Source organism: Bradyrhizobium genosp. SA-3, from assembly GCF_004212635.1.
Lineage (GTDB): Bacteria > Pseudomonadota > Alphaproteobacteria > Rhizobiales > Xanthobacteraceae > Bradyrhizobium.
Window position 1 is genome coordinate 53,293 of record NZ_PSRT01000004.1, and the last position, 55,141, is coordinate 108,433.

58 protein-coding genes, 1 tRNA gene and 1 pseudogene (1 of these 60 cut by a window edge) are annotated in these 55,141 nt (G+C 63.5%); 55 read left to right on the forward strand and 5 right to left on the reverse strand.

The window, feature by feature from the left end; genetic code table 11:
• The 3 genes in view from CWO91_RS02000 to CWO91_RS42635 are tightly spaced (at most 57 nt apart) and all read left to right on the forward strand, a layout consistent with a single transcriptional unit that may run on beyond the window.
• Positions 1-697, forward strand: partial view of a PQQ-dependent sugar dehydrogenase gene (locus CWO91_RS02000; RefSeq protein WP_130212032.1) — the 3' portion only. Its footprint begins 641 nt before the window's first position; 697 of the gene's 1,338 nt are visible here — the last part of the coding sequence; its start codon lies off the left edge, out of view; the stop codon is at positions 695-697.
• A gap of 57 nt (positions 698-754) precedes the next feature.
• Positions 755-958 carry a hypothetical protein gene (locus CWO91_RS02005; RefSeq protein ID WP_091889217.1) on the forward strand — a complete coding sequence of 68 codons (204 nt, stop codon included), beginning with the start codon at positions 755-757 and terminating at the stop codon, positions 956-958.
• A 41-nt stretch (positions 959-999) separates the two neighbouring features.
• Positions 1,000-1,170 carry a hypothetical protein gene (locus tag CWO91_RS42635; protein ID WP_164934807.1) on the forward strand — a complete coding sequence of 57 codons (171 nt, stop codon included), beginning with the start codon at positions 1,000-1,002 and terminating at the stop codon, positions 1,168-1,170.
• 20 nt (positions 1,171-1,190) lie between these two features.
• Here CWO91_RS42635 and CWO91_RS42640 read toward each other — a convergent pair whose 3' ends face one another.
• Positions 1,191-1,337 (reverse strand): hypothetical protein, encoded by a 147-nt coding sequence (locus tag CWO91_RS42640; RefSeq protein WP_165405177.1) that lies wholly within the window; start codon positions 1,335-1,337, stop codon positions 1,191-1,193.
• Between the two features lie 195 nt (positions 1,338-1,532).
• Here CWO91_RS42640 and CWO91_RS02010 point away from each other — a divergent pair, with 195 nt between their 5' ends.
• The 6 genes from CWO91_RS02010 (at position 1,533) to CWO91_RS02035 (ending at position 7,499) form a co-directional block, all read left to right on the forward strand.
• The gene (locus CWO91_RS02010; protein ID WP_130212033.1) at positions 1,533-2,930 is read left to right on the forward strand and encodes an MFS transporter; all 1,398 of its coding nucleotides are present in this window, start codon (positions 1,533-1,535) and stop codon (positions 2,928-2,930) included.
• A 123-nt stretch (positions 2,931-3,053) separates the two neighbouring features.
• Complete coding sequence (locus CWO91_RS02015; protein WP_130212034.1) at positions 3,054-3,881, forward strand: 3-keto-5-aminohexanoate cleavage protein; 828 nt, start codon at positions 3,054-3,056, stop codon at positions 3,879-3,881.
• 133 nt (positions 3,882-4,014) lie between these two features.
• Positions 4,015-5,220: an MFS transporter gene (locus CWO91_RS02020; RefSeq protein ID WP_130212035.1), complete on the forward strand. Its 1,206-nt coding sequence runs from the start codon at positions 4,015-4,017 to the stop codon at positions 5,218-5,220.
• A 176-nt stretch (positions 5,221-5,396) separates the two neighbouring features.
• Complete coding sequence (locus CWO91_RS02025; RefSeq protein WP_130212036.1) at positions 5,397-6,626, forward strand: CaiB/BaiF CoA transferase family protein; 1,230 nt, start codon at positions 5,397-5,399, stop codon at positions 6,624-6,626.
• 171 nt (positions 6,627-6,797) lie between these two features.
• Positions 6,798-7,013, forward strand: a complete 216-nt coding sequence (locus CWO91_RS02030; protein WP_091889205.1) for a hypothetical protein — start codon at positions 6,798-6,800, stop codon at positions 7,011-7,013.
• 93 nt (positions 7,014-7,106) lie between these two features.
• Positions 7,107-7,499, forward strand: a complete 393-nt coding sequence (locus tag CWO91_RS02035; protein ID WP_130212037.1) for a RidA family protein — start codon at positions 7,107-7,109, stop codon at positions 7,497-7,499.
• 344 nt (positions 7,500-7,843) lie between these two features.
• Here the strand turns inward: CWO91_RS02035 and CWO91_RS02040 are convergent, their stop codons facing one another.
• Positions 7,844-8,506 (reverse strand): TetR/AcrR family transcriptional regulator, encoded by a 663-nt coding sequence (locus tag CWO91_RS02040; protein WP_130212038.1) that lies wholly within the window; start codon positions 8,504-8,506, stop codon positions 7,844-7,846.
• Positions 8,507-8,722: 216 nt separating this feature from the next.
• Here CWO91_RS02040 and CWO91_RS02045 point away from each other — a divergent pair, with 216 nt between their 5' ends.
• From CWO91_RS02045 to CWO91_RS02065, 5 genes are all read left to right on the forward strand, one after another.
• Positions 8,723-9,958 carry an acyl-CoA dehydrogenase family protein gene (locus tag CWO91_RS02045; RefSeq protein WP_130212039.1) on the forward strand — a complete coding sequence of 412 codons (1,236 nt, stop codon included), beginning with the start codon at positions 8,723-8,725 and terminating at the stop codon, positions 9,956-9,958.
• A 158-nt stretch (positions 9,959-10,116) separates the two neighbouring features.
• The gene (locus CWO91_RS02050) at positions 10,117-11,175 is read left to right on the forward strand and encodes a phosphotransferase family protein (RefSeq protein WP_130212040.1); all 1,059 of its coding nucleotides are present in this window, start codon (positions 10,117-10,119) and stop codon (positions 11,173-11,175) included.
• 64 nt (positions 11,176-11,239) lie between these two features.
• Positions 11,240-11,824: a DUF2199 domain-containing protein gene (locus CWO91_RS02055; RefSeq protein ID WP_130212041.1), complete on the forward strand. Its 585-nt coding sequence runs from the start codon at positions 11,240-11,242 to the stop codon at positions 11,822-11,824.
• Between the two features lie 179 nt (positions 11,825-12,003).
• On the forward strand, positions 12,004-12,222 hold the full coding sequence (locus tag CWO91_RS43955) for an NIPSNAP family protein (RefSeq protein ID WP_245471091.1): 219 nt from the start codon (positions 12,004-12,006) through the stop codon (positions 12,220-12,222).
• A gap of 20 nt (positions 12,223-12,242) precedes the next feature.
• Positions 12,243-12,869: a LysE family translocator gene (locus tag CWO91_RS02065; RefSeq protein WP_130212042.1), complete on the forward strand. Its 627-nt coding sequence runs from the start codon at positions 12,243-12,245 to the stop codon at positions 12,867-12,869.
• Between the two features lie 91 nt (positions 12,870-12,960).
• Here the strand turns inward: CWO91_RS02065 and argE are convergent, their stop codons facing one another.
• Complete coding sequence (gene argE / locus CWO91_RS02070; RefSeq protein ID WP_130212043.1) at positions 12,961-14,133, reverse strand: acetylornithine deacetylase; 1,173 nt, start codon at positions 14,131-14,133, stop codon at positions 12,961-12,963.
• Positions 14,134-15,208: 1,075 nt separating this feature from the next.
• A complete protein-coding gene (locus CWO91_RS02085; RefSeq protein ID WP_130212045.1) occupies positions 15,209-15,994 on the reverse strand; it encodes an SDR family NAD(P)-dependent oxidoreductase in 786 nt (261 codons plus the stop codon).
• A 133-nt stretch (positions 15,995-16,127) separates the two neighbouring features.
• Between CWO91_RS02085 and CWO91_RS02090 the strand changes: the two genes are divergently transcribed.
• Positions 16,128-16,826 (forward strand): histidine phosphatase family protein, encoded by a 699-nt coding sequence (locus CWO91_RS02090; protein ID WP_165405179.1) that lies wholly within the window; start codon positions 16,128-16,130, stop codon positions 16,824-16,826.
• A 65-nt stretch (positions 16,827-16,891) separates the two neighbouring features.
• A complete protein-coding gene (locus CWO91_RS02095; RefSeq protein ID WP_130212047.1) occupies positions 16,892-17,659 on the forward strand; it encodes an SDR family NAD(P)-dependent oxidoreductase in 768 nt (255 codons plus the stop codon).
• Positions 17,660-17,866: 207 nt separating this feature from the next.
• Here the strand turns inward: CWO91_RS02095 and CWO91_RS02100 are convergent, their stop codons facing one another.
• A complete protein-coding gene (locus CWO91_RS02100) occupies positions 17,867-19,102 on the reverse strand; it encodes a serine hydrolase domain-containing protein (RefSeq protein ID WP_130212048.1) in 1,236 nt (411 codons plus the stop codon).
• Between the two features lie 150 nt (positions 19,103-19,252).
• Here CWO91_RS02100 and CWO91_RS02105 point away from each other — a divergent pair.
• The 39 genes and pseudogenes from CWO91_RS02105 (at position 19,253) to CWO91_RS02300 (ending at position 55,041) form a co-directional block, all read left to right on the forward strand.
• Positions 19,253-19,328, forward strand: a tRNA-Trp gene (locus tag CWO91_RS02105).
• A 338-nt stretch (positions 19,329-19,666) separates the two neighbouring features.
• The gene (gene secE / locus CWO91_RS02110) at positions 19,667-19,858 is read left to right on the forward strand and encodes a preprotein translocase subunit SecE (protein WP_007611620.1); all 192 of its coding nucleotides are present in this window, start codon (positions 19,667-19,669) and stop codon (positions 19,856-19,858) included.
• Positions 19,858-20,412, forward strand: a complete 555-nt coding sequence (gene nusG / locus CWO91_RS02115; RefSeq protein WP_130212049.1) for a transcription termination/antitermination protein NusG — start codon at positions 19,858-19,860, stop codon at positions 20,410-20,412. Before secE ends, nusG begins: the two co-directional genes overlap by 1 nt.
• Positions 20,413-20,546: 134 nt before the next feature.
• Positions 20,547-20,975, forward strand: a complete 429-nt coding sequence (rplK, locus tag CWO91_RS02120; protein ID WP_006611824.1) for a 50S ribosomal protein L11 — start codon at positions 20,547-20,549, stop codon at positions 20,973-20,975.
• Between the two features lie 6 nt (positions 20,976-20,981).
• Positions 20,982-21,674 (forward strand): 50S ribosomal protein L1, encoded by a 693-nt coding sequence (gene rplA, locus CWO91_RS02125; protein WP_018647230.1) that lies wholly within the window; start codon positions 20,982-20,984, stop codon positions 21,672-21,674.
• Positions 21,675-21,764: 90 nt separating this feature from the next.
• On the forward strand, positions 21,765-22,718 hold the full coding sequence (locus CWO91_RS02130) for a 2-hydroxyacid dehydrogenase (RefSeq protein ID WP_130212050.1): 954 nt from the start codon (positions 21,765-21,767) through the stop codon (positions 22,716-22,718).
• A gap of 582 nt (positions 22,719-23,300) precedes the next feature.
• A complete protein-coding gene (gene rplJ, locus CWO91_RS02135; protein ID WP_091894789.1) occupies positions 23,301-23,819 on the forward strand; it encodes a 50S ribosomal protein L10 in 519 nt (172 codons plus the stop codon).
• 54 nt (positions 23,820-23,873) lie between these two features.
• Entirely contained in the window at positions 23,874-24,251 is a 378-nt protein-coding gene (gene rplL / locus CWO91_RS02140; RefSeq protein ID WP_124157674.1) for a 50S ribosomal protein L7/L12, read from the forward strand.
• A 486-nt stretch (positions 24,252-24,737) separates the two neighbouring features.
• A pseudogene (gene rpoB / locus CWO91_RS02145) lies at positions 24,738-28,855 on the forward strand (DNA-directed RNA polymerase subunit beta).
• A gap of 128 nt (positions 28,856-28,983) precedes the next feature.
• Positions 28,984-33,180 (forward strand): DNA-directed RNA polymerase subunit beta', encoded by a 4,197-nt coding sequence (gene rpoC, locus CWO91_RS02150; protein ID WP_130212051.1) that lies wholly within the window; start codon positions 28,984-28,986, stop codon positions 33,178-33,180.
• 192 nt (positions 33,181-33,372) lie between these two features.
• Positions 33,373-35,433: an FAD-dependent oxidoreductase gene (locus tag CWO91_RS02155; RefSeq protein ID WP_130212052.1), complete on the forward strand. Its 2,061-nt coding sequence runs from the start codon at positions 33,373-33,375 to the stop codon at positions 35,431-35,433.
• A 130-nt stretch (positions 35,434-35,563) separates the two neighbouring features.
• Positions 35,564-37,582, forward strand: coding sequence for an ABC transporter ATP-binding protein (locus CWO91_RS02160; protein ID WP_130212053.1), 2,019 nt, complete (start codon positions 35,564-35,566; stop codon positions 37,580-37,582).
• Positions 37,583-38,472: 890 nt separating this feature from the next.
• Positions 38,473-38,844, forward strand: coding sequence for a 30S ribosomal protein S12 (rpsL, locus tag CWO91_RS02165; protein WP_007603006.1), 372 nt, complete (start codon positions 38,473-38,475; stop codon positions 38,842-38,844).
• Between the two features lie 15 nt (positions 38,845-38,859).
• The gene (rpsG, locus tag CWO91_RS02170; protein WP_027520967.1) at positions 38,860-39,330 is read left to right on the forward strand and encodes a 30S ribosomal protein S7; all 471 of its coding nucleotides are present in this window, start codon (positions 38,860-38,862) and stop codon (positions 39,328-39,330) included.
• 33 nt (positions 39,331-39,363) lie between these two features.
• On the forward strand, positions 39,364-41,436 hold the full coding sequence (gene fusA / locus CWO91_RS02175) for an elongation factor G (RefSeq protein ID WP_130212054.1): 2,073 nt from the start codon (positions 39,364-39,366) through the stop codon (positions 41,434-41,436).
• Positions 41,437-41,476: 40 nt separating this feature from the next.
• Positions 41,477-42,667, forward strand: coding sequence for an elongation factor Tu (tuf, locus tag CWO91_RS02180; RefSeq protein ID WP_100234749.1), 1,191 nt, complete (start codon positions 41,477-41,479; stop codon positions 42,665-42,667).
• A gap of 83 nt (positions 42,668-42,750) precedes the next feature.
• Positions 42,751-43,059, forward strand: a complete 309-nt coding sequence (gene rpsJ, locus CWO91_RS02185; RefSeq protein WP_002712302.1) for a 30S ribosomal protein S10 — start codon at positions 42,751-42,753, stop codon at positions 43,057-43,059.
• 98 nt (positions 43,060-43,157) lie between these two features.
• On the forward strand, positions 43,158-43,871 hold the full coding sequence (rplC, locus tag CWO91_RS02190) for a 50S ribosomal protein L3 (RefSeq protein WP_130212055.1): 714 nt from the start codon (positions 43,158-43,160) through the stop codon (positions 43,869-43,871).
• A 1-nt stretch (position 43,872) separates the two neighbouring features.
• The gene (gene rplD / locus CWO91_RS02195; RefSeq protein ID WP_018647243.1) at positions 43,873-44,493 is read left to right on the forward strand and encodes a 50S ribosomal protein L4; all 621 of its coding nucleotides are present in this window, start codon (positions 43,873-43,875) and stop codon (positions 44,491-44,493) included.
• Positions 44,490-44,792: a 50S ribosomal protein L23 gene (locus CWO91_RS02200; RefSeq protein WP_008136362.1), complete on the forward strand. Its 303-nt coding sequence runs from the start codon at positions 44,490-44,492 to the stop codon at positions 44,790-44,792. The genes rplD and CWO91_RS02200 overlap by 4 nt, the downstream gene beginning before the upstream one ends.
• A 12-nt stretch (positions 44,793-44,804) precedes the next feature.
• Positions 44,805-45,638 (forward strand): 50S ribosomal protein L2, encoded by an 834-nt coding sequence (rplB, locus tag CWO91_RS02205; protein ID WP_130212056.1) that lies wholly within the window; start codon positions 44,805-44,807, stop codon positions 45,636-45,638.
• Between the two features lie 12 nt (positions 45,639-45,650).
• Positions 45,651-45,929, forward strand: coding sequence for a 30S ribosomal protein S19 (gene rpsS, locus CWO91_RS02210; protein WP_008136357.1), 279 nt, complete (start codon positions 45,651-45,653; stop codon positions 45,927-45,929).
• Positions 45,930-45,939: 10 nt separating this feature from the next.
• A complete protein-coding gene (gene rplV, locus CWO91_RS02215; protein ID WP_008549264.1) occupies positions 45,940-46,326 on the forward strand; it encodes a 50S ribosomal protein L22 in 387 nt (128 codons plus the stop codon).
• Between the two features lie 17 nt (positions 46,327-46,343).
• Positions 46,344-47,069, forward strand: a complete 726-nt coding sequence (rpsC, locus tag CWO91_RS02220) for a 30S ribosomal protein S3 (RefSeq protein WP_130212057.1) — start codon at positions 46,344-46,346, stop codon at positions 47,067-47,069.
• Between the two features lie 30 nt (positions 47,070-47,099).
• On the forward strand, positions 47,100-47,513 hold the full coding sequence (gene rplP / locus CWO91_RS02225; RefSeq protein ID WP_008136349.1) for a 50S ribosomal protein L16: 414 nt from the start codon (positions 47,100-47,102) through the stop codon (positions 47,511-47,513).
• 5 nt (positions 47,514-47,518) lie between these two features.
• Positions 47,519-47,725: a 50S ribosomal protein L29 gene (gene rpmC, locus CWO91_RS02230; protein WP_011088144.1), complete on the forward strand. Its 207-nt coding sequence runs from the start codon at positions 47,519-47,521 to the stop codon at positions 47,723-47,725.
• Between the two features lie 13 nt (positions 47,726-47,738).
• The gene (gene rpsQ / locus CWO91_RS02235; protein WP_008549247.1) at positions 47,739-47,987 is read left to right on the forward strand and encodes a 30S ribosomal protein S17; all 249 of its coding nucleotides are present in this window, start codon (positions 47,739-47,741) and stop codon (positions 47,985-47,987) included.
• Between the two features lie 84 nt (positions 47,988-48,071).
• A complete protein-coding gene (rplN, locus tag CWO91_RS02240; RefSeq protein ID WP_008549246.1) occupies positions 48,072-48,440 on the forward strand; it encodes a 50S ribosomal protein L14 in 369 nt (122 codons plus the stop codon).
• The gene (rplX, locus tag CWO91_RS02245) at positions 48,440-48,754 is read left to right on the forward strand and encodes a 50S ribosomal protein L24 (RefSeq protein ID WP_024342453.1); all 315 of its coding nucleotides are present in this window, start codon (positions 48,440-48,442) and stop codon (positions 48,752-48,754) included. Before rplN ends, rplX begins: the two co-directional genes overlap by 1 nt.
• Complete coding sequence (gene rplE / locus CWO91_RS02250; protein ID WP_091894746.1) at positions 48,747-49,304, forward strand: 50S ribosomal protein L5; 558 nt, start codon at positions 48,747-48,749, stop codon at positions 49,302-49,304. The genes rplX and rplE overlap by 8 nt, the downstream gene beginning before the upstream one ends.
• 46 nt (positions 49,305-49,350) lie before the next feature.
• Positions 49,351-49,656: a 30S ribosomal protein S14 gene (gene rpsN / locus CWO91_RS02255; RefSeq protein WP_130212058.1), complete on the forward strand. Its 306-nt coding sequence runs from the start codon at positions 49,351-49,353 to the stop codon at positions 49,654-49,656.
• 14 nt (positions 49,657-49,670) lie between these two features.
• Complete coding sequence (gene rpsH, locus CWO91_RS02260) at positions 49,671-50,069, forward strand: 30S ribosomal protein S8 (RefSeq protein ID WP_008549240.1); 399 nt, start codon at positions 49,671-49,673, stop codon at positions 50,067-50,069.
• Between the two features lie 16 nt (positions 50,070-50,085).
• A complete protein-coding gene (gene rplF / locus CWO91_RS02265) occupies positions 50,086-50,619 on the forward strand; it encodes a 50S ribosomal protein L6 (protein WP_130212059.1) in 534 nt (177 codons plus the stop codon).
• A gap of 11 nt (positions 50,620-50,630) precedes the next feature.
• Positions 50,631-50,993, forward strand: a complete 363-nt coding sequence (gene rplR / locus CWO91_RS02270; RefSeq protein WP_007603036.1) for a 50S ribosomal protein L18 — start codon at positions 50,631-50,633, stop codon at positions 50,991-50,993.
• Between the two features lie 47 nt (positions 50,994-51,040).
• Positions 51,041-51,637, forward strand: coding sequence for a 30S ribosomal protein S5 (gene rpsE / locus CWO91_RS02275; protein ID WP_014494507.1), 597 nt, complete (start codon positions 51,041-51,043; stop codon positions 51,635-51,637).
• Positions 51,638-51,662: 25 nt separating this feature from the next.
• The gene (rpmD, locus tag CWO91_RS02280; RefSeq protein WP_011088137.1) at positions 51,663-51,857 is read left to right on the forward strand and encodes a 50S ribosomal protein L30; all 195 of its coding nucleotides are present in this window, start codon (positions 51,663-51,665) and stop codon (positions 51,855-51,857) included.
• A gap of 76 nt (positions 51,858-51,933) precedes the next feature.
• On the forward strand, positions 51,934-52,419 hold the full coding sequence (rplO, locus tag CWO91_RS02285; protein WP_074116733.1) for a 50S ribosomal protein L15: 486 nt from the start codon (positions 51,934-51,936) through the stop codon (positions 52,417-52,419).
• A 149-nt stretch (positions 52,420-52,568) separates the two neighbouring features.
• Positions 52,569-53,900 (forward strand): preprotein translocase subunit SecY, encoded by a 1,332-nt coding sequence (secY, locus tag CWO91_RS02290; RefSeq protein WP_130212060.1) that lies wholly within the window; start codon positions 52,569-52,571, stop codon positions 53,898-53,900.
• Positions 53,901-54,177: 277 nt separating this feature from the next.
• Complete coding sequence (locus CWO91_RS02300; protein WP_130212062.1) at positions 54,178-55,041, forward strand: adenylate kinase; 864 nt, start codon at positions 54,178-54,180, stop codon at positions 55,039-55,041.
• Positions 55,042-55,141 lie beyond the last annotated feature (100 nt).

A 55,141-nucleotide genomic window follows, 5' to 3' on the forward strand; every position in this document is an offset into this window, starting at 1 on the left:
CGACGGTTCAAAACTCTATGCCGGCGTCGGCTCCAACAGCAACATCACCGAAAACGGCATGGAGGCCGAGCACAATCGCGCCGCCATCCTCGAGGTCGACCGTGCCAGCGGCCGCTGGCGCATCTTTGCAAGCGGCCTGCGCAATCCGAACGGTCTCAGCTTCGAGCCGCAGACCGGTGCGCTGTGGACAGTGGTGAACGAGCGCGACGAGATCGGTCCCGATCTCGCGCCCGATTACATGACGTCGGTCAAGGACGGCGGCTTCTACGGCTGGCCTTACAGCTATTGGGGCCAGCACGTCGATCCCCGCGTCAAGCCGGAGCGGCCGGACCTCGTCGCCAAGGCGATCGTGCCGGACTATGCGCTGAGCTCGCATGTCGCCCCGCTCGGGATGGCTTTCTCCGCCGGGACCAGTTTGCCGGCTGCCTATCGCAATGGCGCCTTCGTCGGTGAGCACGGCAGTTGGAACCGGCAGGTGCTGAACGGCTACAAGGTCGTGTTCGTGCCGTTTGCGGATGGCAAGCCGAGCGGGCCGGCGCAGGATGTCGTGACCGGCTTCCTCAACAGCGACAATCAGGCGCGCGGACGTCCCGTCGGCGTCGCCATCGACAAGACCGGCGCGCTGCTGGTGGCCGACGACAGTGGCAACACGGTGTGGCGGGTGACCGCGGTGCGTCCGCAGCTGACGCAACGTTAAGCGCGCCGGCGCGTTATCGGGCAGACGGTCTCTGAACGCCAAGCCAGGAGTTGGACCATGGGCCTTGCTCAATATGCCATCGTGCCGGTGCAGGACGAATGGGGCGTGCTGCACGACGGCGACGTCAAGAGCAGATACGCCACCAAGGAAGCCGCATTCGAGTCGGCGGTTGCCGCGGCATCCCTGGCCCTTCGCGAGGGACACGAAGTCCATGTCAGCGTCCCTGGCCGCGAAGCCGGCGAGACTGCACTCGGTGTTTAGAGCGCCGCGACGCGGATAGCATTCGAGAGGAGGAGGCCAAGATGACCAAGCCTCGCGAGCAGAATGGCGTCGAGCCGCCGCTGTCCGAAGACGATATCCAGCGCGATCAGCTCGGCCCACGCGGCGTGCCCGGCGCGCCCGACCCGGCCAGGATGACGCCGCAACGCGACAAGAAGACGCCGAAGCATATCGAGCCCGGCCACACCGCGTGACGCGGCTCTGCGGCTCATGATCAGACGATCAACCGCCCGCGCCGCGCGGCAATCCCAACCGCAACCTCGGCACAGGCGTTGAAATCGAGACGGCCGGCTTCGATGCCATCGGGCGTGCCGGCCGCCAGTCCGCGCGCATAGCCGCTGCCCGGGCGTTCGCCCGGCATAACATCATGTTAGGTTTATCGCATAACTGGGTAATTGTGTTAGCCCGGCGAAAGCCTATTGTCGCCCCCCATCAGACACCGACCGGCAGTGACAAGCGCTCGCGAAACTCCGCAGAGCGTCCGAAGATTGCTGCCCAATTTTCGAGCGAAGCCCGCCAACGGGCCGTCAGCAAACCAGATTGGGAGGATTTTGAGATGGTCACGACGCGCGCGATCCATGACATGACTCAGTCCAGGAAGGCTGCCGCAAGCGGCTGGATCGGGTCGGCACTCGAATATTATGACTTCTTCATCTACGCGACAGCCGCCTCGCTGATCTTCCCGCAGATCTTCTTCCCGTCGGACAATCCCACAGTCGCAATCGTCGCATCGCTTGCGACCTATGGCGTCGGATACGTGGCGCGGCCGATCGGTGCCTTCGTCCTCGGACATTGGGGCGACACGCATGGCCGCAAGACCGTTCTCATCCTTTGCATGTTCCTGATGGGCCTCTCGACGATGGCGGTAGGTATCCTGCCGACGTATCAGCAGGCCGGCATCCTGGCGCCGATCCTGCTCGTCATCCTGCGCCTTGTGCAGGGATTTGCCGTGGCTGGTGAAATCTCCGGCGCGAGCTCGATGATCCTGGAGCACGCGCCGTTCGGCCGGCGCGGCTTCTATGCGAGCTTCGCCCTTCAGGGCGTGCAGGCCGGACAAATTCTGGCGGCAGCCGTCTTCCTGCCGCTGGCGGCCTATATGCCGACCGACGCCTTCAACAGCTGGGGCTGGCGGATTCCGTTCCTGCTCAGCTTCTTCGTCATCGTCGCCGGCTACGTCATTCGCCGCGAAGTCAATGAGACGCCTGCTTTTGCCCGAGAGGACGAGCGGGGAGAAACGCCACGGGCTCCGATCGTCCAGGCCATCAAGCTGAGCTGGCCCGACATGCTGCGGGTCATCTGCATGGCGCTCATGAATGTCATTCCGGTCGTTGCGACCATCTTTGGGGCGGCCTACGCGGTCCAGCCGGCCTATGGCATCGGCTTTGCCAAGGACGTCTATCTGTGGATCCCGGTGCTCGGAAACATGCTGGCCGTGTTCGTCATTCCCTTCGTCGGCCATCTCTCCGACAAGGTCGGCCGCAAGCCCCCGATCATCGTGGGCGCGCTGCTCTCCGGCCTGCTCGCCTTCGGCTATCTCTATGCCATCAGCATCAGGAACGTGCCGCTCGCGATCCTCCTCTCGCTCCTGATGTGGGGCGTGGTCTATCAGGGCTACAACGCGATCTTCCCGAGCTTTTACCCGGAGCTCTTTCCGACGCGCACCCGTGTGTCGGCCATGGCGATTTCGCAGAACATCGGCACGACCATCACGGCGCTGCTTCCGGCTTTGTTCGCGACCGTGGCGCCTCCCGGCTCGGCCAACATTCCCCTGACGGTCGGGGCGATCGCCTTCGGCATCACTGTCATCGCGGCACTGGCGGCCGTCACGGCTCGCGAAACCTATCGGATCAGCATCGACGATCTCGGTAATCCCCAGGCCGTTCCGATGGCGCGGGCCGACTATGAGCGGCAGCGTGCGGAGGCCGCGAGCGGTGCAGCCGCAATTCCGACCTGACGCGGGAGCTAAAGAAGCGATGCCGCTGCGATCGATAATGTTTGCAGCGGCGGGGCTCCAAGCGTTACGTAATTGCCTAGGCGAACTTGGCGCGCGCGAGCGCTGGAATCATGAGGTTGTTGGATGAACCCCGCTGTCGTTGCTGTCGCGATCACCGGCTCCGTTCCGCGCAAGAAGGACAATCCGGCGGTCCCCATCCTGCCGTCCGAGCAGATCGAATCGACGCAACAAGCCTTCGAGGCCGGCGCCACGCTTGCGCATATCCATGTTCGAAACGATGATGAGACGCCGTCCTCCGACCCCGAGCGATTTGCCCTGGTGCAGGAGGGAATCAGGAAGCATTGTCCGGGCATGATCGTCCAGTTCTCGACCGGCGGACGGGGCCGCGATCCCTCGGCGCGCGGCTCAGCGCTTTATCTCAAGCCGGACATGGCCTCGCTCTCCACCGGATCAGTGAACTTTCCGACGATAGTTTACGAGAACAGCGCCGCGCTGGTCGAAACGCTCGCCACCAGCATGAAGGCGAATGGCATTCGGCCGGAAATCGAGATCTTCGATTTGTCGCATCTGCATGGCGCCCGCCGCCTGATCGAGGCGGGCCTGATCGACCAGCGTCCGCACGTGCAGTTCGTCATGGGCGTCAAGAACGCTATGCCGGCGGACGAACATGTCCTCGACATCCTGCTGGGAGAGCTCAGGCGGCTGATCCCGAAAGCAACCTGGACTGCAGCCGGAATCGGGCGCCATCAAGCCGAGGTCATGGGCTGGGCGCTCGCGCGGGGTGCCGACGCGGTTCGCACCGGGCTCGAGGACAATATCAGGATCGACAAGACGCGCCTGGCCGCCAGCAACGCAGAGCTGGTGACCATCGCGGCCGAGGCTGTCGCACGGCGGGGCCGGCGCGTCGCGACCGCGACTGAGGCGCGATCCTTGCTCGGGATCGCAGGGTAGGGCGACCGTCCACCGGTCGACATGCTCCCGGCTGCCTCCTGCCATTCGGCCGCCGGCGTTCCCGTGCGCCGAGTCTCCGGGTATGACGGGGGCACAGGCGTGATCGGCGCCTGCCGGGCAGGCGACGGTTGGAATGCGGTTCTTGAAATCTGACAGCAGGCTCATCGCGGTCCTGCTGGTGCTCGCGATCACACAGCTGGTCGGATGGGGCACGATCGGGCTTCCCGCCATCATCGGGCGCGACCTTGCGGCGGACCTCGGCATGAACCTGCCGGCGGTGTTCGCGGGGACGTCCGTTCTCTATGTCTCCATGGGACTGTGCGCTCCCTGGCTCGCCAAGTCGTTTGCGCGGCATGGCGCGCGGACGGTCATGATGATCGGCACGGTCGTCACTGTGCCGGGCTTCGTGCTGCTGTCGCTGGCGCGCGAGCCGATGCTCTATTTCGCCGCCTGGATCGTGCTCGGCATCGCCGGCAGTGCCACGTTGTCGACCGGCGCCTATATCATGCTGAACGAGGTTGCCGGGCGGCAAGCCAAGAGCGCGATCGGCGCGCTCATGCTGGTGACGGGATTGTCCAACAGCATCTTCTGGCCGGCCACATCGTTCCTGAGCGGCCACCTCGGCTGGCGTGGAACATGCCTCGTCTATGCCACCATGTTGATCCTGGTTTCGCTTCCACTCTATGCGTTCGCGGCTCCGCGCCGGAAAGGCGCGGAAGGCGATGGCGGTGCGCCGGCCAAGCCTGAGGATGCGCCGGCAATTGCGCGGAGCACGTTTCGTCTCGTCGTTGCCGCGATCACCCTCAATGCCTTCGTCAATTTCGGCCTTTCCGCCATTCTCATCGAGCTGCTCCGGGCGGAGGGGTTGGCGCCGGCCCAGGCCATTGCCTTCGGCTCGATGCTCGGTGTGATCCAGGTCAGCGCGCGCGGGCTGGATTTCCTCGGGGGCGGGCGATGGGACGGCATCACGACCGGCCTCGTCGCAGGCACGGCCTTGCCGGTGGCGATGCTGCTGCTGATGATGAGCGAGGGCACGACCTGGGCGGTCGCGGTCTTCATCCTGCTCTATGGCGCCGGCAGCGGCGCAATGGCGGTGGCGCGGGCGACCATCCCGCTGGTGTTCTACGACCAGGCCGAGTTCGCCAAGGCCATGTCGATGATCGCGCTGCCGCTCAATCTCGCCTCGGCAATTTCGCCGCCGCTCCTCGTCGGCTTGCTCACGGAGTTCGGCAGCCGCGGTGCGCTCGGTCTCACCTTCGTCTGCTCCTGCGCGACCGTGCTGATCCTGGTCCTGCTCGGCCGGCGCCGGCCGCGAACTGTCGCCGCAGCCCTGACCTAAGAAAGAATATTCACGGCGCGGAATTCGACGTCCACAGCCGACCCTTTTGCCGGGCAGGGGATGGCCGTATGCCGCCAGTGCAGTGCTCGGAGCCCGAAAATGGTGTATCGGCAAAGGTGCGTGGCCAGACCTTCGAGCCGCCGCGCCAAGATTCCAGTTCCCCGGAGGAAATCGACATGTCGGCCTTGCCGCTTTCAGGCATCAAGATCCTTGACCTCACCCGCGTGCTCGCCGGGCCCCTGTCGGCCCAGATGCTGGGGGATCTGGGTGCCGAGGTCATCAAGATCGAGCGGCCGGGCACCGGCGACGACGCGCGCGCGTTCGGCCCGCCTTACCTCGCCGATCCCGAGGGCAAGGCGAACAACAACAACTCGTTCTACCTCTGCGCCAACCGCAACAAGAAGTCGGTCACGGTCAACATCGCCAAGCCGGAGGGGCAGGCGATCATCCGCGAGCTCGCCAAGGACGTCGACGTCTTCATGGAGAACTACAAGGTCGGCGATCTCAAGCGCTACGGCCTCGACTATGAGTCGATCAAGGCGATCAATCCCGGCATCATCTATTGCTCGGTGACCGGCTTCGGCCAGACCGGCCCATACGCGCCGCGCGCCGGCTATGATGCGATCCTGCAGGCGATGGGCGGCCTGATGAGCGTCACCGGCCATATCGACGGCGAGCCGGGCGAGGGCCCGATGAAGGTCGGTCCCTCGATCGTCGACTACATGACCGGCATGAATTCATCGATCGGGATTCTCTCGGCGCTCTACCATCGCGACGCCAATGGCGGAGCGGGACAGCACATCGACGTCTGTCTGTTCGACACCGTCATCGCATCCTTATCGCACTGGCTCCAGATCTACCTCGTCAACGGCAAGACACCGCCGCGCCGCGGCACCTGGGGCAATGGCGGCATGCCGGCCGGCGTGTTCCGCTGCACCGACGGCGAGCTGATGCTGGTGGTCGGCAATGACGGCCAGTTCCAGCGCACCTGCGCCGTGCTCGGCGAGCCCGAGCTCGCCAGCGACAAGCGCTTCATCAAGAACAACGACCGCGTCGTGCACGGCAAGGAGATCATGGCGATCTTCGCCGGTCTGTTCCTGAAGAAGCCGGTGGCCCATTGGCTGGAAAAGCTCGAGGAAGCCGGCGTGCCTTCAGGGCCGATCAACAATTTCGAGCAGGTGTTTTCCGATCCGCACGTCCAGTCGCGCGGCATGCGGGTGAAGGTCAACCATCCCTTCGAGCCCGATCTGTCGCTGGTCCGCAATGCGCTCACTTTGTCCGAGACCCCGATCAAGGACTACCGCGCGCCGCCGCTTCTGGGCGAGCACACCCAGGAGGTGCTCACCGGCAAGCTCGGCTTTGATGCCGGCAAGATCGAGACGCTGAAGCAGCAGGGCATCATTTAGTGCGCTTACCCTCGGGGGGCGGCGGTCGCGACCGCGGATGAGGCCCGTGCGATGCTCGGGCTTGCCTGAAGCTTGCCCGCATCCCCAGATAATCCCGGTCCGTAGTTGCACAGGCTTTCGCTGCGCGCCCGATTCTGATCCGATCTCTCCACTTGAGCGGGAGGGAAGCGAATGTCCTACACGATCGGGTTCCAGGCCAAGAACCAGAAGGGAATTCTGGCGACCGAGGCGGCGACCGCAAATCAGGCCGTCGCCATCATTGCCGCGCTGCGGCAAAGTTCCGATGAGATCAAGTTCATCCGTTCGCCGCAGGAAGGCGAGATGGGCATCGAGATGCTGCTGCTGCTCGCCAAGGAAGAGGCCGAGGAGATGCCGCAGCGGGTCTAGAGCCCGCCGCCACACTTCGATCGAAAGCGAACCATGCCGGCTGCAAGATGATATAGCACGGCGCCGTCTCGCTCGAACCGAAGGTGGCCGCCGATGAAACGCGAAGCGCTCCGCGTCGAACCGATCTCGACGTTTCTCGACCGCTGGAAGGCGCCGACTTCGCCGGTGACGCGTGCCGGCAACATGATCTTCGTCGCCGGCCTGCCGCCGTTCGATCCGGCGACGGGCGAGATCGCCTCCGTTCCGATCGAGCGGCAGAGCGAGCTCGTCATGGAGCAGATGAAGCTGTGCCTTCAGACGGCCGGCGCCTCGCTCGACAACGTCATGAAATGCAACGTCTATTGCACGTCGACGAAGCATTTCGCCGCCTTCAACGCGGTCTATGCGCGCTACTTCCCGCTCGATCCGCCGGCGCGGATCTTCGTCTGCACGCCGGAATGGTTCGGTCCCTTCGACGTCGAGATCGACTGCATCGCGATGATGTGAGGGGCGATCCTTTCGCTTCTCCCCGCAAGCGGTAGGGCTATCGCATATGGCGTGAATAATGCTTCGGCATCGGCAGTGGGCTCCCTCTCCCGCTTGCGGGGGAGGGCTGGGGTGGGGGTGCCTCCGCGTCGGGATTGTCGAGAATTGCGGGGGCGATCCCAGTGCGGTGAGAGCCCTCACCCGCCGCGCTCGGACGATGCTTCGCATCGCCCGGGACGCGTCGGCCTCTCCCGCAAGCGGGAGAGGCGGAGCAAACTCGCGGGTGGTCCCCGCGAAATGCATATGCGATAGCCCTACCGCAAACGGGGCGAGGGAGCGCAGCGTCGGTGTGGCTACCTTTTCGACTAACGCGCCGCCACCTTTGACGACACCTTCGGCTCCGTCCGTCCCGCCGTCAGTGCCATCGTCGCGACGCTGACGACGCGGGCGACCACGTCCTCGACGTCGTCGAGATCGCATTTGCCTTCCGACAGCTTCGTCAGCCGCTCGCTCTCGCGGATGGTGTGGTGCGCCATGGCGAGCGCGAAGTTCAGGCCCCAATAGATCTCGACGTCGCTGCGCTCGGGCAGGGATCTCCGCATCGCGCCGGCGAATTTGCGCAAATGGTCGATCTCGCGGTTCTTGATGCGGCGGATCGGCGGCACGGATTCGATCGAGGCGCGGATCATGAAGCGCGCCGCGGTAGAGCGCTGGTTCTCGGGGCCGAGGCAGCCGCGCAAGGTGGGGCCGACAAGCGCGCGCAAAATCACCTCGATCGGCGCGCGCCCGCCGCCTTGTTCCTCAGCCGTCTTCAGTTCGCGCAGGCGCTCGCGGTTGGTCGCGATCGAGCGCGTGACGAACAGTTCCGCGATCAATTCATCCTTCGAGCCGAAATGATAGTTCACCGCGGCGAGATTGACATTGGCCTCCGCGACGATGTCGCGCAGCGTCACGTCGCCGAAGCCGCGATCGGCATAGAGCCGTTCGGCGGCGGCGAGAATGGCAGACCTCGTATGATCGCTGGCCATGAGTGCCCTGGATGAGGGGAGTTGCAATTCAAACAGTTGTATGAAACTATCGTTTGAAGGCCGGAATTGTCAATCCGCAAATCGGGACTCGTTCGCAACTTGCGATTCCGTTCCGAAGCGGCCGCAACGCACGCGCAATCGCGCTTGCGGGTCGCGCGCGGCGGCGGGACAGTCCGGCGTAAGAGATTGTTCAAAGAGCAAGACGAGGAGCGTCCCATGGATTTCGATCTGTCCCCCAAGCAGAAGGAATGGCTCGACCGCGTGCAGTCCTTCATGGCCAAGCACGTGCGCCCGGCGGTGCCGGTCTATGACCAGCAGGACAAGAGCGGTGACCGCTGGAAGGTGATTCCGGTCCTGGAAGACCTCAAGAAGAAGGCCAAGGCCGAAGGCCTCTGGAACATGTTCATGCCGCCGTCCGAGCACGAGGACGACGAATTCCGCGGCGCGGGACTGACCAATCTCGAATATGCGCTGCTCTCGGAAGAGATGGGCCGCATCACCTGGGCCTCGGAGGTGTTCAACTGCTCGGCGCCCGACACCGGCAACATGGAAGTGTTCATCCGTTACGGCTCCAAGGAGCAGAAGCGCAAATGGCTGCGCCCGCTGATGGACGGCGAGATCCGCTCCGCCTTCCTGATGACGGAACCGGCGGTGGCCTCGTCGGACGCCACCAACATCGAGACCCGCATCGAGAAAGACGGCGACCACTACGTCATCAACGGCCGCAAATGGTGGTCGTCCGGCGTCGGCGATCCCCGCTGCAAGATCGCGATCCTGATGGGCAAGACCGATTTCAAGGCGGCCAAGCACCAGCAGCAGTCGCAGATCCTGGTTCCGCTCGACACCCCCGGCATCAAGGTCGAGAAGATGCTGCCCGTGTTCGGCTTCGACGATGCGCCGCACGGCCACGCCCAGGTGCTGCTCGAGAACGTGCGGGTGCCGAAGGAGAACATCCTGTTAGGGGAAGGCCGCGGTTTCGAGATCGCGCAGGGCCGTCTCGGGCCGGGCCGCATCCATCACTGCATGCGCACCATCGGCAAGGCCGAGGAGGCGCTGGAGAAGATGGTGAAGCGGCTCGCCTCGCGCAGCGCCTTCGGCAAGAAGATCGTCGAGCACTCGGTGTGGGAACAGCGCATCGGCGAAGCCCGTACCAACATCGAGATGACGCGTCTCCTGTGCCTCAAGGCGGCCGACATGATGGACAAGGTCGGTAACAAGACCGCGCAGGCCGAGATCGCCATGATCAAGGTCGCAGCCCCCAACATGGCGCTGAAGATCATCGACGAGGCGATCCAGGCTTTTGGCGGCGGCGGCGTCTCGGACGAGGCCGGCCTTGCCAAGGACTACGCCCACATCCGCACGCTGCGGCTCGCCGACGGCCCGGACGAGGTGCACAACCGCGCCATTGCCAGACTTGAACTTCGGAAGTATGCAAACTCTCCAAGTCACTAAACAAGTCATTAAGAGGGAGAGCCGGACGGCGCTTCCGACTTGAAGACACGACAGGGCATGATCCGCGTCGGATGACCGCTTGACGCAAGTGCGTCAGTGGTTACCGATTAGGATCATGCTCGACCTGGAAAGGTCAGGACTGAGGAGGGAGCGTCATCGTGGCTGACGGCGTCAGGAAAGACGAGGAGTTTTCGGGCACTAAGCCGGTCGAGGAGCGGCATCGTTTCGACGAGCTGCGGCTCGAGGCCTGGATGCGCGACAACGTCGAAGGCTATGAGGGCCCGCTGGTCGTCCTCCAGTTCAAGGGCGGCCAGTCCAACCCGACCTATCGGCTCGACACGCCGAACCGTTCCTATGTGATGCGCCGAAAGCCGTTCGGCAAATTGCTGCCTTCGGCGCACGCCGTCGATCGCGAATACCGCGTGATTGCAGCCCTAGGAAAGCAGGGCTTTCCGGTCGCGCGCGCCTATGCGCTGTGCCAGGACGACAGCGTCATTGGCACTGCCTTCTACATCATGTCGATGGAGGAGGGCCGGGTGTTCTGGGATCCGACGCTGCCGAGCCAGGATGCCGATGCGCGGCGAAAGATCTTCATCAGCAAGATCGAGACGCTGGCGCAACTCCACATGTTCGATCCCGTTGCTATCGGCCTCGGCGATTTCGGCAAGCCCGGCAACTACTTTGCGCGCCAGATCGACCGCTGGACCAAGCAGTACCGCGCCTCCGAGACCCAGCACATTCCGGAGTTCGAGAAGGTCGCCGAATGGCTGCCCAAGACCGTGCCGGAGCAGGCGCGCGTCTCGATCGTCCATGGCGACTATCGTCTCGACAACATGATTTTCCATGCGACGGAACCGCGTGTGCAGGCGGTACTCGACTGGGAGCTGTCGACGCTCGGCGATCCCATGGCCGACTTCACCTATCTGCTGATGCAGTGGATCATGCCGGGCTTGCACGGCGTCGATCTCAAGGCGCTCAACATCCCGAGCCTGGAAGAGGCCGCGCAGATCTACTGCAACGTCACCAAGATGAACGTACCGGACCTCAACTGGTACTTCTCCTACAATCTGTTCCGCCTCGCCGGCATCACGCAGGGTATCGCGGGACGCATCCGCGACGGCACCGCCGCCAACGCCAAGGCGCTCGAATCCGCCAAGCGCACCGTGCCGCTGTCGCAGGCATCGTGGGAATACGCGCAGAAGGCAGGGGCGGTATAGGAAGAGCGAAGGCGCGGCTGATGGCCGCGCCTTTTAATTGTGACGCAGAGGCTGCCTCGAAGAAATGCAGGACGACGATCTCTCCAACGATCCCCGCTGGCGCCGGATATGGGAGCGTCCCTGGCGGTGTGGCTCCTGCCATGACGAGCACACGGGGCTGTTCGATCTCGCCTGCGATAATCCGGAGCAGTGGCCGGGAAACGCAGAGAAGGCACCGAACAGCGCGCTCGATCTCGATGGCGATTTTCTCTCCGAGGATTTTTGTGTTCTTCGCGGCGAGCACTTTTTCGTGCGCGCTGTGCTCGAACTGCCGATCATTGGCGGTCACGGGAAGTGCTTCGGCTTCGGTGTATGGGCAACACTGTCGCGCAAGAATTTCGAGCGCTACGTCGATACGTTCGACAGCGGCGAGCAGGCGGAGCTCGGACCGTGGTTTGGCTGGTTCTCAAACCGACTCGCGGGTTATCCCGAGACACTGAATCTCAAGTGCAGACCGCATTTCCAGAACGAGCGCCAGCGCCCGAAAGTCGAACTGGAGCCGACCGAACATCTGCTCGCTTTGGAGCAGCAGCGTGGAATGACATTCGACAGGTTGCTCGAACTCTACGCCCTCTATGGCCACGACATCAGGCGATCGTTGAGCGATTAGGCCGGCCCCCGTTTGACAGCGCGCCGTTAGACCCTATCTCCCCACAAGGAGACGGTCATGATCCAGCAACTGCGCATCTACGAAATCTTCGAGAAGAACAAGGCCGCATTCCACACTCGCTTTCGCGATCACGCGGCGCGCATTATGCGGAGCAAATATGGCTTCAGGATCGTAGCGATGTGGAAAACAAGTCTGGCGACCGGACCGAGTTCGCCTATCTCCTGCAGTGGCCGGACGAGGCGGCCAAGTCATCGGCTTGGGCGGCCTTCATGGCCGACGCCGAGTGGACCGAGATCAAGCGGGTGAGCCATGCCGAGCACGGCTTGATGGTTGGCCAGATCGAGGACCGGCTGCTTGTACCGGTGGACTATTCGCCGTCGCAAAGCCTGCTAGGTTAACGCGCCCCGCGGAGCCATGCATGATCGATCACACCACCCTGATCACCTATGTCCTCATCGTACTTGGCTTCGTCTTCATTCCGGGACCAGCCACACTCCTCACGATGGCGCGAGCGGCCAGTTCCGGAACGAAGGTCGGTATCGCGACCGGCGCCGGAATCGCCGCAGGAGACTTGGTGCATACGGCGATGGCGATCGTCGGACTCTCGGCGATCATCGCCACATCGGCGTTCCTGTTCAGCATCGTCAAATATGCGGGCGCAGGCTTCCTCATTTACCTCGGCATTCGCGCGATGCTGGAAAAAGCTCCGTCGGGAATCAGCGCTCGGACCTCGGCGATCACCGCGGTTCAAGCGTTCCGACAGGCAATCGCAACCGAGGTGTTGAACCCGAAGACTGCACTATTCTTCCTCGCCTTCCTGCCGCAATTCGTCCGGCCGAATAACGGGCCGGTCATGCTTCAGCTTGCAATTCTGGGAATCATATTCGTGTTGCTCGGCCTCGTCAGCACCGTCGTATTCGCCGTCGGTGCGGGACGTCTCGGCAACCTCCTTCGCCACCATCCAGCTATTGTCAGGTGGCAAGGCAAGGTGGTCGGCGCAGTTTACTGCGCCGTCGGTGTTCGACTGGCATTGCAGGAGCGCTGATGCTGTATGAGCGAAGTAATCCAGAATATCTCCGCGGTGGCAGTCTGGATTGCTTCGTCGCAAGAGCTCCTCGCAATGACGTGGAAGCGCGCTAACCCCTCACACAATGCGCGATCAGCCTCTCGACAAACCCCGCGCACTTCTCCAACTCTGCCATCTCGACGAACTCGTCTGGCGTATGCGCCTGTGCGATCGATCCCGGGCCGATCACCACCGAGGGGATGTCAGCCATGCTGGCGAACAGGCTCGCCTCGGTGCCGAAGGCGACCTTGGCGTGGTCGTTGCGGCCAGCGAGGCTTTTTGCGAGCGTGACGATGGCGGCGTCGGCGGCCGTGTCGAGCGCGGGATAGTCGAGAATCTCCTCGAAATCGATGCCGCAATCCGCATTCTTTGCCTTCATCGCCGGCTCGAGCTCGGCCTTGGCCCAGGCGACGATCGCATCAGTGACCTCTCGCGACTCAGTGATGCCGATGCCGCGACATTCGAACTCGACCGTGCAGGCATCAGGCACGATGTTGAGCGCGGCGCCGCCATGCACGATGCTGGTGAGCAGCGTCGAGTGCGGAACATCGTAGAGGCTGTCCGTTGATCGCGCGGCCGCGAGCTTCACAGCGCGACGGCGGATCTCGGTGATCAGCTCGGCCGCATATTCGATCGCGTTGACGCCGTCGGGCGCGATCGAGGAGTGGCGGGCGAGGCCGCGAAACGTGGCGCGGACACCGTGCTTGCCCTTGTGGCCGATGATGACCTTCATCTGGGTCGGCTCGCCGATGAAGGCGCCGAGTGGCTTGACTTTCGTCTTGGCGATTTCGCGCAGCATCGGCCGCACGCCGACGCAGCCGATCTCCTCGTCATAGGAGATCGCGAGATGAATCGGCGTCTTGAGCTTCGCCTCCACCATCTCGGGCACCATCGCGAGGCACACCGCGACAAAGCCCTTCATGTCGGTGGTGCCGCGGCCGTAGAGCTTGCCGCCACGCTCGACGAGCTTGAACGGATCGTGACTCCAGTCCTGGCCGACGACGGGCACGACGTCGGTGTGGCCCGACAGCACCAGGCCCGGCCGGTCCTCGGGTCCAATGGTGACCCACAGCGAGGCCTTCTTGCCGGTCTCATCGATGATGCGCTCGCCCTTGACGCCGAACGCGGCGAGATAGCTTTCGATATGGGCGATCAGGGGCAGGTTGGTGCGGTCACTGACGGTGTCGAAAGCAACGAGGTCGGCGAGCAGCTTGCGGATACGGTCGGGTCTTGAGCTCTGCATTTTCAGGATCTTGTCAGGAGATTGCGGAAGCCGAGGCGGCTTGCATGAACCATACCAATGTTGCGACGGGATGGGCAAATGAAGCCGCAGCTGTCATTCCGGGGCGATGCGCAGCATCGAGCCCGGAATGACGGGGAGGGCTACAAGATATCGCGTTGCCTGTCGGGCAAAACACGCCAGCCGTGGGTCAACGCGCGTCGGCAAAATATTCCACTTTACCGAAATTCGGAAACGGCGTATGTGTCGCGCAACCCGGCCCAAGGAAAAGGGGCGTATCGCGATCGTCACGAACGCGGGCTGGGCGGCGGTGGACGTGGACCACACCGGCGCGAAAGGTTTCGCAGGGCGGGCAACCGTGAGCGAGGCCGTCGCGCCAATGACGGGTGCGGTTCGCGTACGGTGAAATCGTGTGGTCCTGGCGCCCGGGGTCTGTGCGCCAAGTCTTGCGGTGATGTGGGCGGCCCGACCGGGCACGTACATCAGAGATCCGAAGGCGACGGGGCAATAGTGCATCGCTCCCCGAGGAGAGCACGACATAAGCCGTAAAACCACTGCGCAGGGAAGGCCGGTTGTTTGGCTTCACCTGTATGCCGCTGTGCAGATTTCTTACCGCAAATTCGCACAGTGGACCGCGGGTGCCAGCCGGCACCCGGTCTTCCCTGCGCCCTCTTTCAATTCCGAGGGTGAGGCGACGAAGCAAAGCTCGGGCGAGCAAGCCGCGAGGATGCGAAGGCGTGTCTGCAACAGAGATACGAATTGAGAAGCGACGCCGTCACCCATACCCCGTCATTGCGAGCGCAGCGAAGCAATCCAGAATCTCTCTGCGGTGGCAGCCTGGATTGCTTCGCTGCGCTCGCAATGACGAGGTTGATGCAGCTGAGCGCACTATCTCCCCACCGTCGTCCTGGCGAAAGCCAGGACCCATTATCCCGGTCAGCGTTATTGAGCAATGCTGTGGCCACGGCGATCGCAACAACGAACTTCGGTGGTTATGGGTCCTGGCTTTCGCCAGGCTTTCGCCAGGACGACATCGAGGATGTTGCTACACCGAGTGCATTTGTAGAGACCTGCCTTGCTAAACCGGCTTGCCCGTATACGGCATCGATGCCGTGAGGCCGCCGTCGACCGGGAACGCCTGGCCGTTCACATACGAGGCCTCGTCGCTGGCCAGGAACAGTCCCATCGCCGCGAGCTCGTGCGGCTGGCCGGGGCGCTTAAGCGGGTTGAGCTGGCCGATCTTGTCTTGGGTGCCGCGCTCCTTGGCGCGGTCGAAGATCGGTTTGGTCATGCCGGTCTCGATCAGGCCCGGGCATACCGCGTTGATGCGCACGCCGGTGCCGGTGAGCGAATAGGCCGTGGTCTGCACCAGGCTGATCACGCCGGCCTTGCTCGCCGCATAGGGATGGCCGCTGGCGCCGGCCTTGAGACCTGCGACGGACGCCGTCAGCACGATCGCGCCGGACTGCTGCTTGACCATGTGCGGCATCGCGTATTTCACCGCGAGGAACGGTCCGATCAAATTGATGCGCAAAATCTCCTGCCAGTGCTCCACCGTCTGCTCAGCGAGCGGAACGAGCCCGCCCGAGATGCCGGCATTGGCCCAGATCACATCGAGCCGGCCGTGCGTCTTCACCGCCCTGTCGATCACGGCGATGACGTCCTTCTCGGAGCCGGCGTCCGCCACCATGGCTTCCGCGACATCGCCGGCCGCTCTGATCTCCTCGACGGTCTCCTTCACCGCCTCGGTGCGATCGACGGCAATGAGCTTTGCGCCTTCCCTGGTGAACAGCAGCGCAGCGGCGCGGCCGATGCCGCTGCCGGCGCCGGTGATGATGACGGATTTGCCTTGCAGGCGGCCCATGCGCTTCTCCCTCTGGCTCGCACGCGGCCCTTGCCGCGTGACGGAATTTCAAACAAGATTTCAAACGGTAAAGTGTCTTGAGACACGTTCGCTACTGACGTACAGCGACATCACACGGGATGGAAGGGTTTCGATGGCAGGCGCAGACAAGCCGAATGTGATCATGACACGATGGTGGTGGGTCCGGCACGCGCCGGTGCGCAATGACGGCGGCAACATCTACGGACAATCCGACATCGCCTGCGACACCAGCGACACCTATGTGTTCAACGCTGTTGCCAAGGTGCTGCCACGAAAGGCGGTCTGGTATTCGAGCAATCTGATGCGCACACATCAGACGGCCGAGGCGATCTGGGCGGCCGGTTTTCCGCGGCCTGCGTCGATGAAATGGGAAGCGGATCTCGCCGAGCAGAATCTCGGCCGCTGGCAGGGCATGAACCGCGCCGAGTTCATCGCGAGCCGGCCCGTCGGCATGAGCTGGTTTGCCGATATCAACGAGCCCGCGCCCGGCGGCGAAAGCTTCATGGACCTCTACAACCGCACGCGCCGCACCATCGAACGGATCAATGTGGAAGCGGCCGGGCAGGACATCGTCGCGGTCGCGCACGGCGGCACCATCAAGGCGGCAGTCGGCCTCGCGCTCGGTGACTTGCCGGAGCAGGGGCTCGCATTCGATATCGACAATGTGTCGGTGACGCGGCTCGATCATTTCGCGAGCCACGAGCGCACGGTCTGGCGGTTGCCGATGGTGAACCAGCAGCCGTGGATCGCCGACGCCGCGCACGCAGCGATGCACCAGCCTGCGGGACCGGAAGTCAAGAAGCTTGCCTGAGCCATTGCCCGGCCGCGCCTGCGGCGTAAGGTTCAAGCCAATCAATCGTACTCTGGGAGAGAAACATGACCTTGTTCGACATGAAGGGGAAAGTTGCCGTCATCACCGGCTCGACGCGCGGCATCGGGCTCGCGATCGCCGAGCGCATGGCCGAGCACGGCGCCAAGGTGGTGATCTCCTCGCGCAAGGCCGACGTGTGCGACCAGGTGGCCAAGGGCATCAACGACAAATTCGGCAAGGGCACCGCGGTCGCGATCGCCGCGAACATCTCGTCGAAAGAGAATCTGCAAAACCTCGTCGACGAGAGCAACCGCGCCTTCGGCAAGATCGACGTGCTGGTCTGCAATGCCGCGTCGAATCCGTATTACGGCCCGCTCGCCGGCATCTCCGACGATCAGTTCAGAAAAATCCTCGACAACAACATCGTCGCCAACAATTGGCTGATCTCGATGGTGGTGCCGCAGATGATCGAGCGTAGGGACGGCTCAATCATCATCGTCTCGTCGATCGGCGGCCTCAAGGGCTCGACCATCCTCGGCGCGTACGCGATCTCGAAAGCCGCCGACATGCAGCTCGCGCGCAATCTCGCCTGCGAATACGGCAAGGACAATATCCGCGTGAACTGCATCGCGCCCGGCCTGATCAAGACCGACTTTGCCAAAGCGCTGTGGGACAATCCGGAGAACCTGAAGGCCTCGACCTCGCGCTCGCCGCTACTGCGCATCGGCATCCCCGACGAGATCGCGGGCGCGGCGGTGTTCTTGGGTTCGAAGGCCGGCGACTTCATGACCGGCCAGACCATGGTGATCGACGGCGGCGCGACGATTAGTTGAAGCGTGAGATCAAGCCGAGATGTGGCCGCGAAGAACGGTGCGCTCCCTCGCCCGCTTGCGGGAGAGGGCTGGGGAGAGGGTGTCTCCGCAGTGAGACTCCCAATGAGGAGAAAGCTCTCACCCGGCGCTACGCGCCGACCTCTCCCGCAAGCGGGAGAGGTTGCACTGAGCTTGCCGCTAGATCGTTGAACTCAAGCCGGCGTCGCCTCACTCCACCGCCGCGTAAACCAGATCCCGCACCAGCGTGCGCGTGTAGTCGCGCTGGCCCGGGCCTTGGCTCATGAACACCGCGAACAGGTCCTCCTTCGGATCGATCCAGAAAAACGTGCCCGCAATGCCGCTCCAGAAATACTGACCGACGCTGCCGGGGAAGGGCGCGATGCCCGGCTCGCGCCGCACGGCAAAGCCGAGACCGAAGCCGTGGCCAGGCGACAGCAGCGTGCCATTTGTCACAACGTGCGGCCCGAGATGATCGGACGCCATCAGCTCCAGCGTCTTGCGGCCGATGATCCTGTTGCCGTCGAGCGTGCCGCCGTTGCGCAGCATCAGACAGAAGCGGGCATAATCCATCGTGGTCGAGACCAGCCCGCCGCCGCCGGACTCCATCACCGGCTGTTCCAGCATGTTGAAGAGCGCGACCTTGTCGCCGGTCCAGGGATCGGCCGCGAACGGTTCGGCGAGGCGGCCGGCATTGGCCTCAGCAGTTGCAAAACCGGTCTCGGCCATCTGAAGCGGGGTGAGGATGCGCTCGGCGAGATACGCGCCGAGCGGCTTGCCGCTGACGACCTCGATGATGCGGCCGAGGATGTCGGTGGAGCGGCTGTAGTTGAACTCGTCGCCGGGATGGCAGACCAGCGGGAAGCGCGCCACCAGCGCGGCGTGCTCGGCATTGGTGATCTTGCGGCTGCGGACGCGGGACTCCTGGTAGAGCTTGTGCACGGGGCCATCGCCTTGGTGCTCATAGGTCAGGCCCGAGGTGTGACGGAGCAGGTCCTGAACCGTCATCGGCCGCTTGGGCGGAACCAGTTCCAGCTTGCCGCCGCTGACCACGCCGACCTTTTGGTCGGCGAACTCCGGAATGAACTTGGCGACCGCGTCACTGAGAAGGAGATGGCCGTCTTCGACCAGCGCCATGATGCCGACCGAGACAATCGGCTTGGTCATCGAGAAGAGGCGGAAGATCGAATCGCGCGCCATCGGTGAGGCGCCCGTCGGGCTCTGCTGTCCTAGCGCCTCGAACCAGCCGATTTGGCCGCGGCGGGCAACCAGCACGGTGACGCCGGGAACAGTGCCCTTGTCGATCTCGCGCTTGAAGGCGTCCGACATAGCCTGGAGGCGGGAACGCGACAGCCCGAGCGTCTCGGGGCGGGCTTCCGGCAAAGGCGGGGTCTGCGGCCCGATCGTGGCCTGTGGGGCGGCTGTAGCGGTCGCTGTGGCGGTCATGGGCACTCCCGGTTGCTCTTGATTATCGGGAACGGACTGTGGCGCAAAAACCCCGGTACAAACAAGCGAAGCCGGCGCGGTTCACCCTTGCAAACCGGCCGTCCCCTGTGCTTGAAAGCGGCCCTGATCCTAAGGCGACGCAGGGTCTGTAGGAGTGTAGCTCAATTGGTAGAGCACCGGTCTCCAAAACCGGGGGTCGCAGGTTCGAGCCCTGCCACTCCTGCCAGCTAATCCAGACAATCGGTCTACAGGCAGGACGGCGCCGGCCCTAAGAGGTTTCGTCGATCATGGGGCATGGGTAAGCCATTGATCCCGATGAGATCCGCAGGCGGCGACGACGCGTATCCCGGCCTCCCAATATCTTGACCTTTGGCCCCATCCGCAGTATCTACCCCGCACTCGCAGCCGGCCCGTTAGACGCGGATTTCCGGCGCGGCTTTGAAATCCCCGAACAATCGAGCCCGATTTCCGGCTCATCCTTCAGACGAGGGCTGGGCCAAAGGCGCCTGTTCGGATCCCTTCGAAATCAGTAGCCGTCTTGCGACGGACGTTGGACATCAAACGATGGCAGTCAGCCCGTTCAAGTTCTTGCAGGAAGTGCGTTCGGAGACCGCCAAGGTCACCTGGCCGACCCGTCGTGAGACCACCATCACCACCATCATGGTGTTCGTCATGGTCGCCGTGGCCTCGATCTTCTTCTTCGCCGCCGACCAGATCATCCGTTACCTCATCACCTTCCTTCTGGGCATCCACTGATGGCAACAGCAACCGCTCAAGTGTCTGACAAGCGCTGGTACATCGTCCACGCCTATTCGAACTTCGAGAAGAAGGTCGCCGAATCGATCCGCGAGCAGGCTAAGCAACGCGGGCTCGAGGAGCTGTTCGAGCTGGTGCTGGTGCCGACCGAGAAGGTCACGGAAGTGCGCCGCGGCCGCAAGATCGACGCCGAGCGCAAGTTTTTCCCCGGCTATGTGCTGGTGAAGATGAAGCTGACCGACGAGGCGTTCCATCTGATCAAGAACACGCCGAAAGTGACGGGCTTCCTCGGCGCTGAAAACAAGCCGATGCCGATCTCGGAAACCGAGGCCATGCGCATCCTGCACCAGGTGCAGGAGGGCGTGGAACGGCCGAAGGCGTCGGTCTCGTTCGAGATCGGCGAGAACGTGCGCGTGGCCGACGGTCCGTTCGCCTCGTTCTCGGGTGTGGTCGAGGAAATCGACGAGGCGCGCTCGCGCGTGAAGGTCGCGGTGTCGATCTTCGGCCGCGCCACGCCGGTCGAATTGGAATTCGGTCAGGTCGAGAAGGTCTGACCGGGTACGCGTGAGACTTCGGTCTTGCGCGACAACAAGAGGCCGTGGGAGGACGAGGGCGGTTGCCAGCCGCTCGAGATCCCGACCACGAACCTGAAACCGCCGGCGATATGCCGGCACAACAGGAGTGATACATGGCAAAGAAAGTGACCGGATACCTGAAGCTTCAGGTCCCGGCCGGCGCGGCGAATCCTTCGCCCCCGATCGGTCCCGCGCTCGGTCAGCGCGGTCTCAACATCATGGAGTTCTGCAAGGCGTTCAACGCCCAGACCCAGAAGGAAGAGAAGAACACCCCGATTCCGGTGGTGATCACGATCTACGCCGATCGTTCGTTCACCTTCGAGATGAAGACGCCCCCGATGTCGTTCTTCCTCAAGCAGGCTGCCAAGATCCAGTCCGGCTCGAAGGCGCCGGGCCGTGACAAGGCCGGCAAGGTGACCAAGGCGCAAGTGCGCGAGATCGCCGAGAAGAAGATGAAGGACTTGAATTGCGACAGCATCGAATCGGCCATGAAGATGGTCGAGGGCTCCGCCCGTTCGATGGGTCTGGAAGTTGCGGGGTAAGCGGTCATGGCAATCGGAAAGCGTTTGAACAAAGCCCGCGAAGGCATTGACCGCGAAAAGCTTTACCCGCTCGCGGACGCCATCAAGATGGTCAAGGAGCGCGCGAAAGCGAAGTTCGACGAGACCATCGAGGTCGCGATCAATCTCGGCGTCGATCCGCGTCACGCCGACCAGATGGTCCGCGGCGTCGTGACCCTGCCGAATGGCACCGGCCGTACGCTCCGCGTCGGCGTGTTCGCCCGTGGCGCCAAGGCCGACGAGGCCAAGGCTGCGGGTGCTGACGTCGTCGGCGCCGAGGATCTGGTCGAGAAGGTGCAGAACGGCTCGATCGATTTCGACCGCTGCATCGCCACCCCCGACATGATGCCGCTGGTCGGCCGGTTGGGTAAGGTGCTCGGCCCGCGCGGCCTGATGCCGAACCCGAAGATCGGCACCGTGACCATGGACGTCACCGGCGCGGTGAAGGGTGCCAAGGGCGGCTCGGTCGAGTTCCGCGTCGAGAAGGCCGGCATCCTGCAGGCCGGCGTCGGCAAGGCCTCGTTCTCCGAGGAGAAGCTGGTCGAGAACATCAAGGCTCTCGCCGATGCTGTCTCGAAGGCGAAGCCGGCCGGTTCCAAGGGCACCTACATCCAGCGCGTTGCGGTGTCCTCGACGATGGGCCCCGGCGTGAAGGTCGAGCCGGGCACCATCCTCGGCTAAGGTTCAAATATTGCATGAGGCGAGGGGCGGAATTGGGCAACCGATTCCGCCCCTCGTCGTTTGTGACCGCGTTCACCGGAAACAAGAACAATGGCTGACAAGGTCCTGATCTACTCCCGCTTTCCCAAGACGATGATGGTGCGTTTCGCCGAACGGTTCGAACTGCTCGACACCGGTGGCAAGCCCGCGCGTGAGGTGTTTTCGGCGGATGAACTCGGCGGCATCCGCGCGATGCTCACCGCAGGCGGCACGCCGCTGGGGGCCGAGGCGATGGACCTGTTTCCGAAACTTGGCGCCATCGTCTGCTACGGCACCGGCTATGACGGCGTCGACCTGAAGGCGGCCGCCGTGCGCAACATCGCGGTCGGCCACAGTCCAGGTGCCAATGCGGCCTCCGTCGCCGACATCGCGATGACCCTGATGCTGGCGACGACGCGGCGGATCCTGGTAGCCGATCAATATGTGCGCAGCGGCGATTGGGCGGCGTCAAAACCCTCGCCGATGATGCGCCCGCAGGCGGGCATGCCCGGCCGCCGCATCGGCGTCTACGGCATGGGCGAGATCGGCCGCAAGATTGCGGCGCGCTGCGCGGCGTTCGAGAGCGAGGTCGGCTATTTCAGCCGCACCAGATACGATCTGCCCTATCAATATTTCCCCTCGCTGGAAGCGCTTGCCGACTGGTGCGGCGTGCTGATGATCGCGGTCCGGGCGGGGGCCGACACCCGGCACGTTGTCAATGCGGACATCCTCAAACGTCTCGGCGGGGACGGCTATGTCGTCAACATCTCCCGCGGCTCGGTCGTCGACGAGAAGGCCCTGGTCGCCGCGCTTGCCGACAAGACCATCGCCGGCGCCGGCCTCGACGTCTACGAAAGGGAACCGCACGCTCCCGATGCGCTGACCGCGCTCCCCAATGTGGTGCTCGCCCCGCATATCGGTGGCCACACCCTCGAATCGCACGTCGCCATGCAGAGCTGCGTCCTAGCGAACCTGACTGCGTTTTTCGAGGGCAGGCCGCTACCTTACGCGGTCAAATCGGCCTGAATCGGCCCTTGTCGGCCCGCCTCAGGCCCCGCCGGCAACGGATTGGAACTGGTGTGAATTTTGCTCTTGGCAAGCAGGCTCCCAGCAGTTAAAGAACCGCTTCCGGACGTTCCGGCCTCGGCTGGCGCGTTCGTGCACGCATTCCGAAAACCGACGCAACAGGAGATCATTCCTTTTCAGGACGTCCGCAAGGATTTGCCCGGAAAAGGAAGGAAACCTCGTCACTTGGTGGAATGCGGGCAGAGGTCAGGCGGTTCGCCGGCTGACCTTGTCCTGTCCAAGACTGCAGGCGCCTGCGGGGAATTTCGATTTCTCAAGGGCTTAATCGCATGGCCTGCATAGACGGGTGAAGACCGGATTTCACTTCGCACCCAGCTTCAAGGGCTGGCTTCGCGAAACGGGTCTGGTTCGGACCTCGACACGCCGTGGGCCTCATGGGCTCCCGGAGGGCAGGCTTTGAATTGTCGTCTTGCCCGGCGTGTCCGATGGGTTTTGGCCCGGAGGTTCAGGTTTGGGTGGGACGATGGGTGCAACCCGGCGGTCCCGCTTCTCGCGATGACCGCCAACCGGAGAGAGCTTGCTGTGGAACGAGCGGCAAAAAAGGAAGCGGTCGAACAGCTCAACGAGGTCTTCAAGACCACGGGCGTCGCGATCGTTGCTCAATATTCCGGCCTCACCGTTGCCCAGATGCAGAAGCTGCGCATGCAGATGAAGCAGGCTGGCGCCTCGGTGAAGGTCTCGAAGAACCGTCTCGCCAAAATTGCTCTTGAAGGCACTGACGTCGTTGCCATCGGTCCCATGCTGAAGGGGCCGACCGTGATCGCCACTTCCAACGATCCGGTAGCGGCGCCGAAGGTCGCCATCGAATTCGCCAAGGCGAACGAAAAGTTCGTCATCATCGGCGGCTCGATGGGCAAGACCGTCCTGAATGTCGACGGCGTGAAGGCGCTTGCCTCGCTGCCGTCGCTTGACGAACTGCGCGGCAAGATCGTCGGCCTCATCGTGGCCCCGGCGACCAAGCTCGCTCAGCTCGCCAACGCGCCCGCGGGCAAGCTCGCGCGCGTCATCCAGGCTCATGCCTCAAAGGGCGAAGCGGCCTGACGCCCTTCGCAAAACTCAAACCCGAACCAGACTTACACGTAAGGAAACTGAACAATGGCTGACTTGCAGAAGATCGTTGACGACCTCTCGAGCCTCACCGTGCTCGAAGCTGCCGAACTCGCGAAGCTCCTCGAAGAGAAGTGGGGCGTTTCGGCTGCCGCGGCTGTCGCCGTGGCCGGCCCGGCTGCTGGCGGCGCCGCCGCCGCTCCGGCGGAAGAGAAGACCGAGTTCACGGTCGTTCTCGCCAGCGCCGGCGACAAGAAGATCGAGGTCATCAAGGAAGTCCGCGCCATCACCGGTCTCGGCCTGAAGGAAGCAAAGGACCTCGTCGAGGGTGCTCCGAAGCCGCTGAAGGAAGGCGTGAACAAGGAAGAAGCCGAGAAGATCAAGGCGCAGATCGAGAAGGCTGGCGCCAAGGTCGAGCTCAAGTAAGCGCAAGCTTACTGGCGAGGTCCCGGGCGGGCAACAGCGCAGCCCGGGATCTTGGTCCGCTCCTCATCGAAGGGGTGGGCCGGATGCAAAAGGCGTGCGACGGGACGTCCCGACGCAGGCCGAACACGAAAAAGTGTGGGGATTTGAGGGTTTACCCCTCGAATCTCCATTATTGTCGCCCCATATCGGGTCGGCAGCACGAAAGCGCGGTGGGCAGGGATGCCGGATTTCCCTGTAAGCCGTTGGGAGAGCAGGCTATTTCGGGCTTTTGCAGTCCGTGAAGACGATCGTTGTGACGGGCGGGCGCGCTTCTGCGCCCCGCGCGTCGTTTTGCGTTTTGAAGGTCTGAAGAACAGATTCAGGACATTCCCGCCTGAAACTGAGCTTCCGGCCCCCAAGGCGGGTTCGAAAAATTCAACCCGGGGAGCGGTGGCAGCCGCGTTCCGGACGGCGCGCCCAGAGCGGGCGACGAAATGAGAGGCCACGATGGCGCAGCAGACATTCACCGGTCGCAAACGCGTTCGCAAGTTTTTCGGACACATCAAGGAAGTCGCCGAGATGCCGAACCTCATCGAGGTTCAGAAGGCGTCCTATGACCAGTTCCTGATGGTCGACGAGCCCCAGGGTGGCCGTCTCGACGAGGGTCTGCAGGCGGTGTTCCGCTCGGTGTTTCCGATCTCCGACTTCTCGGGCACCTCGATGCTGGAATTCGTCCGCTACGAGTTCGAGCAGCCGAAATACGACGTCGACGAGTGCCGCCAGCGCGGCATGACCTTCGCGGCTCCCCTCAAGGTGACGCTGCGCCTCATCGTGTTCGATATCGACGAGGAAACCGGCGCGAAGTCGGTGAAGGACATCAAGGAGCAGGACGTCTACATGGGCGACATCCCGCTCATGACGATGAACGGCACCTTCATCGTCAACGGCACCGAGCGCGTCATCGTCTCGCAGATGCACCGTTCGCCCGGCGTGTTCTTCGACCACGACAAGGGCAAGACCCATTCCTCGGGCAAGCTGCTGTTCGCCGCGCGCGTGATTCCGTATCGCGGCTCCTGGCTCGACATCGAGTTCGACGCCAAGGATATCGTCTATGCGCGTATCGACCGTCGCCGCAAGATTCCGGTGACGTCGCTGATGTTCGCGCTCGGCCTCGACGGCGAGGCGATCCTGTCCACGTTCTACAAGAAGATCCTCTACAAGCGGACCAAGGAAGGCTGGCGCGTTCCGTTCGACGCCAACCGCTTCCGCGGCTACTCGACCGTCAACGATTTGATCGACGCAGATACCGGCAAGGTCGTGCTCGAGGCCGGCAAGAAGCTGACCGTCCGTGCCGCCCGCCAGCTCCAGGAGAAGGGGCTGAAGGCGCTGCGCATGGCCGATGAGGAACTGGTCGGCAACTACGTCGCCGAGGACCTCGTCAACCCGAAGACGGGCGAGATCCATGCTGAAGCCGGTGAGGAAATCACCGACAAGCTGATGAAGGCGCTCAACGAGCAGGGCTACAAGGAGCTGCCGCTGCTCGACATCGACCACGTCAATGTCGGCCCCTACATCCGCAACACGCTCTCGGCCGACAAGAACATGACGCGTGAGGACGCGCTGTTCGACATCTACCGTGTCATGCGTCCGGGCGAGCCGCCGACGCTGGAATCGGCGCAGGCCATGTTCCAGTCGCTGTTCTTCGACGCCGAGCGCTACGACCTCTCCGCGGTCGGCCGCGTCAAGATGAACATGCGCCTCGACCTCGATGCGCCCGATACCCAGCGCACGCTGCGTAAGGAAGACATTCTCTCCGTCATCAAGACGCTGGTGGACCTGCGCGACGGCAAGGGCGAGATCGACGACATCGACCATCTCGGCAACCGCCGCGTGCGTTCGGTCGGCGAGCTCATGGAGAACCAGTACCGCATCGGCCTCCTGCGCATGGAGCGCGCGATCAAGGAGCGCATGTCCTCGGTCGACATCGACACGGTGATGCCGCAGGACCTGATCAACGCCAAGCCGGCGGCTGCCGCCGTGCGCGAGTTCTTCGGCTCCTCGCAGCTCTCGCAGTTCATGGACCAGACCAATCCGCTCAGCGAGATCACGCACAAGCGGCGCCTGTCGGCGCTCGGACCGGGCGGTCTGACCCGCGAGCGCGCCGGCTTCGAGGTGCGCGACGTGCATCCGACGCATTACGGCCGCATCTGCCCGATCGAGACGCCGGAAGGTCCGAACATCGGCCTGATCAACTCGCTCGCGACCTTCGCGCGCGTGAACAAGTACGGCTTCGTCGAGACGCCGTACCGCAAGGTCAAGGACGGCCGCGTCACCGACGAGGTCGTGTACCTCTCGGCGATGGAGGAGGGCCGCTACACGGTCGCGCAGGCCAACGTGCCGCTCGACCCGAAGGGCCGCTTCACCGAAGACCTCGTGGTCTGCCGTCACGCCGGCGAAGTCTTGCCGGTGACGCCTGATAAGGTCGACTACATGGACGTGTCGCCGAAGCAGCTCGTGTCGGTCGCAGCGGCGCTGATCCCGTTCCTCGAGAACGACGACGCCAACCGCGCGCTGATGGGCTCGAACATGCAGCGCCAGGCGGTGCCGCTGGTTCGCGCCGAAGCGCCGTTCGTCGGCACCGGCATGGAAGGCGTGGTTGCGCGTGACTCGGGTGCCGCGATCGCGGCGCGCCGTTCGGGCGTGATCGACCAGATCGACGCGACCCGCGTCGTCATCCGCGCCACGGAAGATCTCGATCCGACCAAGTCGGGCGTCGATATCTACCGGCTGATGAAGTACCAGCGCTCCAACCAGTCGACCTGCATCAACCAGCGTCCGCTGGTGAAGGTCGGCGACATCGTCAAGAAGGGCGACATCATCGCCGACGGTCCCTCGACCGATCTCGGCGAGCTCGCGCTCGGCCGCAACGTGCTGGTCGCGTTCATGCCGTGGAACGGCTACAACTTCGAAGACTCGATCCTGCTCTCCGAGCGGATCGTGAAGGAAGACGTCTTCACCTCGATCCACATCGAGGAGTTCGAGGTGATGGCCCGCGACACCAAGCTCGGACCTGAGGAAATCACCCGCGACATTCCGAACGTCTCGGAAGAAGCGCTGAAGAACCTCGACGAAGCCGGTATCGTCTACATCGGTGCGGAAGTGCGCGCCGGCGATATCCTAGTCGGCAAGATCACGCCGAAGGGCGAAAGCCCGATGACGCCGGAAGAGAAGCTCCTGCGCGCCATCTTCGGCGAGAAGGCCTCCGACGTTCGCGACACTTCGCTGCGCGTTCCTCCGGGCGTGCAGGGCACGATCGTCGAAGTGCGCGTGTTCAACCGTCACGGCGTCGACAAGGACGAGCGTGCGCTGGCGATCGAGCGGGAAGAGATCGAGCGTCTGGCCAAGGACCGTGACGACGAGCAGGCGATCCTCGACCGCAACGTCTACAACCGTCTTGCCGAGCTGCTCGAGGGACGGCAGGGCATTGCCGGTCCGAAGGGCTTCAAGAAGGACACCAAGATCACCCGTGCGGTGCTCGAGGAGTACCCGAAGTCGCAGTGGTGGCTGTTCGCCTCCCCGAACGACAAGCTGATGGCCGAGATCGAGGCCATGCGGAAGCAGTACGACGAGTCGAAGAAGGGGCTGGAACAGCGCTTCCTCGACAAGGTCGAGAAGCTTCAGCGTGGTGACGAGTTGCCGCCCGGCGTGATGAAGATGGTCAAGGTCTTCGTCGCGGTGAAGCGCAAGATCCAGCCCGGCGACAAGATGGCCGGCCGCCATGGCAACAAGGGCGTGGTGTCGAAGATCGTGCCGATCGAGGACATGCCGTTCCTCGAAGACGGCACGCATGCCGACATCGTGCTCAATCCGCTGGGCGTGCCCTCGCGCATGAACGTGGGACAGATCCTCGAGACCCATCTCGGCTGGGCCTGCGCCGGCCTCGGCAAGCGTATCGGCCAGACGGTCGATGCTTACCTGTCGAAGCAGGACATCAAGCCGCTGAAGGAAACCTTGAAGAAGGTCTACGGCGAGGACGAGACGATCAAGTCGCTCAACGACAACGAACTGATCGAGCTCGGCCACAACTTAAGCCGCGGCGTGCCGATCGCGACGCCGGTGTTCGACGGCGCCAAGGAAGCCGACATCGAGGAGATGCTGAAGCTCGCCGGTCTCGACGCTTCGGGTCAGTCGACCGTCTATGACGGCCGCACCGGCGATCCGTTCGATCGCAAGGTGACGGTGGGCTACATCTACATGCTCAAGCTGCACCATCTCGTCGACGACAAGATCCACGCGCGTTCGATCGGTCCGTACTCGCTCGTCACCCAGCAGCCGCTGGGCGGCAAGGCGCAGTTCGGCGGCCAGCGCTTCGGCGAAATGGAGGTGTGGGCGCTCGAGGCTTACGGCGCGGCGTACACGCTCCAGGAGATGCTGACGGTGAAGTCGGACGACGTCGCCGGCCGCACCAAGGTGTACGAGGCGATCGTGCGCGGCGACGACACGTTCGAGGCCGGTATTCCGGAGTCGTTCAACGTGCTGGTCAAGGAAATGCGCTCGCTCGGCCTCAACGTCGACCTGCACAACTCCAAGATGGGACCGGCGCGACGTCGGAAGCGGCCGAGTAATTCGACCTGTCGTGCCCGGCCTTCGCGGCCGGGCGTTGGCGCCCCGCCTGAGGCCTTGAGGGCAGGGCGCCCCGCTAAGTGATTTTCGAATTTGCGGCCGGAGGCGACCGGCACGCGAGGAGAAGACGATGAACCAAGAAATTATGAATCTCTTCAATCCGACGACGCCGGCTCAGGTCTTCGACCAGATCCGGATCTCGATCGCGTCTCCAGAAAAGATTCTGTCCTGGTCCTACGGCGAGATCAAGAAGCCGGAGACCATCAACTACCGTACCTTCAAGCCCGAGCGCGACGGCCTGTTCTGCGCCCGCATCTTCGGGCCGATCAAGGACTACGAGTGCTTGTGCGGCAAGTACAAGCGCATGAAGTACAAGGGCATCATCTGCGAGAAGTGCTCGGTCGAGGTCACGCTGTCGCGCGTCCGGCGCGAGCGCATGGGCCACATCGAGCTCGCAGCCCCCGTCGCCCACATCTGGTTCCTGAAGTCGCTGCCCTCGCGCATCGGCCTCCTGCTGGACATGACGCTGAAGGATCTCGAGCGGATCCTTTACTTCGAATACTACGTCGTGCTGGAGCCGGGTCTCACTGCGCTGAAGGACCGTCAGCTCTTGTCGGAAGACGAGTATCTGAGGGCGCAGGATGAGTACGGCCAGGATTCGTTCACCGCCATGATCGGCGCAGAAGCGATCCGCGAGCTGCTCAAGGGCATGGACCTCGAGAAGCTCGAGGCTTCCTTGCGCGTCGAGATGCAGGAGACCGACTCCGACATCAAGCACAAGAAGCTCGCCAAGCGCCTGAAGATCGTGGAAGCGTTCCGCCACTCCGGCAACAAGCCGGAATGGATGATCATGACCGTGGTCCCGGTGATCCCGCCGGACCTGCGTCCGCTGGTGCCGCTGGACGGCGGCCGCTTCGCGACCTCGGACCTCAACGACCTCTACCGCCGCGTCATCAACCGCAACAACCGCTTGAAGCGGCTGATGGAGCTGCGCGCGCCCGACATCATCATCCGCAACGAGAAGCGCATGCTTCAGGAAGCGGTCGATGCGCTGTTCGACAACGGCCGCCGCGGCCGCGTCATCACCGGCGCCAACAAGCGCCCGTTGAAGTCGCTCGCCGATATGCTCAAGGGCAAGCAGGGCCGCTTCCGTCAGAACCTGCTCGGCAAGCGCGTCGACTATTCGGGCCGTTCGGTGATCGTGGTCGGTCCCGAGCTGCGCCTGCATCAGTGCGGCCTGCCGAAGAAGATGGCGCTCGAGCTGTTCAAGCCGTTCATCTACTCGCGGCTTGACGCCAAGGGCCTGTCAACCACCGTGAAGCAGGCCAAGAAGCTGGTCGAGAAGGAGCGGCCCGAGGTCTGGGACATCCTGGACGAGGTCATCCGCGAGCATCCGGTGCTGCTCAACCGCGCGCCGACGCTGCATCGCCTCGGCATCCAGGCGTTCGAACCCGTGCTGATCGAGGGCAAGGCGATCCAGCTGCACCCGCTGGTCTGCTCCGCGTTCAACGCCGACTTCGACGGCGACCAGATGGCCGTGCACGTTCCGCTGTCGCTCGAAGCGCAGCTGGAAGCGCGCGTGCTGATGATGTCGACCAACAACATCCTGCATCCGGCGAACGGCCAGCCGATCATCGTGCCGTCGCAGGACATCGTGCTGGGTCTGTACTACGTCTCGATCATGCGCGAAGGCCTGCCCGGCGAGGGCAAGGTGTTCGGCGACATGGCCGAGCTCGAGCACGCGCTGCACGCGAAGGTCATCCACCTCCACACCAAGATCAAGTACCGGTGGGAAGGCATGGACGAGACCGGCAAGGTCTCCAAGCGCTGGATCGAGACCACCGCCGGCCGCGTCATGCTGGGCAATCTGCTGCCGAAGAACCCGCGGATCTCGTACGAGATCATCAACAAGCTGATGACCAAGCGCGAGATCTCGGGCGTGATCGACCAGGTCTACCGTCATTGCGGCCAGAAGGAGACGGTGATCTTCTGCGACCGCATCATGGCGCTCGGCTTCTACAACGCGTTCAAGGCCGGCATCTCGTTCGGCAAGGACGACATGGTCGTGCCGCACGGCAAGTGGAAGATCGTCGATACCACCCGTACGCTGGCGAAGGATTTCGAGCAGCAGTACAATGACGGTCTGATCACCCATGGCGAGAAGTACAACAAGGTCGTCGACGCCTGGTCGAAGGCCACGGAAGAAATCGCCAAGGCGATGATGAAGGAGATCTCCGCCACCAAGAAGACGGCGAGCGGAGCCGACGCCGACATCAACTCGATCTACATGATGGCTCACTCCGGTGCCCGCGGTTCGCCGGCCCAGATGCGCCAGCTCGCCGGCATGCGCGGCCTGATGGCCAAGCCGTCGGGTGAGATCATCGAGACGCCGATCATCTCGAACTTCAAGGAAGGCCTCTCGGTGCTCGAGTACTTCAACTCGACCCACGGCGCCCGCAAGGGCCTCGCGGACACCGCGTTGAAGACCGCGAACTCCGGCTACCTGACCCGTCGTCTCGTCGACGTGGCGCAGGACTGCATCATCACGCAGAGCGACTGCGGCACCAAGCTCGGCATCAAGATGCGCGCCATCGTCGATGCCGGCACCGTGGTCGCTTCACTCGGTTCGCGCATCCTCGGACGCACGGCCTGCGAAGACGTGCGCGACAGCTCGGGCAAGGTGATCATCAAGCGCGACACGCTGATGGAAGAGAGCCATCTGGATGCCATCCAGCAGGGTGGCGTGCAGGAGGTCAAGATCCGTTCGGCACTGACCTGCGAGCTCGTCAACGGCATCTGCGGCAAGTGCTACGGCCGCGACCTCGCCCGCGGCACGCCGGTCAACCACGGCGAAGCGGTCGGCGTCATCGCGGCGCAGTCCATCGGCGAGCCGGGCACCCAGCTCACCATGCGCACCTTCCACATCGGCGGTGCGGCGCAGCTCAACGAGCAGTCCTTCGTCGAAGCCAACTTCGACGGCAAGATCGTGATCAGGAACAAGGCCATCGCCCGCAACAGCGAAGGTCACCTGATCGCGATGGTGCGCAACATGGTGGTGGCGATCGTCGATGCTGACGGTACCGAGCGTGCGACGCACCGCGTCCAGTACGGCTCGCGCCTGCACGTCGACGAGGGCGACATGGTCAAGCGCGGCCAGCGCGTCGTCGAGTGGGATCCCTACACCCGTCCGCTCCTCACCGAAGTCGAAGGTACGATCGGCTTCGAGGATCTGGTCGAAGGGCAGTCGATCTCGGAAACGCTCGACGAGGCCACCGGTATCGCCAAGCGCGTGGTTATCGACTGGCGCTCGACCCGCGGCGGCTCGGACCTGCGTCCGGCCATCGTGGTCAAGGGCAAGGACGGCAAGGTGCTCAAGCTCCCCCGTGGCGGCGATGCCCGCTACATGCTGTCGGTCGACGCCATTCTCTCGGTCGACGTCGGAGCCAAGGTCAATCCGGGCGACATCCTCGCCCGTGTCTCGACCGAAAGCGCCAAGACGCGTGACATCACCGGCGGTCTGCCGCGGGTGGCGGAACTGTTCGAGGCACGGCGTCCGAAGGATGCGGCGATCATCGCCGAAATCGCGGGCACCATCCGGTTCGGACGCGACTACAAGAACAAGCGTCGCATCTCGATCGAGCCGATGGACAAGACCGAGGAGCCGCGCGAGTACCTGATCCCGAAGGGCAAGCATATCCACCTTCAGGACGGCGACGTCGTCGAAAAGGGCGACTTCATCGTGGAAGGCAACCCGGCGCCGCACGACATTCTTGCCGTGAAGGGCATCGAGGAGCTTGCGGCTTACCTGGTCAACGAAATCCAGGAGGTCTACCGGCTCCAGGGCGTGCTCATCAACGACAAGCACATTGAGGTGATTGTCCGTCAGATGCTCCAGAAGGTGGAAGTCACCGACCAGGGCGATACGGACATGATCTCGGGCGAGCAGGTCGACAAGATCGAGTTCGACGCGCTGAACGAGAAGGCCAAGGAGGAGGGCAAGAAGCCCGCCACGGGGACGCCGGTTCTGCTCGGCATCACCAAGGCGAGCCTCCAGACCCGCTCGTTCTTCTCGGCGGCCTCGTTCCAGGAGACCACCCGCGTCCTCACGGAAGCGGCGGTCAACGGCAAGGTCGATCCGCTCGAGGGCCTCAAGGAGAACGTCATCGTCGGCCGGCTGATCCCGGCGGGCACCGGCGCCTCCATGGCCAAGATCCGCGAAGTCGCCATGAAGCGCGACAAGCTGATCCTGGACGAGCGCGAGAAGCAGGCGGCCGTCGTGTCGCCCGCGCCGGAAGCGGAGCCGATGGCGCTGCCGCCGGCTGAATGATGGTTCATCCGTAAGAATACTGAGGACAATGAAAAGGCCGGCTTTTGCCGGCCTTTTTGCTGCTTTCTGTGTTTGCTGCTATGCGGGGTCAGCCTTTGTTCATCTTTCCTTCAGCCGCAAAAGCGCTTCTGCTAGGAGAGCTTAGACCGGTGGTCCCGTGACGGGGGCAGGGCCGGAGACCACGGAACTCACATGCTTGATCTCGCAATCGTAGGCGGCGGCCCCGGCGGGCTGATGAGCGCCTGGTATCTTAAGCGCAAGCTCGGCGACCTCTGCCGCGTCACCATCTTCGAGGCATCCGACCGGCTCGGCGGTAAGATCGTCACGCGCAAATTCGATTCCGCGCCCGCGATGTACGAGGCCGGCGTTGCCGAGATCTACGACTACTCGATGACCGGGCCCGATCCGCTGCGCGAGCTGATCCAGCATTTCGGGCTTCAGACCATTCCGATGGATGCCGAGCAGGTCCAGTTCGGCGGCGAGCTCCTCAACGACGTCGCTGGCATGCGCCGCAAATACGGCGCCAAGACCGCGGCCGCGATCGAGGCGTTCCGCAAGCGCTGCACCGAGGTGATGTCGCCGATCGAGTATTACGAGGGCGTCGGCGCGCACGACAACGAGAACCCCTGGGCCTACAAGACCGCCGAGCAGGTGCTCGACGAGGAGGTCGAGGACGAGACGGCAAAGCGTTTCTTCAAGGTCATGGCGCGCTCGGACATCGCGACCGAGAGCCACAACACCAACGGCCTCAACGCGCTCAAGAACTATCTGATGGACGTCGACGGCTATATCGGCCTCTATTCCATCCAGAACGGCAACGAGCAGCTGATCGAGTGCCTGCAGTCGGAGGTCAATGCCGACATCCAGCTCAATCACCGGGTGCTCACTGTCGGCAAGGCGTCGACCGGCCGTTATCAGCTCAAGATGATGAACGGCAAGGGGCCGGAGACGCGCGACTTCGATCTCGTGCTGATGTGCCTGCCGCATTCCTGGCTCGCGACCGTCGGCTGGGAAGGCGAGCAGCTGCGCAAGTCGATGGTCAAGCACGTCTCATATTTCGACCGCCCCGCGCACTACCTGCGCGTCTCGATCCTGTTCGACACGCCGTTCTGGGGCGAGAAGATTCCCGGCGCCTGGTTCATGTCGGAGGCCTTCGGCGGCTGCTGCGTCTACAACGAGGGCGCGCGCCACGACGTCGGCAAGCACGGCGTCTTGAACTGGCTCATTCCCGGCTCCGACGCGCTGGCCTTCGCCAACCTGTCGGACCAGGAGCTGATCGACGCGGCGCTGAAATCGCTGCCGGCATCGCTCGGCAATGCGCGTTCGCATTTCATGGAAGGCAAGATCCACCACTGGCTGTCGTCGGTGAACGCGCTGCCGGGCGGTCTGCCGGTGCGCGACGTCATGACCAATCACCGGCCCGAGCCGAAGCAGCATCCCGGCATCGTCGTGGTCGGCGACTATCTGTTCGACTCGACGCTGAATGGTCTGCTCGACTCCTCGGACGCGGCGACCGACATCATCCTGACCGAGATGATGCGCCTGCGCCGCGAGCGCGCGCAGGAGGACAAGCCGCTCTCCGACAAGATCGACCGCGATTATTTCGAGAACTATCGCGGCCTCGGTCCCTATGACGAGGCGTGGCGCCACTTCACCGATCCCGATTATCTCACCAGGCTGATCGGCATCGTCTGGGGCGAGGCGAAGGACGCCAAGCTGCTGGTCGCGGGCTCCGCCAGCGGCGAGCTGGTCGGTGCGCTGCGCGATCGCGGCATCGATGCATGGGGAATCGAGAACAACCGCGCCATCCATGCCAAAACGCCGAAGGCGCTGAAGAAGTACAACAAGCTTGGCTCGATCACCGACATGCCGTTCAAGGACGGTGCGTTCGACTTCGTGTTCGAGACCAGCCTCTGCCACGTTTCCCCCAAGCAGGTGGTCCGCGCGATCCGCGAGCTGAATCGTGTGGTCAAGACCGGCCTCGTGTTCGGCTCGATCACGTCGGACATGGCGCCGGCACTGATCGACCGCTACGACCTGCTGCGCGGGGTCAAGAAGCTCGGCACCTGGTGGGAATGGTCCGAACTGTTCTTCGGCAACGGCTTCGATCTGTCGATGCACCGCAAGGACTGCACCGATGCGCTCTGGGAGGCGACGCTCGCCGCGAGCAAGGGGCCAGGCCAGTGGTACGCCGACGCTGACAGCTTGCGCTATTCCTTCTTCGACAAGGTCGAGGACGAGGACGACGACTAGCCAAGACGTCGGGCGCCTTCGCCAATTGCTTTGCCGAATTCATCTTGATGGCATAGAATCGGTGCAATAGCGGCTGCCGCTATTCCTGCTTTCTCTGCGGTCATGCCGGCCGTCAGCATCGGTTGGTTTCATGGCGTCCAAGCCCCTCTCGCCCGACAAACAGAAGCTCGCCGCGGAAGAGGCGGCCGAGCTCGACGACAAGCTCGCCGCCGCCGCGAAGCCGGAATTCGAAGACGAGGAGGAGGACGAGGGCAAGGACGAGCTGGAGCTCGATGACGACGATGAGGACGAGGATCTCGTCGTCTTTACCGCGCGCGAGGCCGCCGGCGCGCTCGCCACCATCGTCGGGTTCGTCAGGCCCTATCTGACCAACTACAAGCGGATGCTGTCATTCGTCGCGTTCGGCGTCTGCGTCGAGACGCTGTTCAACGTCATCATGCCGCTCAGCCTGAAGTACCTGATCGACGACGCGCTCGGCGAGGAGGACTTCCAGGCTCTGTACAAGATCCTCGGCGTGCTCGCGGCCGCCGGCATCTTCACCTCGATCGTCGCGGTCTGGTACGAGCGCTGGGACGCGCGGCTCGCTGCCTGCATCATTTCCGACGTGCGCAAACGCCTGTTCGAGCACGTCCAGGATCTGCCGGCGGCCTATTTCGGCCGCACCAAGCGCGGCGAGATCCTGTCGCGCTTTTCCGTCGATCTCTCGGCCTTCGAAGGCTCGGTCAAGAGCTTTGCCAACAGCGCAGCGCTGCCGTTCCTGGAACTGATCGCCGGCATCATCCTGATGGTGTTCCTGAACTGGCAGCTCGCGGTGGTCGCGCTGCTGGTGTTCCCGATCACGCTGATCGGCCCGCGCATCCTCACCCCGAAGGCGGTGCAGGCCAATTACGAGCAGAAGCTCAACGAGAGCGCGCTGCTCGGCATGGTGCAGGAGAACGTGGCGGCCCAGGCCGTGATCAAGGCGTTCAGCCTGCAGCGCAAGATGTTCGGCTTCTTCACCTTCCGCAACGACGAGACGCGCAACAAGATCGCCTCGGCCGCGTTCCTGTCGACCATGGTGGAACGGACGGTCACCATCTCGGTGCTGCTCCTGCACCTGGTCGTGCTCGCGATCGGCGCATATCTGGCGACCAAGGGCCAGATCACCATCGGCACCTTCGTCACCTTCGAGAGCGCGTTCTGGGAGGTCTCCTACAACATCGCCCATGTGATGCATTTCATCCCGGTGTCGATCTCCTCGGCCGCCGCGATCCGGCACATCCAGGAGCTGCTCGACGAGCCGACGCGGGGTGCCGATCGCCCCGGCGCGCCCGACCTGCCGCGCATCACCAACGACATCACCTTCGACCGCGTGACGTTCCAATACGAAGGTAGCGAGACGCCGGTGCTGGACAATCTCAGCCTCAAGCTCAAGGCCGGCAAGCGCATTGCCATCGTCGGACCGTCAGGCTCCGGCAAGAGCACGCTGCTCAATCTGATCCTGCGGCTCTACGTGCCCGACGACGGCCGCGTCACCATCGACGGCGTTGACGTCCGCAAGGTGACGTTGGATTCGCTGCGCCGGAGCATGGCGGTGGTGTTCCAGGAGAACATGCTGTTCAACATGTCGATCCGCGAGAACATCCGGCTCGGCAAGGAGGGCGCGACCGACGAAGAGGTGGAGGAGGCGGCCAAGAAGGCCGAGATCCACCGCTACATCATGGGCCTGCCGCAGCGATACGACACGCCGGTCGGCGAGCGCGGCGAAACGCTCTCAGGGGGCCAGCGCCAGCGCATCGCGATCGCGCGCGCGATCATCCGTAACCCGTCCGTGCTGCTGCTGGACGAAGCCACCTCGGCGCTCGACCAGACCACGGAAGCCGCGATCAACCGCACGCTGCTGAAGGTCGCCAAGGGCCGCACCATGATCTGGTCGACCCACCGCCTGGCCTCGGTGGTCGAGATGGACGAGATCATCGTGATCTCAGGGGGCAAGGCGATCGAGCGCGGCTCCCATGCCCAGCTGCTCGCCAGCAACGGCACCTATCGCAAGCTGTGGAACGATCAGATTCACCAGCCCCATGGCGCGGCGGCTCACGCCGACGACGATAGCGACGATGACGACGAGGATGAAGACCTCGAGGATGATGAGGACGACGAGGAGGAGTGACCGGGGGCGGAGGGAGCGCCGCGTCCGATCCAGGTCTCGTCGCCCAAGCATGCGCGGCCCAGCGCCGACTCAGTGATTCCCTGACGCAAGGCGTTCGGCCGACGCGAAGCCGGCGAATTTATTGACACTTGGCTTGGGCGCATCGGCCCCTCGCGGACCGACCAGCACTGCCGAAATCCCTGCGAGACCGGACATCGCGGCACGCCAGGGAAGCTGGAAAGCCGCCGCCAGCCAGCGGATTTGTGCATGGGCAGGAAAAAGCCTTCAGGTTTGATAATAAAACTACATTTCGCCCGGGTATAATTTCCTTCGGACCTGTAGACCAAGCGCTTCGATCCCATGTCAGACAGGCGCGGGGAAGCGGCCAAGAGGCTATTTTTGCAGGCGCTGAAGCGCTTTGTGACTGTCGTTTCACCTTGACTTGACCGATTCTCACTTATAGAAAGCGCCTCACTTAACGACAGGCGGTGAGCATCGCCAGCGTCGGAACGGGCCACCCGTTTGATCCCCAAGGACTAGATCCACAAGGGTCGTAAAGGCGGGCACCAACCTCGACGAATGCCGCTCAAACGCTGTCGATCATAGCTAGGCAATGCCAGTGCGATTTTAGTTCTCTTGAGCACGTTCTCATGAGATCGAACTCGGATGCATGACCTCAGTGCGCGGGCCACGGCATTGTGCTGACCGGTCTAACTACTGCGGTCCTCTGTGGCGTCGAAGCGCTTTCCGCTCGGTGATGGAGCGGTTGGCGCAATTTCGCTTTGCGCGGATTGATCTGCGCAGGGCGGCCTCGTCGGGCGGGTGGCTCGAAAGAATTTGCGGTCCCGGCAACGGGCCGCGGCAAGACAGCGGGCCCGGAAGGGGCCGCAGAACAAAAGGGTAAGGCCAGGATGCCGACGATCAACCAGCTGATCGCTCAACCGCGGGAAGTGCAGAAGTCGCGCAAGAAGGTGCCGGCGCTGCAGCAGTCGCCGCAGAAGCGTGGTGTTTGCACCCGCGTCTACACCACGACCCCGAAGAAGCCGAACTCGGCGCTTCGTAAGGTCGCCAAGGTGCGCCTGACCAACGGCTTCGAGGTGATCGGCTACATCCCCGGCGAGGGTCATAACCTCCAGGAGCACTCGGTGGTCATGATCCGCGGCGGCCGCGTCAAGGACTTGCCCGGCGTGCGCTACCACATTCTCCGCGGCGTTCTGGATACCCAGGGCGTCAAGAACCGTAAGCAGCGTCGTTCGAAGTACGGCGCGAAGCGTCCGAAGTAAGCGGGAACCAGCTCAATGTCTCGTCGCCACTCAGCGGAAAAGCGCGAAGTTCTTCCCGATCCGAAGTTCGGGAACATCATCGTCACGAAGTTCATGAACTCGGTGATGTACGCCGGCAAGAAGTCGGTCGCCGAAGGCATCGTCTACGGTGCGTTCGGTATCATCGAAACCAAGACCAAGCAGAACCCGCTCGGCGTGTTCGAGCAGGCGCTCGAGAACGTCATGCCGACGATCGAGGTTCGCTCCCGCCGCGTCGGCGGCGCGACCTACCAGGTGCCGGTCGAAGTTCGCTCGACCCGCCGTCAGGCGCTGGGCATCCGCTGGCTGATCTCGGCCGCGCGCGAGCGCAACGAGAAGACCATGACCGAGCGACTCTCGGCTGAGCTGCTGGATGCGTCGAACAACCGTGGGAACGCCGTCAAGAAGCGTGAAGACGTGCACCGGATGGCGGAAGCCAACCGCGCCTTCTCGCACTATCGCTGGTAACGGCGAAACAAACGGACTCGCAAGGAACACCCCATGCCCCGCCAACATGCCATCGAGGACTACCGTAACTTCGGTATCATGGCGCATATCGACGCCGGCAAGACGACGACGACCGAGCGCATCCTCTACTACACCGGCAAGAGCCACAAGATCGGCGAAGTGCACGAAGGTGCCGCGACGATGGACTGGATGGAGCAGGAGCAGGAGCGTGGCATCACGATCACCTCGGCTGCGACCACCGCCTTCTGGGCCGGCAAGCGCCTGAACATCATCGACACTCCCGGCCACGTCGACTTCACCATCGAAGTCGAGCGTTCGCTGCGCGTGCTCGACGGCGCCGTCTGCGTGCTCGACTCCAACCAGGGCGTCGAGCCCCAGACCGAGACCGTCTGGCGCCAGGGTGACAAGTACAAGGTTCCGCGCATCGTCTTCGCCAACAAGATGGACAAGATCGGTGCGGACTTCTTCAAGTGCCTGTCCGACATCGTTGACCGTCTGGGCGCCAAGCCCGTCGCGATCCAGCTTCCGATCGGTGCCGAGAACAACTTCAAGGGTCTCGTCGACCTCGTGAAGATGAAGGGCGTCGTCTGGAACGATGAAGCGCTCGGCGCGAAGTTCGACTATGTCGACATTCCGGAAGACCTCGTCGACCAGGCCAAGGAATACCGCGAGAAGATGGTGGAAGCCGCCGTCGAGCTCGATGACGACGCCATGGCCGCCTATCTCGACGGCAAGGAGCCGGACGAGGCGACCCTGAAGCGCCTGATCCGCAAGGCGGTGCTGACCGGCGCGTTCTATCCCGTGCTGTGCGGTTCGGCCTTCAAGAACAAGGGCGTGCAGCCGCTGCTCGACGCCGTCGTCGACTATCTGCCGTCGCCGCTCGACGTGCCCGCGATCAAGGGTACCGACGACAAGGGCAACGAAGTCGTGCGCAAGGCGGACGACAAGGAGCCGCTGGCGCTGCTCGCGTTCAAGATCATGGACGACCCGTTCGTCGGCACCATCACCTTCTGCCGCATCTACTCCGGCATTCTGCAGAGCGGCACCGGCGTCGTGAACTCGACCCGCGAGAAGAAGGAGCGGATCGGGCGCATGCTGTTGATGCATGCGAACAACCGCGAGGACATCAAGGAAGCCTATGCCGGCGACATCGTCGCGCTGGCAGGTCTGAAGGAAGCGCGCACCGGTGACACGCTGTGCGATCCCGACAAGCAGGTGATCCTGGAGAAGATGGAATTCCCCGAGCCGGTCATCGAGATCGCGATCGAGCCGAAGTCCAAGGCCGACCAGGAGAAGCTGGGCGTGGCGCTGGCCAAGCTCGCCGCGGAGGATCCGTCCTTCCGTGTGTCGACCGACCACGAGTCTGGCCAGACCATCCTCAAGGGCATGGGCGAACTCCATCTCGACATCAAGGTCGACATCCTCAAGCGCACCTACAAGGTCGACGCCAACATCGGCGCGCCGCAGGTGGCCTTCCGTGAGCGCGTCACCAAGCGGGTGGAGCACAGCTACACCCACAAGAAGCAGACCGGCGGTACCGGCCAGTTCGCGGCGGTGTCGTTCATCGTCGAGCCGAACGAGCCCGGCAAGGGCTACGAGTTCGAATCGAAGATCGTCGGCGGCGCGGTGCCGAAGGAATACATCCCCGGCGTCGAGAAGGGCCTGGAGAGCGTGCTGTCGTCTGGCGTGGTCGCGGGCTTCCCCGTGGTCGACGTCAAGGTGCAGCTCGTTGACGGCAAGTATCACGACGTCGACTCGTCGGCGCTCGCCTTCGAAATCGCCTCGCGCGCCTGCTTCCGCGAAGCGCTCCAGATGGGCAAGTCCGTCCTGCTCGAGCCGATCATGAAGGTCGAAGTGGTGACCCCGGAAGACTACACCGGCTCGGTCATCGGTGACCTGAACTCCCGGCGCGGTCAGATCCAGGGGCAGGACATGCGCGGCAACGCCAACGTCATCAACGCGATGGTGCCGCTCATGAACATGTTCGGTTACGTGAACAATCTGCGCTCGATGAGCCAGGGTCGCGCGACCTTCACCATGCAGTTCGATCACTACGCAGAAGCGCCGGCCAACGTGTCGGCAGAAGTCCAGAAGAAGTTTGCCTGATTGTCGTCGGTCTCAAGCTGACGATTGAACGGAGAGTCAAATGGCCAAAGCAAAGTTTGAACGTACCAAGCCGCACTGCAACATCGGCACCATCGGTCACGTCGACCATGGCAAGACGTCGCTGACCGCGGCGATCACCAAGATCCTCGCCGAGACCGGCGGCGCGACGTTCACCGCGTACGATCAGATCGACAAGGCGCCGGAAGAGAAGGCGCGCGGCATCACCATCTCGACCGCGCACGTCGAGTACGAGACCAAGAACCGCCACTACGCCCACGTCGACTGCCCCGGCCACGCCGACTACGTCAAGAACATGATCACCGGCGCCGCCCAGATGGACGGTGCGATCCTGGTCGTGTCGGCCGCTGACGGCCCGATGCCGCAGACCCGCGAGCACATCCTGCTCGCCCGCCAGGTCGGCGTGCCCGCGCTCGTCGTGTTCCTCAACAAGTGCGACATGGTCGACGATCCGGAGCTGCTCGAGCTCGTCGAGCTCGAAGTCCGCGAGCTGCTCTCGAAGTACGAATTCCCCGGCGACAAGATCCCGATCATCAAGGGTTCGGCGCTCGCTGCTCTCGAAGATTCCGACAAGAAGCTCGGCCACGACGCCATCCTCGAGCTGATGCGCAACGTCGACGAGTACATCCCGCAGCCGGAGCGTCCGATCGACCAGCCGTTCCTGATGCCGGTTGAAGACGTATTCTCGATCTCGGGCCGCGGCACCGTCGTGACCGGCCGTGTCGAGCGCGGCGTCGTCAAGGTCGGCGAGGAAATCGAGATCGTCGGTCTGCGTGCGACCCAGAAGACCACCGTCACCGGCGTCGAAATGTTCCGCAAGCTGCTCGATCAGGGCCAGGCCGGCGACAACATCGGCGCACTGCTCCGCGGCACCAAGCGTGAGGACGTCGAGCGCGGCCAGGTCCTGGCCAAGCCCGGTTCGGTCAAGCCGCACACCAAGTTCAAGGCCGAGGCCTACATCCTCACCAAGGAAGAGGGCGGTCGCCACACCCCGTTCTTCACCAACTACCGTCCGCAGTTCTACTTCCGCACCACCGACGTGACCGGTGTCGTGCACCTGCCGGAAGGCACCGAGATGGTGATGCCGGGCGACAACATCGCGATGGAAGTGCACCTGATCGTGCCGATCGCGATGGAAGAGAAGCTCCGCTTCGCGATCCGCGAAGGCGGCCGCACCGTCGGCGCCGGCGTCGTCGCCTCGATCATCGAGTAACAAGCGGATAGGGAATGGTGAGTGGCGAATAGGGATTTCTATTCGCTACTCGCTACTCGCCACTCACTAAAGAAAGCACGGCAATGAACGGCCAAAACATTCGTATCCGTCTCAAGGCGTTCGACCATCGTATCCTTGATACGTCGACCCGTGAGATCGTGAACACGGCGAAGCGCACCGGCGCGCAGGTCCGCGGACCCATTCCGCTGCCCACCCGCATCGAGAAGTTCACCGTCAACCGTTCGCCCCACGTCGACAAGAAGAGCCGCGAACAGTTCGAGATGCGCACTCACAAGCGCCTGCTCGACATCGTCGATCCGACCCCGCAGACCGTCGATGCTTTGATGAAGCTCGATCTGGCCGCCGGTGTCGACGTCGAGATCAAGCTCTGAGCAAGACCCCGAAAAGTGGGCAACGGTTTTCGGACCGGGTCTTGCTCACAACGAAGATTAGCTAGTCCGCAAGGACAGAAAGAACAGGAAGCAAGCCGATGCGCTCCGGAGTGATCGCACAAAAGGTCGGGATGACGCGGGTCTTCACGGAGGCCGGCGAACATATCCCCGTGACCGTGCTGAAGCTCGGCAATTGCCAGGTCGTAGGCCACCGCACCGAAGAGAAGAACGGTTACGTCGCGCTCCAGCTCGGTTCTGGCAGCCGCAAGACCGTTTACATGCCCAAGGCCGAGCGCGGCCAGTTCGCCGTCGCCAAGGTCGAGCCGAAGCGCCGGGTCGAGGAATTCCGCGTCACCGCGGATGCCATGATCCCGGTCGGCGCCGAGATCCAGGCCGATCACTTCGTCGTCGGCCAGTTCGTCGACGTCACCGGGACCTCGGTCGGTAAGGGCTTTGCCGGCGGTATGAAGCGCTGGAACTTCGGCGGTCTGCGCGCCACGCACGGCGTGTCGGTCTCGCACCGTTCGATCGGTTCGACCGGTGGCCGTCAGGACCCCGGCAAGACCTGGAAGAACAAGAAGATGCCCGGCCACATGGGGGTCGACCGCATCACCACGCTCAATCTTCGGGTCGTCCAGCTCGATGTCGAGCGCGGTCTGATCCTCGTCGAAGGCGCTGTTCCGGGCTCCAAGGGCGGCTGGATCCGCGTGCGTGACGCCGTCAAGAAGCCGCTGCCGAAGGATGCTCCGAAGCCCGGCAAGTTCAAGGTTGCTGGCGAAGCGGACGCCGCTCCGGCTGCGCAGGAGGCGTGAGATGGAACTGAAGGTCACCACCCTCGAAGGTAAGGAAGCGGGCTCCGTCCAGCTCTCCGACGCCATTTTCGGTCTCGAGCCGCGCGAGGACATCATCGCGCGCTGCGTGCAGTGGCAGCTCAACAAGCGCCAGGCCGGTACACACAAGGCCAAGGGCCGCGCCGAGATCTGGCGCACCGGCAAGAAGATGTACAAGCAGAAGGGCACCGGCGGTGCTCGTCACGGCTCGGCCCGCGTGCCGCAGTTCCGTGGCGGCGGCCGTGCCTTCGGTCCGGTGGTGCGTTCGCACGCCACCGACCTGCCGAAGAAGGTCCGCGCGCTCGCCCTGAAGCATGCGCTCTCGGCCAAGGCCAAGGACGGCGATCTCGTCGTGATCGAGAAGGCCGCGCTGGAAGCCGCCAAGACCAAGGCGCTGCTCGGTCACTTCTCGGGTCTGGGCTTGACCAATGCGCTGATCATCGACGGCGCCGAGCTCAACAACGGCTTCGCCGCTGCGGCCCGCAACATCCCGAACATGGACGTGCTGCCGATCCAGGGCATCAACGTCTATGACATCCTGCGCCGTCAGAAGCTCGTTCTGACCAAGGCCGCCATCGATGCGCTGGAGGCGCGCTTCAAATGACGAAGAACATCGAGCCTCGCCACTACGACGTGATCCTGTCGCCGGTCGTGACCGAAAAGGCGACGATCGCCTCGGAGCACAACAAGGTGCTGTTCAAGGTGGCCGCGAAGGCGACCAAGCCGCAGATCAAGGAAGCGATCGAGAAGCTGTTCGACGTCAAGGTCAAGAGCGTCAACACGCTGGTCCGCAAGGGCAAGACCAAGGTCTTCCGCGGCAATCTCGGCTCGCAGTCGAACTCCAAGCGCGCGATCGTGACTCTCGAAGAGGGTCACCGGATCGACGTGACCACTGGTCTGTAAGGTCCTACGACGATGGCACTGAAGACATTCAATCCCACGACGCCGGGCCAGCGCCAGCTGGTCATGGTCGATCGTTCAGCCCTCTACAAGGGCAAGCCGGTCAAGGCGCTCACCGAAGGCAAGCACTCCTCGGGCGGTCGCAACAACACCGGTCGCATCACCGTGCGCTTTCGCGGCGGCGGTCACAAGAAGACCCTCCGCACCGTCGACTTCAAGCGCGACAAGGTCGATGCTCCCGCGACGGTCGAGCGTCTCGAATACGATCCGAACCGCACCGCGTTCATCGCGCTGGTCAAGTATGAGGACGGCACCCAGGCCTATATCCTGGCGCCGCAGCGCCTGGCCGTCGGTGATTCCGTCGTTGCTGGCAACTATGTCGACGTGAAGCCGGGCAACGTCATGCCGCTCGGCAACATGCCGGTCGGTACGATCATCCACAACATCGAGGTCAAGATCGGGAAGGGCGGCCAGCTCGCCCGTTCCGCGGGCACCTATGCCCAGCTCGTCGGTCGCGACCAGGACTATGTGATCATCCGCCTGAATTCGGGCGAGCAGCGTCTGGTCCACGGCCGTTGCCGCGGCACGATCGGCGCGGTGTCGAACCCAGATCACATGAACACCTCGATCGGCAAGGCCGGCCGCAACCGATGGTTGGGCCGCAAGCCGCACAACCGCGGCGTTTCGATGAACCCGATCGACCATCCGCACGGCGGTGGTGAAGGTCGTACCTCGGGCGGTCGCCACCCGGTCACTCCGTGGGGCAAGCCGACCAAGGGCAAGAAGACCCGCACCAACAAGTCGACCAACAAATTCATTCTCCTAAGCCGCCACAAGCGGAAGAAGTAAGGAACGCCGGACATGGTTCGTTCAGTCTGGAAAGGCCCGTTCGTCGAGGGTTCTCTGCTCAAGAAGGCAGATGCCGCGCGCGCGTCCGGCCGTCACGACGTCATCAAGATCTGGAGCCGTCGCTCGACGATCCTGCCACAGTTCGTCGGCCTGACCTTCGGCGTCTACAACGGTCAGAAGCACGTGCCGGTGGCCGTCAACGAGGAAATGGTCGGTCACAAGTTCGGCGAGTTCTCGCCGACCCGGACCTTCCATGGCCACTCCGGCGACAAGAAAGCCAAGAAGGCTTGAGGATTAAACGATGAGCAAACCTAAGCGCGAACGGAGCCTCGCCGACAACGAGGCCAAGGCGGTCGCCCGGATGCTGCGGGTGAGCCCGCAGAAGCTCAATCTGGTCGCCCAGCTCATTCGCGGCCGGAAGGCGTCTGCCGCGCTCGCCGACCTGCAGTTTTCGCGCAAGCGGATCGCGGTCGACGTGAAGAAGTGCCTGGAATCGGCTATCGCCAATGCCGAGAACAACCACGACCTCGACGTCGACGATCTCGTCGTGGCGCAGGCCTTCGTCGGCAACGGCCTCGTGATGAAGCGCTTCGCCGCCCGCGGCCGTGGCCGCTCGGGCCGTGTCTACAAACCATTTTCGCAGCTGACGATCATCGTTCGTCAGGTCGAAGCCGAAGCAGCCGCTTAAGGGCGCAGGAGAACACGATGGGTCAAAAGATCAATCCGATCGGTCTGCGTCTCGGCATCAACCGGACCTGGGATTCCCGCTGGTTCGCCGGCAAGCAGGAATACGGCAAGCTGCTGCACGAGGACGTCAAGATCCGCGAGATCCTGCACAAGGAGCTCAAGCAGGCCGCCGTCGCCCGCATCGTGATCGAGCGTCCGCACAAGAAGTGCCGCGTCACGATCCACTCGGCCCGTCCGGGCGTGGTGATCGGCAAGAAGGGCGCCGACATCGACAAGCTGCGCAAGAAGGTCGCGGACATCACCTCGTCCGACGTCGTCATCAACATCGTCGAGATCAGGAAGCCTGAGCTCGATGCGACGCTGGTGGCCGAGTCGATCGCGCAGCAGCTCGAGCGCCGCGTCGCGTTCCGCCGTGCCATGAAGCGCGCCGTGCAGTCGGCGATGCGTCTCGGCGCGGAAGGCATCCGCATCAACTGCTCGGGACGCCTCGGCGGTGCGGAAATCGCGCGCATGGAGTGGTACCGCGAAGGTCGCGTGCCGCTGCACACGCTGCGCGCCGACATCGACTACGGCGTTGCGACCGCGTTCACGACCTTCGGCACCTGCGGCGTCAAGGTCTGGATCTTCAAGGGCGAGATCCTCGAGCACGATCCGATGGCCCAGGACAAGAGAATGGCCGAAGGCGAGACGGGCGGCAGTGGTGATCGTGGTGGCCGTCAGCGCCGCGATGCGGCTGCAGCCTGATCCAGCATAGGAATTTGAGGGCTTAAAGCCATGATGCAACCTAAGAAAACGAAGTTCCGGAAGGCGCATAAAGGCCGCATCCACGGCGTTGCGTCTTCGGGCGCGACGTTGGCGTTCGGCCAGTTCGGCCTGAAGGCGACCGAACCTGAGCGCGTCACCGCGCGCCAGATCGAAGCCGCCCGCCGCGCGCTGACCCGCCACATGAAGCGCGCCGGCCGCGTCTGGATCCGCGTGTTCCCCGACGTTCCGGTGTCGAAGAAGCCGGCCGAAGTCCGCATGGGCTCCGGCAAGGGTTCGCCGGAACTGTGGGTCGCGCGCGTCAAGCCGGGCCGGGTGCTGTTCGAGATCGACGGCGTCAACACCCAGACCGCGCGTGAGGCGCTGACCCTGGCGGCGGCCAAGCTGCCGATCAAGACGCGCTTCGTCGAGCGCATTGCGGAGTAATGGCCATGGCCCAGATGAAGATCGAAGACATCCGCGCGATGAGCCCCGACCAGCAGGATGACGCCATCCTGAACCTGAAGAAGGAGCGCTTCAACCTGCGCTTCCAGCGCGCCACCGGGCAGCTCGAGAACACCTCGCGCCTGCGCGAGGCCCGCCGTGACATCGCCCGGATCAAGACCGTCGCCGCGCAGACGCGCGCCAAGAAGAAGTAAGAGGCTTACGAAGATGCCGAAACGTACTTTGCAGGGCGTGGTCGTCAGCGACAAGCAAGCCAAGACCATCGTGGTGCGCGTCGATCGCCGTTTCACGCACCCGATCTACAAGAAGACGATCCGCCGTTCGAAGAATTATCACGCGCACGACGAGAGCAATCAGTTCAAGCCGGGCGACGTGGTGTGGATCGAGGAATCGAAGCCGATTTCGAAGTTGAAGCGCTGGGTCGTGATCCGGGGCGAGCACAAGAAAAGCGCCTGATCTGTTGGCTTTAGCCGACTGACTTCAGGGAAATGTTGAGCGCCGGCTGGGCTGGCGCAAAGAGAAAGAGGACGAGGTGCATCAATGATTCAGATGCAGACCAACCTCGACGTGGCCGACAATTCTGGCGCACGCCGTGTCATGTGTATCAAGGTGCTCGGAGGCTCCAAGCGCCGCTACGCCACGATCGGCGACATCATCGTCGTCTCGATCAAGGAAGCTATCCCGCGTGGCAAGGTGAAGAAGGGCGACGTGATGAAGGCCGTCGTGGTGCGCGTCCGCAAGGACATCCGCCGCGCCGACGGTTCGGTCATCCGCTTCGACCGCAACGCCGCCGTCCTGATCAACAACCAGGCCGAGCCGGTCGGCACCCGCATCTTCGGGCCCGTGCCGCGTGAACTGCGCGCCAAGAACCACATGAAGATCATTTCGCTCGCGCCGGAGGTGCTGTGATGGCTGCGAAGATCCGCAAGGGCGACAAGGTCGTCGTGCTGACCGGTCGCGACAAGGGCCGCACCGGCGAGGTGTTCGAGGTGCGCCCCGACGCCGGCACGGCGCTCGTGCGCGGCATCAACATGGTCAAGCGTCACCAGAAGCAGACGCAGGCCCAGGAGGGCGGCATCATCTCGAAAGAGGCGCCGATCCAACTGTCCAACATCGCGTATGTCGGCAAGGACGGAAAGCCGACCCGCATCGGATTCAAGATTCTGGCGGACGGCAAGAAGGTCCGCATCGCCAAGAGCTCGGGAGCTGAGATCGATGGCTGAGGCCGCTTACACGCCGCGCCTGCGCGCGGAATATGATGCGAAGATCCGCACGGCTCTGACCGAGAAGTTCGGTTACGAGAACGTCATGCAGGTTCCGCGTCTGGACAAGGTCGTGCTGAACATGGGCGTTGGCGATTCCGTCAACGACCGCAAGAAGGCCGAGACCGCCGCTGCCGAATTGACCCAGATCGCCGGCCAGAAGGCGATCGTGACCTATTCGCGCATTGCGATCGCGACCTTCAAGCTGCGTGAGAACCAGCCGATCGGTTGCAAGGTCACGCTGCGCAAGGCGCGGATGTACGAGTTCATCGATCGCCTGGTGACGGTCGCGCTGCCGCGCGTCCGCGACTTCCGCGGCCTGAACCCGAAGAGCTTCGACGGCCGCGGCAACTACTCGCTCGGCATCAAGGAGCACATCATTTTCCCCGAGATCGACTTCGACAAGGTCTCGGAAGCCCGCGGTATGGACATCACCGTCTGCACCACGGCCAAGACCGACGAAGAGGCGAGGGCCTTGTTGACCGCTTTCAATTTCCCGTTCCGGCAGTGAGACGCTGACCTAAAGCCTCTCAAACGCGGATACCCAGGAGCCAAGCATGGCAAAGAAGAGTTCAGTCGAGAAGAACAACCGGCGCAAGCGGATGGTGAAGAACGCCGCCGCCAAGCGCGAGCGGTTGAAGGCGATCATCGCCGACAAGAAGCTGCCGATGGAAGAGCGCTTCGCTGCGACGTTGAAGCTGGCGGAAATGCCGCGCAACTCGTCGGCGACCCGCGTCCGCCTGCGCTGCGAGCTGTCGGGCCGCCCGCGCTCGAACTATCGCAAGAACAAGCTGTCCCGTATCGCGCTGCGCGACCTTGGCTCCAAGGGCATGGTCCCGGGCCTCGTGAAGTCGAGCTGGTAAGGAGGGTCGTTTAGATGTCTACGCACGATCCAATCAGCGATCTGATCACCCGCATCCGCAACGCGCAGATGCGCTCCAAGACCAAGGTCTCCACGCCTGGCTCGAAGATGCGCGAGAACGTGCTCGAGGTGCTGAAGTCCGAGGGTTACATCCGCGGTTACGCCACGCTCGAGCATCCCTCGGGCCGCAGCGAGATCGAGATCGAGCTGAAGTATTTCGACGGCGAGCCCGTCATCCGCGAGATCGAACGTGTTTCCAAGCCCGGGCGCAGAGTCTACGCCTCGGTGAAGGCTCTGCCGCGGGTCAACAACGGGCTCGGCATTTCGGTGTTGTCGACGCCGAAGGGGATCATGGCCGACCACAGCGCGCGCGACGCGAATGTGGGCGGTGAAGTCCTCTTCACGGTGTTCTGAGAAGGATTTTTCATCCATGTCACGTGTTGGCAAAAGGCCTGTGGCGGTTCCGTCGGGTGTTACCGCGACCGTTGATGGGCAGACCGTCAAGATGAAGGGGCCGAAGGGCCAGCTTCAGTTCGTCGTCCATGACGACGTCGAGGTGAAGCTCGAGAGCGGCCAGATCAAGGTCAAGCCGCGGGGAGAGACCAACCGCGCGCGGGCCCTGTACGGCACCGCTCGCGCCCAGGTCGCGAACCTGGTCGAAGGTGTCACCAAGGGCTTCGAGAAGAAGCTCGAGATCACCGGCGTCGGTTATCGCGCTGCGATGCAGGGCAAGAACCTCCAGCTCGCGCTCGGCTACAGCCACGACGTGATCTATCCGATCCCGGAAGGCATCACGATCGCTGTGCCGAAGCCCACCGAAATCACCGTGTCGGGCAGCGACATCCAGCGCGTCGGCCAGGTTGCGGCCGAGATCCGCGCCTATCGCCCGCCGGAGCCTTATAAGGGCAAGGGCGTGAAGTATGTTGGCGAATTCATCTTCCGCAAGGAAGGCAAGAAGAAGTAACGGAGCCGGTCATGTCGAAAGCCAAGGTTACGAATGCCCGGCGCAAGCGGAGTGTGCGGCTGAAGCTGCGCCGCTCCGGTGGCGGCCGTCCGCGCCTGTCGGTGTTCCGCTCGTCCAAGCACATCTACGCCCAGGTCATCGACGACCTGAAGGGCGAGACGCTGGCCTCTGCCTCCTCGCTCGAGAAGTCGATGCGCGACGGCGGCAAGACCGGCGCCGACATCGATGCGGCGAAGGCGGTCGGCAAGCTGCTGGCCGAGCGCGCTGCCGAGAAGGGCGTCAAGGAAGTCGTGTTCGATCGCGGCAGCTATCTCTATCACGGGCGCGTCAAGGCTCTTGCCGACGCCGCGCGTGAGAGCGGGCTGAGCTTCTAACAGAATTTGAGGATTGAGGCGTAAGCCTCTGAAGGATTGGAAAAACCATGGCAGCTGAACGCGAACAACGTGGTGGACGCGATCAACGCGGCGGCGGACGTGAACGCAGGGAGCGCGAGGAGCGCGACAGCGAGTTCGTCGACAAGCTCGTCCACATCAACCGCGTGGCCAAGGTCGTCAAGGGCGGCAAGCGCTTCGGATTCGCTGCGCTGGTCGTGATCGGCGATCAGAAGGGCCGCGCCGGCTTCGGTCACGGCAAGGCGCGCGAAGTGCCAGAGGCGATCCGCAAGGCGACCGAATCCGCCAAGCGCAACCTGACCCGCGTGTCGCTGCGCGAGGGCCGCACGCTCCATCACGACATCGCCGGCCGTCATGGCGCGGGCCGTGTCTACCTGCGTGCCGCCCCGGCCGGTACCGGCATCATCGCCGGCGGCCCGATGCGCGCCGTGTTCGAGACGCTCGGCGTCCAGGACGTGGTGGCGAAGTCGATCGGCTCGTCGAACCCGTACAACATGGTTCGCGCGACGTTCGACGCGCTGAAGCATCAGGATTCGCCGCGCTCGGTCGCTGCCCGCCGCAACATCAAGGTGTCCACCCTCCAGTCCCGTCGTATCGGCGGTGACGCCGAGGCGGCTGCCGACTAACGGAAGCTTTTCGGAGTAGACTCCCATGGCCAAGGCCGCAAAGACGATCAAGCTCGAGCAGACGGGCAGCGCGATCCGCCGCCATCACTCGCAGCGCTCGACGCTGATCGGGCTCAAGCTCAACAAGATCGGCCGCACCAGCGAACTGCCGGATACCCCGGCGGTCCGCGGCATGATCGAGAAGGTTCACCATCTCGTCCGCATCGTCGACGAGAAGTAAGAAACGGCGCAGGATCCCGAAAAGCGGACACCCGGTTTTCGGTGAAGATCGTGCGCAAGACATAAGGAGAAGGGCGATGAAGCTCAGCGATATCGCCGACAACGCCGGCTCGCGCAAGAAGCGTATGCGCGTCGGCCGCGGCATCGGTTCGGGCAAGGGCAAGCAGTCCGGCCGCGGCGGCAAGGGCCAGACCGCGCGTTCGGGCGTGCGCATCAAGGGTTTCGAAGGCGGCCAGATGCCGATGCATCGCCGTCTGCCCAAGCGCGGCTTCAACAACATCTTCCGCGTCGAGTTCGCCGAGATCAATCTCGACCGGCTCCAGGAAGCGGTCGATGCCAAGAAGATCGACGCCGGCAGCGTCGTGAATGTCGAGGCCCTGGTGAAGGGCGGCGTGCTGCGCCGCGCCAAGGGCGGTCTGCGGCTGCTCGGCCGCGGCGAGCTCAAGTCCAAGCTCAACATTGAAGTGCACGGCGCCTCGAAGACCGCGATCGCGGCGGTCGAGAAGGCCGGCGGTTCGGTGAAGATCCTCGCCCCGGCCAAGGAAGAAGGCGAGGCGGCGTAACAACTGCGTCATTGGCCCGCGCCTCGCGGGCCTTTACGCATGCGGGACGATGGACTTATCGAAGCCGAGCCCCAGATAATGTCCGGCGTCCGCTAAAGTAGCCCGGCCGCGGGCATGACGGCGCAACAGGCGGCGGGAGAAAGTCCAAGATGGTCTCTGCAGCGGAACAACTGGCAGCCAATCTCAATTTCGGCGCGTTTGCCAAGGCCGACGAACTGAAGAAGCGCATCTGGTTCACCCTGGGTGCGCTGCTCGTTTATCGGCTCGGTACCTACATCCCGCTACCCGGCATCGATCCCAACATCTGGGAACAGGTGTTCCGGTCCCAGGCGGGCGGCATCCTCGGCATGTTCAACATGTTCGCCGGCGGCGGCATCCACCGCATGGCGATCTTCGCGCTGAACATCATGCCGTACATCTCGGCCTCGATCATCATCCAGCTCCTGACCACCGTCTCGCCGCAGCTCGAGGCGCTGAAGAAGGAGGGTGAGGCCGGCCGCAAGACTCTGAACCAGTACACCCGCTATCTCACGGTGATCCTGGCCGCGTTCCAGTCCTATGGTATCGCGGTGGGCCTCGAGGGCGCCGGCAACGTCGTCAGCGAGCCCGGCATGTTCTTCCGCCTGTCGACGGCGATCACGCTGACCGGCGGCACTATGTTCCTGATGTGGCTGGGCGAGCAGATCACATCGCGCGGCATCGGCAACGGCATCTCGCTGATCATTCTCGCCGGCATCGTCGCCGAGCTGCCCGCCGCGCTCGCCAACATGCTCGAGCTCGGCCGTCAGGGCGCGATGTCGACCGGTCTGATCCTGGTCGTCATCATCATGGCAGTCGCCGTGATCGCCTTCATCGTGTTCATGGAGCGCGCGCAGCGCCGCCTGCTGATCCAGTATCCGAAGCGCCAGGTCGGCAACAAGATGTTCGAGGGCCAGTCCTCGCATCTGCCGCTCAAGCTCAACACCTCGGGCGTGATCCCGCCGATCTTCGCGTCCTCGCTGCTGCTGCTGCCGACCACGGTTGCGAACTTCAACGCGGGCAGCGGGCCGGAATGGTTCCAGTGGATCACCACCCAGCTCGGCCACGGCCGTCCGCTGTTCCTGATCATGTATCTGGCGCTGATCGTGTTCTTCGCCTTCTTCTACACCGCGATCGTGTTCAACCCGACCGAGACCGCGGACAATCTGAAGAAGCATGGCGGCTTCGTTCCGGGCATTCGCCCCGGCGAGCGCACCGCCGAATACATCGACTACGTGCTGTCGCGCATCACCGTGTTAGGTGCGATTTATCTGGCGATCGTCTGCTTGATCCCGGAGATCCTGATCTCCTACGCCTCGGTGCCGTTCTACTTCGGCGGCACCTCGCTGCTGATCGTCGTCAGCGTCACCATGGACACGGTGGCGCAGGTGCAGGGCTATCTGCTGGCGCATCAGTACGAAGGCCTGATCCGCAAGTCGAAACTACGCGGACGCCGCCGCTAAGCGCGGCGTCCCCTGAAGGCGGCGCGATGATTGCGCCGCCGATTCGCCGTGCCAGCAACGCGCGGCGCCTGCACGGCACCAGCCAGCCATTCGGTCGCATCGGTAGAGCTGCTCTCACTGCTGCGCAATCACAGATTTCAAAGCCCTTCTTGGCGTCAGCCCATCCGCTCCCCTATGATATGGGTGGCGGTGCGGCGCCGATTATGGTTTGCACTGTCCTTGATCTTCAAACACAGGTGCGCGACGTATCGCTCACCAATCCGGGGGGCGTACGCCGATGAGAATTATACTTCTGGGACCGCCGGGGTCGGGCAAGGGGACCCAGGCGCAGCTCTTGGTGCAGCGCTATGGCATCGTCCAGCTCTCGACCGGCGAGATGCTGCGCGCGGCCGTTGCGGCCGGAACGCCGGTCGGGCTGAAGGCCAAGGAGATCATGGCCAGCGGCGGCCTCGTGCCGGACGAGATCGTGGTCGGAATCATCTCCGACCGAATCGACCAGCCGGACGCCAAGAACGGTTTCATCCTCGACGGTTTCCCGCGCACAGTGCCGCAGGCCGAGGCGCTGGACGAGTTGCTCAAGCACAAGCATCTCAAGCTCGATGCGGTGATCGAGCTGCGTGTCAACGAAAGCGCGCTGCTCAACCGCGTCGAGACCCGCGTCGCCCAGATGCGCGAGCGCGGGGAGGAGGTCCGGGTCGACGACACCCCCGAGGTCCTGACCAAGCGTCTCGCTAGCTACCGCAGCCAGACGGAACCGCTGATTCACTACTATTCCGAGCGGCGGAAGCTCTCGACCATCGACGGCATGATGGCCATCGACGAGGTCACCCGCGCCATCCACCGCCAGCTCCTGGCGCTCGGCGCGGTCGCGCCCAAGACCCATGCCAGAAGTGCGGCCAAGGCGGCCCCGGCCAAGAAGGCCAAGGCGGGGAAGAAGGCGAAGGCGGCCGTAAAACCGGCGAAAACGACCAAAAAGGCTGCCAAATCCCCTAAAAAGGCCGCCAAGAAAGCCGTGAAGGGCACCAGGAAGGCGACCAAGAAGACGGCAAAGAAGGCGGCCAAAAGGACCGCCAAGAAGGCTGTCAAGAAGGGTGCCAAAAAGGCCGCAAAAAAGGTCACGAAAAAGCGAGCGAAACGCTAGCAGCGGTTGACGAAAGCCCCTGGAATCCCCTAATAAGCCCCGCATCCAAGTCGGATAGTTTCAGACGATGCCGGGCCCCAGGAAGACCGGGGGTGGGCGT

Excerpts from the sequence above, each read along its gene's own strand:
- rpoC (WP_130212051.1), top strand. The coding sequence starts at position 28,984 with ATGAACCAAGAAATTATGAATCTCTTCAATCCGACGACGCCGGCTCAG.
- rplR (WP_007603036.1), top strand. The coding sequence starts at position 50,631 with ATGTCGAAAGCCAAGGTTACGAATGCCCGGCGCAAGCGGAGTGTGCGG.
- rpsN (WP_130212058.1), top strand. The coding sequence starts at position 49,351 with ATGGCAAAGAAGAGTTCAGTCGAGAAGAACAACCGGCGCAAGCGGATG.
- rpsS (WP_008136357.1), top strand. The coding sequence starts at position 45,651 with ATGGTTCGTTCAGTCTGGAAAGGCCCGTTCGTCGAGGGTTCTCTGCTC.
- CWO91_RS02095 (WP_130212047.1), top strand. The coding sequence starts at position 16,892 with ATGACCTTGTTCGACATGAAGGGGAAAGTTGCCGTCATCACCGGCTCG.
- CWO91_RS02155 (WP_130212052.1), top strand. The coding sequence starts at position 33,373 with ATGCTTGATCTCGCAATCGTAGGCGGCGGCCCCGGCGGGCTGATGAGC.
- CWO91_RS02030 (WP_091889205.1), top strand. The coding sequence starts at position 6,798 with ATGTCCTACACGATCGGGTTCCAGGCCAAGAACCAGAAGGGAATTCTG.
- rplK (WP_006611824.1), top strand. The coding sequence starts at position 20,547 with ATGGCAAAGAAAGTGACCGGATACCTGAAGCTTCAGGTCCCGGCCGGC.
- secY (WP_130212060.1), top strand. The coding sequence starts at position 52,569 with ATGGTCTCTGCAGCGGAACAACTGGCAGCCAATCTCAATTTCGGCGCG.
- CWO91_RS02300 (WP_130212062.1), top strand. The coding sequence starts at position 54,178 with ATGAGAATTATACTTCTGGGACCGCCGGGGTCGGGCAAGGGGACCCAG.
- CWO91_RS02005 (WP_091889217.1), top strand. The coding sequence starts at position 755 with ATGGGCCTTGCTCAATATGCCATCGTGCCGGTGCAGGACGAATGGGGC.
- rpsC (WP_130212057.1), top strand. The coding sequence starts at position 46,344 with ATGGGTCAAAAGATCAATCCGATCGGTCTGCGTCTCGGCATCAACCGG.
- CWO91_RS02015 (WP_130212034.1), top strand. The coding sequence starts at position 3,054 with ATGAACCCCGCTGTCGTTGCTGTCGCGATCACCGGCTCCGTTCCGCGC.
- rpmD (WP_011088137.1), top strand. The coding sequence starts at position 51,663 with ATGGCCAAGGCCGCAAAGACGATCAAGCTCGAGCAGACGGGCAGCGCG.
- CWO91_RS42635 (WP_164934807.1), top strand. The coding sequence starts at position 1,000 with ATGACCAAGCCTCGCGAGCAGAATGGCGTCGAGCCGCCGCTGTCCGAA.
- CWO91_RS02040 (WP_130212038.1), bottom strand. The coding sequence starts at position 8,506 with ATGGCCAGCGATCATACGAGGTCTGCCATTCTCGCCGCCGCCGAACGG.
- rplD (WP_018647243.1), top strand. The coding sequence starts at position 43,873 with ATGGAACTGAAGGTCACCACCCTCGAAGGTAAGGAAGCGGGCTCCGTC.
- rplL (WP_124157674.1), top strand. The coding sequence starts at position 23,874 with ATGGCTGACTTGCAGAAGATCGTTGACGACCTCTCGAGCCTCACCGTG.
- rplF (WP_130212059.1), top strand. The coding sequence starts at position 50,086 with ATGTCACGTGTTGGCAAAAGGCCTGTGGCGGTTCCGTCGGGTGTTACC.
- rpsQ (WP_008549247.1), top strand. The coding sequence starts at position 47,739 with ATGCCGAAACGTACTTTGCAGGGCGTGGTCGTCAGCGACAAGCAAGCC.
- CWO91_RS02130 (WP_130212050.1), top strand. The coding sequence starts at position 21,765 with ATGGCTGACAAGGTCCTGATCTACTCCCGCTTTCCCAAGACGATGATG.
- CWO91_RS02010 (WP_130212033.1), top strand. The coding sequence starts at position 1,533 with ATGGTCACGACGCGCGCGATCCATGACATGACTCAGTCCAGGAAGGCT.
- CWO91_RS02200 (WP_008136362.1), top strand. The coding sequence starts at position 44,490 with ATGACGAAGAACATCGAGCCTCGCCACTACGACGTGATCCTGTCGCCG.
- CWO91_RS02100 (WP_130212048.1), bottom strand. The coding sequence starts at position 19,102 with ATGACCGCCACAGCGACCGCTACAGCCGCCCCACAGGCCACGATCGGG.
- tuf (WP_100234749.1), top strand. The coding sequence starts at position 41,477 with ATGGCCAAAGCAAAGTTTGAACGTACCAAGCCGCACTGCAACATCGGC.
- CWO91_RS02045 (WP_130212039.1), top strand. The coding sequence starts at position 8,723 with ATGGATTTCGATCTGTCCCCCAAGCAGAAGGAATGGCTCGACCGCGTG.
- rpsE (WP_014494507.1), top strand. The coding sequence starts at position 51,041 with ATGGCAGCTGAACGCGAACAACGTGGTGGACGCGATCAACGCGGCGGC.
- rpsL (WP_007603006.1), top strand. The coding sequence starts at position 38,473 with ATGCCGACGATCAACCAGCTGATCGCTCAACCGCGGGAAGTGCAGAAG.
- secE (WP_007611620.1), top strand. The coding sequence starts at position 19,667 with ATGGCAGTCAGCCCGTTCAAGTTCTTGCAGGAAGTGCGTTCGGAGACC.
- CWO91_RS42640 (WP_165405177.1), bottom strand. The coding sequence starts at position 1,337 with ATGCCGGGCGAACGCCCGGGCAGCGGCTATGCGCGCGGACTGGCGGCC.
- CWO91_RS02035 (WP_130212037.1), top strand. The coding sequence starts at position 7,107 with ATGAAACGCGAAGCGCTCCGCGTCGAACCGATCTCGACGTTTCTCGAC.
- nusG (WP_130212049.1), top strand. The coding sequence starts at position 19,858 with ATGGCAACAGCAACCGCTCAAGTGTCTGACAAGCGCTGGTACATCGTC.
- CWO91_RS02055 (WP_130212041.1), top strand. The coding sequence starts at position 11,240 with ATGCAGGACGACGATCTCTCCAACGATCCCCGCTGGCGCCGGATATGG.
- argE (WP_130212043.1), bottom strand. The coding sequence starts at position 14,133 with ATGCAGAGCTCAAGACCCGACCGTATCCGCAAGCTGCTCGCCGACCTC.
- rplE (WP_091894746.1), top strand. The coding sequence starts at position 48,747 with ATGGCTGAGGCCGCTTACACGCCGCGCCTGCGCGCGGAATATGATGCG.
- rplN (WP_008549246.1), top strand. The coding sequence starts at position 48,072 with ATGATTCAGATGCAGACCAACCTCGACGTGGCCGACAATTCTGGCGCA.
- rplB (WP_130212056.1), top strand. The coding sequence starts at position 44,805 with ATGGCACTGAAGACATTCAATCCCACGACGCCGGGCCAGCGCCAGCTG.
- rpmC (WP_011088144.1), top strand. The coding sequence starts at position 47,519 with ATGGCCCAGATGAAGATCGAAGACATCCGCGCGATGAGCCCCGACCAG.
- fusA (WP_130212054.1), top strand. The coding sequence starts at position 39,364 with ATGCCCCGCCAACATGCCATCGAGGACTACCGTAACTTCGGTATCATG.
- rplV (WP_008549264.1), top strand. The coding sequence starts at position 45,940 with ATGAGCAAACCTAAGCGCGAACGGAGCCTCGCCGACAACGAGGCCAAG.
- CWO91_RS02020 (WP_130212035.1), top strand. The coding sequence starts at position 4,015 with ATGCGGTTCTTGAAATCTGACAGCAGGCTCATCGCGGTCCTGCTGGTG.
- CWO91_RS02090 (WP_165405179.1), top strand. The coding sequence starts at position 16,128 with ATGGCAGGCGCAGACAAGCCGAATGTGATCATGACACGATGGTGGTGG.
- rplA (WP_018647230.1), top strand. The coding sequence starts at position 20,982 with ATGGCAATCGGAAAGCGTTTGAACAAAGCCCGCGAAGGCATTGACCGC.
- rplX (WP_024342453.1), top strand. The coding sequence starts at position 48,440 with ATGGCTGCGAAGATCCGCAAGGGCGACAAGGTCGTCGTGCTGACCGGT.
- CWO91_RS02025 (WP_130212036.1), top strand. The coding sequence starts at position 5,397 with ATGTCGGCCTTGCCGCTTTCAGGCATCAAGATCCTTGACCTCACCCGC.
- CWO91_RS02160 (WP_130212053.1), top strand. The coding sequence starts at position 35,564 with ATGGCGTCCAAGCCCCTCTCGCCCGACAAACAGAAGCTCGCCGCGGAA.
- rpsG (WP_027520967.1), top strand. The coding sequence starts at position 38,860 with ATGTCTCGTCGCCACTCAGCGGAAAAGCGCGAAGTTCTTCCCGATCCG.
- rplC (WP_130212055.1), top strand. The coding sequence starts at position 43,158 with ATGCGCTCCGGAGTGATCGCACAAAAGGTCGGGATGACGCGGGTCTTC.
- CWO91_RS02065 (WP_130212042.1), top strand. The coding sequence starts at position 12,243 with ATGATCGATCACACCACCCTGATCACCTATGTCCTCATCGTACTTGGC.
- rpsH (WP_008549240.1), top strand. The coding sequence starts at position 49,671 with ATGTCTACGCACGATCCAATCAGCGATCTGATCACCCGCATCCGCAAC.
- rpsJ (WP_002712302.1), top strand. The coding sequence starts at position 42,751 with ATGAACGGCCAAAACATTCGTATCCGTCTCAAGGCGTTCGACCATCGT.
- rplO (WP_074116733.1), top strand. The coding sequence starts at position 51,934 with ATGAAGCTCAGCGATATCGCCGACAACGCCGGCTCGCGCAAGAAGCGT.
- CWO91_RS02085 (WP_130212045.1), bottom strand. The coding sequence starts at position 15,994 with ATGGGCCGCCTGCAAGGCAAATCCGTCATCATCACCGGCGCCGGCAGC.
- rplP (WP_008136349.1), top strand. The coding sequence starts at position 47,100 with ATGATGCAACCTAAGAAAACGAAGTTCCGGAAGGCGCATAAAGGCCGC.